Genomic DNA, 49305 nt, shown 5'->3' on the forward strand with positions numbered 1-49305 from the left:
GATCAGGCGCTGGGGCGTTCCCGAGGCGGACTGACCACCAAGATACACATGCTCGCCGACACGTTCGGCCGACCTTTGCGGTTTCGTATCACGCCCGGCCAAGCCAGCGACATCGCCTCGGCACCCGCCCTGCTCGAAGGCCAGCGCGGCAATGCCGTGCTCGCCGACAAGGCGTATGACGGCAATGACTTGCGTAGCCAGATCGCTGCGATGGACGCCGAGGCGGTGATCCCGTCCAAGCGCAACCGCAAGGTCGCCATCCCGCACGATGCCCGCATCTACAAGCATCGCAACCAAATCGAGAGATGCTTCGGTCGCCTCAAGCATTTCCGACGCTTCGCTACTCGCTACGACCGCCGCATCATCCACTTCACCGGCTTCGTCCACCTCGCCGCCGCCATGATCTGGCTACGATGAATGTCGATCCGGCCTAAGGCCATGACCGATGCGCGGATGGCTGAAGCATAGCCGCTCAGAGATTGCGGTCCAGCGGCAACCCGCTGCGCAATCGCCTGTTGATTTCGGTTAGCATAGCCGCTCAGAGATTGCGGTCCAGCGGCAACCAGGAGCGCCCCTGGATCGCAATCGCCACGAGCATAGCCGCTCAGAGATTGCGGTCCAGCGGCAACTAGCTACAGCCAGAACCGCCGCCTAGCCAAAGCATAGCCGCTCAGAGATTGCGGTCCAGCGGCAACGCGGCTGCGCGCTGCCGACCAGATCCTTGAAGCATAGCCGCTCAGAGATTGCGGTCCAGCGGCAACGAGGCACGCGAGGGATCGCCCGATGACGATAGCATAGCCGCTCAGAGATTGCGGTCCAGCGGCAACGACAGCGTGGCGGCGATGCTCCCGCCCGAGAGCATAGCCGCTCAGAGATTGCGGTCCAGCGGCAACAAGCCATCGCCGAAAACCTGCGTCCCCGTCAGCATAGCCGCTCAGAGATTGCGGTCCAGCGGCAACCGCAGCAGGTCAAGGAATTGGCCGACGGGTAGCATAGCCGCTCAGAGATTGCGGTCCAGCGGCAACCGGCTGGCGTATCTCCCTTACGATCGCGCAAGCATAGCCGCTCAGAGATTGCGGTCCAGCGGCAACCGCATGGCGATGCCATACACGAACGACTCGAGCATAGCCGCTCAGAGATTGCGGTCCAGCGGCAACACGCGGCTAGGTCACGATGATTTCGGGAGGAGCATAGCCGCTCAGAGATTGCGGTCCAGCGGCAACTGTCTGACTATCGACCGAAAGGCTATCGGCAGCATAGCCGCTCAGAGATTGCGGTCCAGCGGCAACTCGATCAGCCGGTTGGGGTTGCGCACCTGCAAGCATAGCCGCTCAGAGATTGCGGTCCAGCGGCAACGCATGTCGAACGCATCGCCCGCGCGGCTGTAGCATAGCCGCTCAGAGATTGCGGTCCAGCGGCAACAATTCGGCAAGCTTTGCGCGAAGCATCCTGAGCATAGCCGCTCAGAGATTGCGGTCCAGCGGCAACCCAGGCGGCACCTGTGGTGAACCCGCCACCAGCATAGCCGCTCAGAGATTGCGGTCCAGCAACAACCTCCCAGCATAAGAGCCCGGCGGGATGCGCCGCCGTAACCACCGCCCCCGACGCGCGAAACAAGAAAGGGGGCGGGCATCCCGCGATGCCCGCCCCCTTTTGCGGATAGCCCGGCCGTGACGGGTCAGATATGGATCGGCTTGCCCTGCACCGCCATGGCGGCTTCCTTGAGCGCCTCGGCATGGGTCGGGTGTGCGTGGCAGGTGTACGCGATGTCCTCGGACGTCGCGCCGAACTCCATCGCCTGCGCGGCCTGCGCGATCATCGTGCCTGCGAGGCTCGAGATGATCCACACGCCCAGCACGCGGTCGGTCTTGGCGTCCGCAATGACCTTCACGAAGCCGTCGGTGTCGCGGTTGGTCTTGGCGCGGCTGTTCGCCATGAAGGGGAACTTGCCGACCTTGACCTCGCCACGCTCCTTGGCGGCTTCTTCCGACAGGCCGACACCGGCGATTTCGGGCATGGTGTAGACGACGCTGGGGATGACGTCGTGGTTCACGATGCCGGTCTGGCCCGCGATGTTCTCCGCCACCGCGACGCCTTCATCCTCGGCCTTGTGCGCGAGCATCAGGCCCGGCGCGACGTCGCCGATCGCCCAGACACCGTCGACATTGGTCGCGAAGTCATGATCGATCTCGACCTGGCCACGGCCGTTGAGCTTCACGCCAGCGGCCTCCAGGTTCAGCCCGTCAGTGTTGGGCTTGCGGCCGATCGCGACCAGCACGGCGTCGGCCGACAGCGTTTCCGCCGTGCCGCCAGCCGCCGGTTCGACCGACACGGTCGCGCGGTCGCCCTCGACGGTGACGCCGGTCACCTTGGTCGAGGTCTTAAGCTCCATGCCCTGCTTCTTGAACAGCTTGGCCGATTCCTTGCGGACCTCGCCGTCGAAGCCCGGCAGGATCTGGTCGAGATATTCGACGACGGTGACCTTGGCCCCCAGACGACGCCAGACCGAGCCCAGCTCCAGCCCGATCACGCCACCGCCGATGACGACCAGATGTTCCGGCACCTTGGGCAGCGCCAGCGCGCCGGTCGAGTCGACCACGACCTTCTGGTCGATGGTGACACCGGGCAGCGGGGTGACGACCGAGCCGGTCGCGATCACGATGTCGCGCGCGGTGACGGTCTGGTCGCCGACCTTGACCGTGCTCGAATCCTGGAACGCGGCCTTGCCCTTCAGCCAGGTGACCTTGTTCTTCTTGAAGAGGTACTCGATACCGCCGGTCAGCTCGCCGACCGCCTTGGCCTTTTCGGCGTGCATCTGGTCGAGGTTGAGCTTCGCGCCCTCGATCTCGACGCCGAACTTGGCGAGCGCACCGTGCGATGCTTCCTCGAACAGCTCGGAGGCGTGGAGCAGCGCCTTGGACGGGATGCAGCCGACATTGAGGCAGGTGCCGCCCAGCGTCTCGCGCGCCTCGGCGCATGCGGTCTTCAGGCCCAGCTGCGCCGCGCGGATCGCCGCGACATAGCCGCCGGGGCCCGCGCCGATCACCAGGACGTCATAGTCATACTCAGCCATTTGTCTCTCCCGTTCCCCGGCTTTCGGGGTCCAGCCTGCGGGCGCACCCGCCTTACATAGCAAGGACGGACCCTCGCCGCGGCAAGGGTCCGTATAGATCACAAAGCGATCAGAGGTCGATCAGGATGCGGGTCGGATCCTGGATCGCGTTCTTCAGCGCGACGAGGAAGGTCACCGCCTCGCGGCCGTCGATGATCCGGTGGTCATAGGACAGCGCCAGGTACATCATCGGGCGGATGACGATCTGGCCGTCGACGACGACCGGACGCTCCTCGATCCGGTGGAGGCCCAGCACCGCCGACTGGGGCGGGTTGATGATCGGGGTCGACATCAGCGAACCGAACACGCCGCCGTTCGAGATGGTGAAGGTGCCCCCCTTCATCTCTTCCATCTTCAGCGTGCCGTCCTTGGCGCGCTTGCCGAAGTCGCCGATCGTCTTTTCGATGCCCGCGACCGTCAGGTCCTGCGCATCGCGGATGACCGGCACGACCAGGCCGTTCGGGGCCGAGACGGCGACCGAGATGTCGGCATAGTCGTGATAGACGATCTCATCGCCCTCGATCGAGGCGTTGACCGACGGAATGTCCTTCAGCGCCATCGTCGCGGCCTTCACGAAGAAGCCCATGAAGCCCAGGCGGACGCCGTGCTTCTTCTCGAACAGGTCCTTATACTTGGCACGCGCCTCGATCACCGCCGTCATGTCGACGTCGTTGAACGTCGTCAGCATCGCGGCGGTGTTCTGCGCTTCCTTCAGGCGCTTGGCGATCGTCTGACGCAGGCGCGTCATCTTCACGCGCTCTTCCTTGCGCGCCGAACCGGCGGGGGCGGCAGCAGCCGGAGCGGCGGCCGGGGCCGGAGCGCTCGACTTGTTGGCGGCGGCGGCGGCGACGTCTTCCTTGGTGATGCGGCCGTCCTTGCCGGTGCCCTTGATCGTCGCGGGGTCGAGGCCATGCTCGAGCACTGCACGGCGCACCGACGGCGAGAGGGCGGCGGGTGAGTCGCTCGACTCGTCAGCGGCCGGAGCTGCCGCAGGGGCCGGAGCGGCCGCCGCCGGGGTCGCGGTCACGGCCGGGGTCGCCGCTTCGGTCTTGGCCGGGGCCGAGCCACCCGCATCGACGGTCGCCAGCAGCGCGCCGACCTGTACCGTGTCGCCGACCTTGACGGCATGCTGGCCCATGACACCCGCCACCGGCGAGGGCACTTCGACCGAGACCTTGTCGGTTTCCAGGCTCGCGATCGGCTCGTCGACCGCCACCGCGTCACCCGGCTGCTTCAGCCATTCGCCCAGCGTCGCCTCGGAGATCGATTCGCCCAGCACCGGCACCAGAACTTCAGTCGCCATTCCCATTTCCTCCGCCCGGTCCATCGACCGGGGCTCTTACGCGGGCGGGCAAAACGCCCGCGCCAGATTTCATCCCTCCCCGGCCCCTGAAGGACCGGGGAACTCGGTTAAGTGTCAGTCCGCCGCCGCCGTGGTCGGCTTGGCGGTGGTGTTGCTGCCCTCGGCGCGCGTCCGGCGGATTTCCTCGCGGACATTGTGGCCCAGCGCATCGGCGACCAGCGCGCCCTGCTCGGCGGTGTGACGCTTCATCAGGCCGGTGGCGGGCGATGCCGCCGCCGCACGACCCGCATAACGGGCGCGCTTCACCGACGCCCCGGCCTCGGCCAGCGCTTCCTCGATCAGCGGCTCGACGAAGAACCAGTAACCGTTGTTCTTCGGCTCTTCCTGCGCCCAGACCACGTCCTGCAGGTTGGGCATGCGCGCGATCCGCTTGGCGAGCGCGTCGCTCGGGAACGGATAGAGCTGCTCGACGCGCACGATCTGGGTCGTGGTGTCGCCCGCCGCGTCGCGTGCCTCGATCAGGTCATAGGCGACCTTGCCGGTGCACAGGACCAGACGCGTCGTCGCCTCGTCGGCGGCACCGTTGGTGTCCGACAGCAGGCGGCGGAAGTGGCTCTCGCCCTGGAAGTCCTCGGCCTTCGACACCGCCAGCTTGTGACGCAGCAGCGACTTGGGCGTGAAGACGATCAGCGGCTTGCGGAAGTTACGGTGCATCTGGCGGCGCAACAGGTGGAAATAGTTGGCCGGGGTGGTGCAGTTCGCAACCTGGATATTGTCGTTGGCGCAGGACTGGAGGAAGCGCTCGGGACGCGCCGACGAGTGCTCCGGCCCCTGCCCTTCATAACCATGCGGCAGCAGCATCACGAGGCCGTTGGCGCGCAGCCACTTGGACTCGCCCGACGTGATGAACTGGTCGATCATGATCTGCGCGCCGTTGACGAAGTCGCCGAACTGCGCCTCCCACAGCACCAGCGTCTTCGGATCGGCGAGCGCATAGCCGTACTCGAAGCCCAGCACGCCATATTCGGACAGCGGGCTGTCCAGCACCTCGAAGCTGCCATGCTCGACGGTCTTCAGCGGCACGTACTTGTGCTCGTCGGTCTGGTCGACCCAGACCGCGTGACGCTGCGAGAAGGTGCCGCGACCCGAATCCTGGCCCGACAGACGCACGCCGTACCCTTCCGACAGCAGCGAGCCGAAGGCCAGCGCCTCGCCGGTCGCCCAGTCGAAATTTTCGCCACTCGCGAACATCTGCCGCTTGGCGTCGAGCACGCGGTTCAGCGTCTTGTGGACCTGAAGCCCTTCGGGGATCGTGGTCAACGTGCGGCCAATCGCGTCGAACAGCTTCTTGTCGAGGCCGGTCTCCACGTTGCGGCGACCCTGATCGGTCTCCTTCGGCGCCGACAGACCCGACCAGCGACCGGCGAACCAGTCGGCCTTGTTGGGCTTGTAGCTCTGGCCCGCCTCGAACTCGCCTTCGCAGCGCGTGGTATACTGCTTAATATTCTCGTCGACCCAGGCCTGGTCCACCACACCCTCGGCGACGAGGCGCTTCGAGTAGATCTCGCTGACACCGGGGTGCTGGCGGATCTTGTTGTACATCAGCGGCTGGGTGAAGCCCGGCTCGTCGCCCTCGTTATGACCGAAGCGGCGATAGCACCACATGTCGATCACGATGTCGCGGTGGAACTTCTGGCGGAACTCGATCGCCATCTTGGTGGCGAAGGTCACCGCCTCGGGATCGTCGCCATTGACGTGGAAGACCGGCGCCTGGACGCCCTTGGCCACATCCGACGGATAGGGCGAGGAGCGCGCGAACTGCGGGCTGGTGGTGAAGCCCACCTGGTTGTTGATGATGAAGTGGACGCAGCCGCCCGTGTTGTAGCCACGGATGCCGGAGAAGCCGAGGCACTCCCACACGATGCCCTGGCCCGCGAACGCCGCGTCGCCATGGATCAGCACCGGCACCGAGGCCGCGTGATCGGTCAGGTCGCCCGCGATCGTCTGGATCGCGCGGGTCTTGCCCAGCACGACGGGGTTCACCGCCTCGAGGTGCGAGGGGTTGGCGACCAGCGACATATGGACCTTGTGGCCGTCGAACTCGCGGTCGGTCGAGGTGCCGAGGTGATACTTCACGTCGCCCGACCCGCCGATATCATCGGGGTTGGCCGAACCGCCGGCGAATTCGTGGAAGATCACGCGCAGCGGCTTGGCCATGACGTTGGCCAGCACGTTCAGACGGCCGCGATGCGCCATGCCGAACACGATCTCGCGCACGCCCATCTGGCCACCGTACTTGATGACCGATTCGAGCGCGGGGATCATCGACTCGCCGCCGTCCAGGCCGAAGCGCTTGGTGCCGACGTACTTCTTGCCGAGGAACTTTTCCCACTGCTCGGCCTCGATGACCTTGTTCAGGATCGCCTTCTTGCCATCGACGGTGAAGTCGATCGCCTTGTCCTGGCCTTCCATCCGGTCCTGGAGGAAGCGGCGCTCCTCCACATCCGCGATGTGCATATATTCCAAGCCGATATTGCCGCAGTAATTCTTGCGCAGCGTGTCGACCAGCTCGCGAACGGTCGCCCATTCGAAGCCCATCGTGCCGCCCAGATAGACCTTGCGGTCGAGGTCGGCGTCGGTGAAGCCGTGATATTCGGTCTTCAGGTCCTCGGGAAGCTCACGCAGGCCCGACAGGCCGAGCGGGTCGAGGTTCGCCGCGAGATGGCCGCGCACCCGGTAGGTGCGGATCAGCATCTGCGCGCGGATCGCGTCGCCCGCCGCCTTGACGATGTCGGCGGTCGAGGGCGCGGCGGCTGCCGGAGCGGGCTTGCCGCCCCCCTTGCCATCACGGCCGGGCTTGGGCGCGGGTTCCATCTGGGTCGGGTCGAGGCCCGCCGTCAGATCGTCGGTCGAGGTCAGCGGCCAGCGCTTATTCTGCCAGCTGGGGGCGCCCACGCCCTGCTCCAGACCGTCGAAAAAGGTCCGCCAGCCCGCATCGACCGACGACGAGTCGGCCTGATACTTGGCATAGAGCGTTTCGATGAAAGCGGGGCTGACGCCCGCCGCGATTTCGCTGAATTCCTGGCCTTCGTAGCCCATGAGACGCTTCCTCGACCGCCCGTCTTCTTCATGATCGCCACCCCGGCACATCCGCCTGGGGTCCGCAGCCGCGAGCGGCCCGCCTGCCGCCACGGACCCCGGCGGGTGTGCCGGGGTGACGCGATACGCCTTACTTGTTCAGCACCGACAACAGGGTCGAGCCGAGCTCCGACGGGCTGGCCGCGACCTTGATCCCGGCTGCTTCCATCGCCGCGATCTTGTCCTCGGCGCCGCCCTGGCCGCCCGACACGATCGCACCGGCATGGCCCATGCGACGGCCCGGAGGCGCGGTGCGGCCCGCGATGAAGCCCGCCATCGGCTTCGAACGGCCGCGCTTGGCCTCGTCACGCAGGAACTGCGCGGCTTCTTCTTCGGCCGAGCCGCCGATCTCGCCGATCATGATGATCGACTTCGTTTCGTCATCGGCCAGGAACATCTCGAGCACGTCGATGAAGTTGGTGCCGTTGACGGGGTCGCCACCGATGCCGACTGCGGTCGTCTGACCCAGGCCAGCGTTCGAGGTCTGGAACACCGCCTCATAGGTCAGGGTTCCCGAACGCGACACGACGCCGACCGAGCCCTTCTTGAAGATCGAACCCGGCATGATGCCGATCTTGCACTCGCCCGGCGTCAGCACGCCCGGGCAGTTCGGACCGATCAGGCGCGACTTCGAACCCGACAGGGCGCGCTTCACCTTGACCATGTCGAGGACCGGAATGCCTTCCGTGATCGCGACGATCAGCGGGATTTCCGCGTCGATCGCTTCCAGGATCGAGTCGGCCGCGAAGGGCGGCGGAACGTAGATCACGCTCGCATCGGCGCCCGTCTTCGACTTGGCTTCGGCGACGGTGTTGAAGACCGGCAGGCCGATATGCTCGGTGCCGCCCTTGCCCGGCGTCACGCCGCCGACCATCTGCGTGCCATAGGCCAGCGCCTGCTGGGTGTGGAACGTGCCGGTTTCACCCGTCATGCCCTGGGTGATGACCTTGGTGTTCTTGTTGACGAGGATGCTCATCCGTCGGTTCCGTCCTTGTCCGCCCCGGCGAAGGCCGGGGCCCAGTTGCGATACGGTTATGGCAGTGCGATGCGATCATACAGGTCATCCCAATCGGGATTTAGCCCTTCGATCTCTCGCAGCTTCCAAAGCCGCTTCCAATTCTTCATTCGCAGTTCGCGTTGCCGCGCTGCTTCCCAGCTATCATGCACCTCGTACCATACGAGCCGATGACAGCGGTTATCCCGCGTGAACCCAGCCACCACGTCGTTGCGATGTTCCCACACGCGCCGCGGCAAATTAGTCGTCGAACCGAGATAGATCGTTCCGTTCCGACCGCTGGCCATGATGTAGACGAAGGCTTGCGCTTCGATCACTCTGGCCAACCCAACTGGGCCCCGGCCTTCGCCGGGGCGGTGTTATTCCTTTAATGAATTACGCCAGGCTCTCGTCGATGCCCTTGCAGGCGACGAGCAGTTCCTTGACCGCGTCGACCGAGACCTGAAGGTTGGCCTTCGCCTCGTCCGACAGCTTGACCTCGACGACCTTTTCGACGCCGCCGGCGCCGATCACGACGGGCACGCCGACATAGAGGTTGTCGATGCCATATTCACCCGACAGGTGCGCGGCGGCGGGCAGGATGCGCTTCTGGTCGTACAGATACGCCTCGGCCATCGCGATGCCGCTGGTGGCAGGCGCATAATAGGCCGAGCCGGTCTTGAGCAGCGCGACGATCTCGCCGCCGCCGCCACGGGTGCGCTTGACGATCTCTTCGACCTTTTCCTTGGTCGAGAAGCCCATCTCGATCAGGTCGCTGACCGGGATGCCGCTGACGGTCGAATATTCCAGGACCGGGACCATGGTGTCGCCGTGGCCGCCGAGGACGAAGGTGTTCACGTCCTTCACCGACACGCCGAACTCTTCGGCGAGGAAGTGGCTGAAGCGCGCCGAGTCGAGCACGCCCGCCATGCCGACGACCTTGTTCGCGGGCAGACCCGAGAATTCGCGCAGCGCCCAGACCATCGCGTCGAGCGGGTTGGTGATGCAAATGACGAACGCGTCGGGGGCGTTGTCGCGGATGCCCTCGCCGACCGCCTTCATCACCTTCAGGTTGATGCCGAGCAGGTCGTCGCGGCTCATGCCGGGCTTGCGCGCGACACCGGCGGTGACGATGATGACATCGGCGCCCGCAATGTCGGCGTAATCGTTGGAACCCTTGATATTCGCGTCGAAGCCTTCGACCGGGCCGCACTGCGACAGGTCCAGCGCCTTGCCCTGGGGCACGCCCTCGACGACGTCGAACAGGACGATATCGCCCAGCCCCTTGAGCGCGGCGAGGTGCGCCAGCGTGCCGCCGATGTTGCCGGCGCCGATCAGCGCGATCTTCTTGCGAGCCATTCCAATCCTACTCCGTAGTGGACGTGCGTGATTGGTCACGCGGCCTACGCCTATATGGGCGTCGGGGCAACCGTTATTCCACAGAGTTTAAGATTTTAAACGATAATAGTTCGCAAGTGCATTAAGGTCAAATCAAGGGCTCGCCCGACCCGTGGCCCTGGGCCAGATAGTCCTCGGAGCGCATCTCTTCGAGGCGGCTGATCGTCCGTTCGAACTCGAATCGACCATCCCCGGTTTCATAGAGTTCGGCGGGCTGCGCATCGGCTGCGGCGAGCAGCTTGACCTTGTGTTCGTAGAGCGCGTCGATCAGCTGGACGAAGCGCGCCGCCTCGTTGCGATTCTCCGGCCCCAGCTTGGGGATGCCGACCAGGATGACGGTGTGGAAGCGCCGCGCGACCGCCAGATAGTCCGCCGCCCCCCGCGCCTCGCCGCACAGCCGCTTGAACGAGAAGACCGCGACGCCCTTCAGCGCCTTGGGGACATGCAGCACGCGGCCACCGACCTTCAGATCCTCCGAGGGTACATGCGCGGCATCCTCGACCGGATAGTCGGTCAGGCGAAAGAAGGTCGCCGACAGCGTCAGCGTCGCCTTGGGCCCATTGGGCACCAGCCAGGTGTCGAGCCGCCCCAGCCGGTCGCGCCGGTAATCGGTCGGCCCGTTCAGGGCCAGCACGTCCAGCCGCGCCTCGATCAGCGCGATGAAGGGCAGGAAATGCTCGCGGTTGAGCCCGTTCTTGTAGAGGTCCTTCGGCGGCCGGTTGGAGGTGGTGACGATCGTCACCCCCGCCTCGATCAAGGCGGTGAACAGCCGCGACAGGATCATCGCGTCGGGGCTGTTGGTCACCATCATCTCGTCAAACGCCAGCAGCCGGACTTCCTCGGCCAGCGCGGCGGCGACGGGGGCGATCGGCTCGCCCGCCTGCTTGGCCCGCTCGGTGGCGATGCGGGCATGGACCTCCAGCATGAACTCGGCGAAATGGACGCGGCGCTTGGCCTCGACCGCGACATGGTCGAAGAACAGGTCCATCAGCATCGACTTGCCGCGCCCGACATCACCCCAGAGATAGACGCCCTTGGGCGCAGGCGTGCCCTTGCCGGTCAGGCGTGCGAAGAAGCCGGTCCTGCGCGGCGTTTCCAATTCGGTCGCCAGCTGCTGGAGCCGGGCGGCGGCGGCGGCCTGTTCGGGATCGGGGCGAAGCTCTCCGGCTTCGATCAGGCGGCGATAGGCATTGAGGATGTCGGGCATGTTGGGGGGCGGTGTCTGCCCTGGCCTCTTTCCCGTCAACCCCATTCCTCCCCTGGAAGGGGAGGTGGCAGCCCGCAGGGCTGACGGAGGGGTGTCACCGCCCGATCAGGGATACCGCCCCTCCACCATCGCCTGCGCGATGGTCCCCCTCCCCAAGCGAGCTTGGGGAGGAATAGAAAAAGGGGGCCGTTTCCGACCCCCTTTCCGTTTCCGTCGAACCAACCGGATCAGATGATCCGCTCGGCCTCCATCTTCTTGATTTCCGCGATCGCCTTGGCCGGGTTCAGGCCCTTGGGGCAAACATTCGCGCAGTTCATGATGGTGTGGCAGCGATAGAGGCGGAAGGGATCCTCCAGCTCGTCCAGACGCTCGCCGGTCATCTCGTCGCGGCTGTCGGCCAGCCAGCGATAGGCCTGGAGCAGGATCGCCGGGCCCAGGAACTTGTCGCTGTTCCACCAATAGCTGGGGCACGAGGTCGAGCAGCAGGCGCACAGGATGCACTCGTAGAGGCCGTCGAGCTTCGCGCGGTCGTCGGGCGACTGGAGCCGTTCCTTGCCCGAGGGCGCGGGCGACACGGTCTGGAGCCACGGCTTGATCGAGGCGTACTGCGCGTAGAAGTGCGTGAAGTCGGGGACCAGGTCCTTGACCACGTCCATGTGCGGCAGCGGGGTGATCTGGACGGTGCCCTTCACATCCTCGATCGCGGTGGTGCAGGCCAGGCCGTTGCGGCCGTCGATGTTCATGGCACACGATCCGCAAATGCCCTCGCGGCACGAACGGCGGAAGGTCAGCGAGCTGTCCTGCTCGGCCTTCATCTTGATCAGCGCGTCGAGCACCATCGGGCCGCACTCGTCCAGATCGATCTCGAACGTGTCGTAACGCGGATTCTGGCCCGAGTCGGGATCGTAGCGATAGACCTTGAACTTTTTCAGACGGCCGCCGGTGGTCGCCTTATGCGTTTCGCCCTTCTTGATGACGCTGTTCTTCGGCAGGGCAAATTCGGCCATGGTCACAAACCCGCTGGATGGGCCGACAGGCATGTCGGCAAAGGATCGCTCCCGCCGATACATGACAGGGGCGCATGTCGCAAATGTCTTGACCGATTTAAGCGCTGCCTCAGATCACATCAAGGACGAGGCCCAGCTCGCGCGCCTCCTCGGCATCGATATACCAGTTACTGCGCGCCTTTTCCTGCAGCGTCTCGAAGGTCACCTTCGATCCGTTGACGATGGCGCGGAAGCCCTCCTCCTGAATCAGCACCGACTGCTCGATCTCGTGCAGTTTGGCCTTCAGCACCACGGGCAGGTTGGTCAGCGGGCCGGACAGGTCGATGCTGCCGCTCATCTGCCGCTCGTGCAGCATCAGGCGGGTGCCGCGCGTCAGGAAGCGATATTCGACCGGAAAGGCCGACATGAAGGTCGCCCCCGCCGAATAGACCGCGACCTTGCCCAGGAACAGCGTGTCGCGCCCCGTGTAGTCGCGCAGCAGCCGGATCGAGTCGCCCATCGCCCGCGCCATCTCCGGATCGCCGCCCAGCGTGGTGATCGACACGACCAGCGGACCGTCCGCCGGCGCGGCGGCGAGCTGGTCCTTGAACCCGGCATACATCACCTCGTCCACCGTGCCGTACAGCTGGATGTGCGGGCGGGCGAGCAGCGGATAGTTCACCGCATTGTTGGGATGGTCGTGCATGATGCAGCGAACCGGGGGCGGAGGCGAAGGTTCCGATGGGTGAGCGTGGGCTTCGACTTCGCTCAGCCTGAACGGCTGTGGGGCAAGCACCAAACTCCGTTCAGCCTGAGCGAAGTCGAAGGCCAAGCGAAAACCTATCCCAGCTTTCCCTTGGCATAGTCCTGTGTACCCCGGGTCAGTACGTCATCACCGTCCACGATCTCCGCCACCGGTATATCCGGCAACGCCTTGATCTGCGCGTATAGCGGCGAGAAGTCCGTCTCCAGCGTGGCGCGAAGCAATTCCTCGAACGACGGGATCACGAAATAATTTTGCTGGAAATCGTCGATCCGATATTCGGTGCGCATCACGCGGGCGAGGTCGAAGCCGATCCGGTTGGGGCTCGGATCCTCCAGCGCGAAGCGGCTTTCCGAATAGCTCGACACGATCCCCGCGCCATAGATACGCAGGTCGCCATCTTCGCGCACCAGCCCGAACTCGACCGTGTACCAATAGAGCCGCCCGAGATATTTCAGCGCATCCATCCCCAGCGCGCGCTGCCCGCCGCGCCCATAGGCCGCGAGGTAATCGGCGAAGACCGGGTCGGCGAGCATCGGCACATGGCCGAACACGTCGTGAAAGACGTCGGGCTCCTGAAGATAATCGAGCTGGTCGGGCCGCCGGATGAAGTTGCCCGCGACGAAGCGGCGATTGGCCATATGGTCGAAGAACACATCGTCGGGCACCAGCCCCGGCACCGCCACCACCTGCCACCCGGTCAACGCCATCAGGCGTTCGGACAGTTCCTCGAAATCGGGAATGCCCGGCCGCGACAGCTTGAGCACGTCGAGGCCGCGCAGATACGCCTCCGACGCGCGGCCCGGCAGCAATCTGGACTGGCGCGCGAACAGCGTGTCCCAGGTCGCATGCTCCTCGGCCGTATAATGCGCCCAGCCCTGGGGGATGGTCCAGTCGGCACCGGCCCCTTCGGGCGGAGCGGCGAGAACATGGGTATCCTGTGCCATTCGTGGAGCCTATCATGATGATGGTGACAAATGAAACCATATCGTGGCGACGGCTCGGCCGGGTTGCAAGGGGGATGGCGGCCGCCATCGGGTTGATCCTGCTGGGCTATTTCGCGTTGGGACTGGCGCTGGGGGCGGTTCCGCGTCGCACCATCGCCCTGCCCGCGCCCGGCCCCGATGCGGTCACCATCTTCGTCGAGTCGAGCGCGGTCCATACCGCCATCATCCTCCCCAAACAGGCGGCGGGGGTGGACTGGCGCGACTGGGCGCGGGCCGAGGACTTACGCGATCCGCGCTATGCGGGCTTTCCCTATCTCGCCATCGGCTGGGGCGAGGCCGGCTTTTTCCGCGAGACGCCGCACTGGCGCGACGTCAGGCCGGGGACTATCCTCCGTGCCGCGCTGGGCAGCGACCGGACGCTGATCCATGTCGACCACCTGCCGCTTCCGCGCGCGAATGGCGACGATGTGCAGATGATCCGACTGTCGCCCGAGGCGTATCGCCGCCTAGTCGCGTTCATCCGGGGAAGCTGGCGGAGCAATGGCGCTCATTATCCCGGCTATGACGTGTACGATGCCTTTTACGAAGCGAGGGGGCGGTACAGCGCCGCCCACACCTGCAACAGCTGGACCGGCGACGCGCTGGCGGCGGCGGGGGTGCGGATGGGGTGGTGGACGCCCTTCCCCTGGACGGTGATGGCATGGCTGTGATCCCGCCGCCGTCCAAGGCGCTCTGGGCGGCCGAGCTTCCGCGTGCGCTGTGGATGGGTGCGACCTGGTGGCGGCATCGCGCCGAACTGGCCGCCGCGCCGCGGGGCGACGGGCGGGCGGTGATGGTGCTGCCCGGCCTGTTCAACAGCGACCGGTCGAACATCGTCCTGCGCCGCTATCTGGCCGCCAGGGGCTACCACGTTCATGGCTGGGGAGTCGGGCGCAATCTGGGGGTGCGCAGCGTCGGGCCGGACGCCGGACATCTGATCGCACGGGTCGAGTCGGTCGCCGATCGCGGGCCGGTGACGCTGATCGGCATCAGCCTGGGCGGGATCATCGCGCGGATGGTGGCGCAGGCGCGCCCCGATCTGGTCGCGGGCGTCGTCACCATTTCCTCGCCCTATGCGGGACCGGCCCGCGCGACCAATGTCTGGCGCGCCTTCGAGACGCTGACCGGCGAGCGGGTGGACGACCCGGCCGTCATCGCCCGCTCGGCGGTGATCGCCGGGCCGCTGCCCTGCCCCTCCGCCGCGATCTGGAGCCGGAGCGACGGGCTGGTCGCCGGGATCATCTGCCGCGATGACACGACCCCGGCGGTCGAGGTCCGCTCCAGCCATTTATGGGTGCAGCATCGGCCCCAGGTGCTGGCGGCGGTGGCGACCATCCTGGCGGGATGGCCGCCGCCCGTCAGCGGTCAGTTACCGGCGCGATAGCCTTCATAGCCCTGCTGGCCCTGCTGGCACTGCTCGGGGTGCTTGCGGCACTGTTTCTCGTAATCGCGACGCTCGCGGCCCTCGCGCGCTTCCTGCTTGCGCATCTTGCGGCCGTAATTGCGGTCCGCCTCGTCCTGGCTGGTCGTCGTCCAGTCGACCACCTGCCCCGCCGCCTGGAACGGGGCCTTCACCACGCTGGCGACCGTCTTGACGCAGCCCCCCAGGCTGAGCGGCAGGGTCAGGACGGCGATTTTCAGGACGAGGTTACGCATGGTCACGGGATCTTTCAGCGGGCGCGCACGACGGCGTTGCGCGTTTCTACCCCGATTTGCGGGAAATCGGTGAAGAATCCGTCGATGCCCTGGCCCAGCGCGGCGCGAATCTCGCCCGCGACATCGCCATGCGCCTTGGGATCGATGCCCCGGCGGAAAGCGGGGCGAACGAACTGGTTCTCCGCACGATAGGTCCAGGGATGCACCCGCAGCCCCGCCGCATGCGCGTCGGCCACCAGCGTCGTCGCCGCATCGCCCTTCCACAGCATCGCCTTGTCCGGGCCGATCCCCCAGGCATAGGTCGCGACCTGGCGGAGCCCTTCGGGCGTCATCATCGCGGCATAGCTGGGCGCGGCGCCATCCGCCGGACCGCCCTCGCCCGCGACCAGCTGGATCAGGCGGATGCCGGTCATCATCTTGAGATGCTGGAGGTTCTTCACCTCGAACGACTGGATGAAGACGGGCGCATCGGCGGTCTTCATCCCCGCCTTGTCGAGCGCGGCGACCAGCGGGCCATCGGTGCCCATGCCGATCGAGGCGAAATAGGTCGGATGCTTGGTTTCGGGATAGATGGCGATGGTCCGCCCCAACTCCTTCGACCGCTGCTTGGCGAGCGCGATGATCTCTTCCAGTGTCGGGATCTGATACCGGCCGTCATAGGCGGTCGAGCGCAGTTGGGGCAGGCGTTCGCGGGCACGCAGCGTCTTCAATTCGGCGAGCGTGAAATCCTCGGTGAACCAGCCGGTCTCGCGCTGTCCGTCGATCGTCTTCGTCGTCTTGCGATCGGCGAATTCGGGATGCGAGGCGACATCGGTCGTCCCCGAAATCTCATTCTCATGCCGCGCGACCAGATGGCCGTCCTTGGTCGGCACCAGATCGGGCTCGATCACGTCCGCCCCCTCGCGGATCGCCAGATCATAGGCAGCCAGCGTATGCTCAGGCCGCTCCCCGCTTGCGCCGCGATGCGCGATGACGATGGGAGACGAGAGCGGTTTCGACCAATGGGCGGACATGGCCTCACCCTGCCCCATGACCAAAGCTACGGCAATGAGAGTGGTTCGCAACGGGAAACGCAGGGAAATCATGGCGTTTGTTCATCCAACTGTAATCCCAAGGGGATGGCGCGATGCATTTCACAATCAATGGTCAATCGCATGACATCGAGGTCGATGTTCGCACCTCGCTGCTCGATCTGTGTCGCGAACATCTGGGGCTGACGGGTTCCAAGAAAGGCTGCGACCATGGTCAATGCGGCGCCTGCACGATGCTGGTCGACGGGCGGCGGATCAATAGCTGCCTGACGCTGGCGGTGATGCATCAGGATGACGAGATCACCACGATCGAGGGACTGGGCCAGCCGGGCAATCTCCACCCCTTGCAGGACGCGTTCGTGCGGCATGACGGGTTCCAGTGCGGCTATTGCACGCCGGGCCAGATCTGTTCGGCGGTCGGCATGCTCGACGAGATGAAGCAGGGCTGGCCGAGCCATGTCACCGAGGACCTGGGTGCGGCCGAGCTGACGGTCGAGGAAATCTCCGAGCGGATGAGCGGCAATCTGTGCCGCTGCGCCGCCTATCCCAATATCGTCGACGCGATCCGCGACGTGGCGGGGCTGGGCGACCGCAACCCCAATGAGGATGTCGGTCGGGAGGTCGCGGCATGAAGCTGTTCGACTATGCCCGCGCCGACTCGATCGGCACCGCCACCCGCGACGGCGCGGTGCCGGGCGCGCGCTTCATCGCGGGCGGCACCAATTTGCTCGACCTCATGAAATTGCAGGTCGAGACGCCCGACACGCTGGTCGACATCAGCCGCCTGGACCTGGGCGAGATCGAGGCGCGCGAGGATGGCGGCCTGATTATCGGCGCGCTGGTGCCCAATAGCGACCTCGCCGCCGACGCCCGCGTGATCGAACGCTATCCGGTCCTGTCGCGCGCGCTGCTGGCGGGGGCCTCGGGTCAGTTGCGCAACAAGGCGTCAACCGGGGGCAATCTGCTCCAGCGGACCCGCTGCTATTATTTCTATGACCCCGCCACCCCGTGCAACAAGCGCGATCCGGGCAGCGGCTGTTCAGCGATCGGCGGCGAGAACCGTATCCTCGCGATCCTCGGCACCTCGGACCAGTGCATCGCGACGCATCCCAGCGACATGGCCGTCGCGATGCGCGCGCTGGAAGCCGTCATCATCACCCAGAAACCAGACGGCGACCGCCGCCGGATCGCGATCGGCGAATTCTATCGCCTGCCGGGCAGCACGCCCGAGATCGAGACCGTGCTGGAGCCGGGCGAGCTCATCACCCATGTCGAACTACCCCCCGCCCCTGCGGGCCGCCAGACCTATCGCAAGGTGCGCGACCGCGCCTCCTATGCCTTTGCGCTGGTGTCGGTCGCCGGGATCGTCGCGGTCGAGAATGGCAGGATCGCCTCGGCCCGGCTCGCCTTTGGCGGTCTTGGCCCGATGCCATGGCGTAACGAGGCGGTGGAGGCCGCGCTGGTCGGACAGGAGCCCACCGACGCCGCCTTCCACGCCGCCGCCGATGTCCTGCTGGCCGACGCCAAGGGCTATGGCTCGAACGATTTCAAGATTCCGCTGACGCGCCGCACTTTGGTCGCGACGCTCCGTGAACTGACTCAGGAGGGCTGATCCCATGTTCGGATTCGGCAAGGACGACACGCATTCGCTGACCATGAATCAGCCACATCCCGACAGCCTGCTCGATACGGGCGTGCAGGGGGTGATCTCCAAACCGCTGGATCGGGTGGACGGGCCGAAAAAGGTGACGGGCACCGCCACCTATGCCGCCGAATATGCCATCGAGAATATCGCGCATGGCGTGCTGGTCAGCGCCACGAAGGGCCATGCGAAGATCAAGGCGATCGACGCCGATGCGGTGAAGGCCATCCCCGGCGTCATCGACGTCATCACCGATTACAAGACCTTCATCCGCAACTCGCAGCAGGGCGGCGAGACCGAAGCCCCGACGCAAGGCGTGCGCACCATCGACTATTTCGGCGAGATCATCGCGATCGTCGTCGCCGAGAGCTTCGAGGTCGCGCGCGACGCCGCCAAGCGGCTGAAGGTCGAGTATGAAGAGCTGGACGACGGCGCGTTCGACTATGAGGCGAACAAGGACAAGGCCGAGCCCGCGCCGGACGGACTGATCAAGGGCCATTACGACCAGGGCGATTTCGACAAGGCGTTCGAGAATGCGGCTGTCAGGCTCGACGTCACCTACACCACCCCCAGCCAGAACTCGGCCGCGATGGAGCCGCATGCCTCGATCGCGGTGTGGGAGGACGGTGCGCTGACCTTGTACGGCGCGTACCAGATGCCTTCCTCGGACGCGCAGCAGCTTGCCAAGGCGCTGGGCGTGTCGCAGTCCAAGGTGCGAATCATCTCGCGCTATATCGGCGGCGGCTTCGGATCGAAGCTGGGCATCGCGCCCGAAAGCGTCGCCGCCGCCATCGCCGCCAAGCGGCTGGGCCGCCCGGTCAAGGCGGTGATGCTGCGCCAGCAGGTGTTCGACGCCACCGTCCGCCGCTCCAACACCGAACAGCGGATGCGGCTGGGCGCCGAGGCGGGCGGCCGGATCGTCGCACTGGGGCATGAGGCGATCACCTCCAACCTGCCGGACGAGGATTTCTTCGAGCCCGTCGGCATCGGCACCCACTTCCTCTATGCGGGCGAGAATCGGCGGATCAACCATGACGTGGTCCGGCTGAACTGGACGCTGTCGGGATCGATGCGCGCGCCGGGCGAGGCGGTGGGCATGGTCGGCATGGAATGCGCCATGGACGAACTGGCCGAGGCGATCGGCATCGACCCGATCGACCTGCGCAAGATCAACGATCCCGAACAGGACCCCGAGCTCAAGGTCCCCTATTCCTCGCGCAACCTGACCCGTTCGCTGGAAGAGGGCGCAAAGCGTTTCGGCTGGGACCAGCGTAAGGCGGCGGGTCAGCGGCGCGAAGGCGACTGGCTGATCGGCATGGGCGTCGCCGCCGCGTGCCGGTCTAACCAGCTTCAGCAGTCGGCGGCCAAGGTCGAACTCCACCCGGACGGCAGCGCCACCGTGTCCTCCGCGATGACCGATATCGGCACGGGCAGCTATACGATCATGGCGCAGATCGCCGCCGAAATCCTCGGCCTGCCGGTCGAGAAGGTCAGCATGTCGCTGGGCGACACCAATGATCCGCCCGCCGCCGGATCGGGCGGTTCCTGGGGCGCGGCCTCGGCGGGCTCGGCCGTGTATCTCGCCGCCGAGCGGGTGCGCGAGAAGCTGGCCAAGGCGATGGGCGTCAAGCCCGCCGACCTGACGCTCAAGGACGGCATGGCGATCGGCGACAATCGCTCGGTGCCGCTGGCCGAGCTAGTCGGCAAGGACAGTCTGTCCGCGATCGGCGAGATCAAGCCGGGGCAGCAGGAAAAGCAGTTCCAGCAGGCGAGTTACGGCGCGCATTTCGCCGAGGTCGGCGTCAATGTCGTCACCGGCGAGGTCCGCGTGCGGCGGATGCTGGGCGTGTTTGCGGCGGGACGCGTGCTCAATGCCAAGACGGCGCGCTCGCAATGCCTCGGCGGAATGACCTTCGGCATCGGCACCGCCTTGACCGAGGAGCTGATCCACGACCCGCGCACCGGCAAGCTGGTGAACCATGACCTGGCCGAATATCATGTGCCGGTGAATGCCGACGTGCCCCAGCTGGAGGTCCATTTCCTCGACGAGCGGGACATCCATGCCAACCCGATCCATGCCAAGGGGATTGGCGAGCTGGGCATCTCGGGCGCGGCGCCCGCCGTCGTCAACGCCATCTACAACGCCACCGGCGTCCGGGTGCGCGAGATGCCGGTGAGGCTCGACAAGCTGCTCGATCATCTCCCGGCGCTTTGATGAGCGACAATGATCGGGTTCTGGCCGCCGCGCGCGAATGGCGCGGTGCGCCGTTGGCGATCGCGACGGTGGTGTCGACCTGGGGGTCGGCACCACGTCCGCGTGGAAGCCATATGCTGGTCCATGAAGATGGCCGGTTCGAGGGATCGGTGTCGGGCGGTTGCGTCGAGAACGACATTCTCCATACCGCCGCGGAGGTGATCGCGGGCGCGCCGTTCCAGGTAAAGCGCTACGGCGTGGCGGATGCCTCGGCCTGGGAAGTCGGACTGCCCTGCGGCGGCGAGATCGCGGTGATGGTCCAGCCGGTGTCGGCGGACGGGTTCGATCCCGAACTGTTCGACCGGATCGCCGAGGCGCGCGAGACGGGGCGCTCGCTGACCGTCACCACCGACCTTTCCACCGGCAAGGCGGACCTGCGTCCCATCGAGACGGGCGAGGTCTTCGCCAACCGTTACGACCCGCCGCGCCGCCTGCTGATCGTCGGTGCGGTGCAGATCGCGCAGAGCCTGGCGCAGCTTGCGCAGACGCTGGGCATCGAGACGGTGGTGATCGACCCGCGCGCCCGCTTCCTGACGCCGGAGCGGTTTCCCGGCGTGACGCTGGACGATCGCTGGCCCGACGAAGCGGTCGCCGCCTATACCCCCGGCCCCGCGACCGCCGTCGTCACGCTGAGCCACGACACCAAGATCGACGACCCCGCGCTGGTCGCCGCGCTTGCCCATCCCACCGCCTATGTCGGCGCGCTGGGCAGTCGGCGCAGCCATGCGGCGCGGCGGGAGCGTCTGGCGGCGATGGGCGTTTCCCCGTCAGCGATCGACCGGATCGACGGCCCGGTCGGGCTGGACATCGGGGCGATCGGCCCGTCGGAGATCGCGCTGTCGATCGCGGCGGCGATGATAGGAGCCTTTCATGATCGACGCTGAGGATGTGGTTCTGGTCCTGCTGGCGGCGGGACAGTCGAGCCGCTTCGGAATGGAGAACAAGCTGGAGGCCGAGTTCCTCGGTAAGCCGGTGGGCTTCCACGTCACCACCGCGCTGGAAAGCATTCCCTTTGCCGACCGGATCGTCGTGACCGACGGGTGCCAGCTCGACTTCGCGTCGCGCGGCTACCGCGTGATCCATAATGACGATATCGCCAAGGGCATGTCCTTCTCGCTGCATCTGGGCGTGCAGGAGGCGATCAAGTCCGGCCCCAAGGCGATCCTGATCGCACTGGCCGATATGCCGCGCGTGACGGCGGCGCATATCTATCGCCTGTTCGATGCCTTTGACGGACCCGACGCGGTCGTCGTGTCGAGCAATGGCGAGCATCCCACCCCGCCCGGCGTCTTCGGCGCGGGCCGGTTCGACGCGCTGCTCAAGCTGGAGGGCGACGAGGGCGGCCGCAAGCTGGTCGCGGGCGGGCGCCACGTCGTCACCGCCCCGGCCGAGCTGATCGATATCGACACGCCCGAGGATCTGGAACGGCTACGCCAGCTCGTCCACGCGCCCGAGCGGATCACTCGTGCCGTAGAGCATCGATCGGATTGAGCGCCGCCGCCCGCCGCGCGGGGAAATAGCCGAAGACCACCCCGATCACCGCCGAAATCGCAAAGGCGATGACGTTGATCTGGGGGTCGAAGGTCCAGGGCACCTGCATCAACGGCACCAGCGCGGCGATGATCGCCTGCGCCAGGATCAGGCCGATGATTCCGCCCAGGCAGGACAGCACCACCGCCTCGACCAGGAACTGCATCAGCACCTCGCGCGCGACCGCGCCGATGGCCAGGCGAATGCCGATCTCGCGCGTCCGTTCGGTCACCGACACCAGCATGATGTTCATGATGCCGATGCCGCCGACCACCAGGCTGATCGCTGCCACCGCCGCGACGATCCGGGTCAGCATCGTCGTCGTGCTGGTCAGCGTGTCGCTGATCTGCTTGGTGTCGAAGATGTTGAAATCATCTTCCTTGCCGCCCGTGATGTTGCGCCGTTCGCGCAGCAGGTCGGTTAGCGAGGCCTGCACCGCGCTGGCCTGATAGGCCTGGTCGATGCCGACCAGCATCAGCCGGATGTCGCGGCTGCCCGTGAATCGGCGCTGCACCGCCTTGATCGGCATGAGCACCACATCGTCCTGATCGCCGAACCCGCCCTGTCCGCGCGTCGTCAGCACGCCGACCACGTCGCAACTGATCGCGCCGATGCGGAAGCGCTTGCCGACCGCCTCGGTGCTGGGGAACAGGTTCTTGCGCACGGTATTGCCGATGATGCACACCGCCTTGCCCGCCGCCTGCTCGGCCGGGGTCCACAGACGCCCCGAGGCCAGCGGCCAGGGCTGCACCGTGAAATAGGCCAGCGTCGTGCCGGTCACCGTGGTCGACCAGTTCGCGCCTTCATAGATCGCGGTCGCGGTCGTCTGGGCCTGGGGCGCGACCGCCGTCACACCCGCGATCTGGTCGGCGATCGCCTCGACATCCTCGGGCTTGAAGTCGGGCGGACGCGGGCCGCCGCCGCCGCGCCCGAAGCCCTGGCCGGGGCGGACCTGAAGGATGTTGGTGCCCAGCGACGAGATGGACTGCTGCACCGCCGCCGTGGTCGCCTTGCCCAGCGTCACCATCGTCACGACCGCGCCGACGCCGATGATGATGCCCAGCGTCGTCAGGAACGAGCGCAGCATATGCCGCCGGATCGACCGGATCGCGAGGAGAAGCGTGGTGCCGAACATCAGTGCATATCCGTCGCGGGCGCATCCGGCTCCGGCATGGTGCCCGGCCGATGCTGTGCCTCGATCCGATCGACCAACCCGTCCTTGAAATGGATGACGGTGCGCGCGAACGCCGCCATGTCGGGTTCGTGCGTGACCATCAGCACGGTGATGCCGCTGTCCCGGTTGAGCCCGGTCAGCAACTCCATGATCTCCACCGAGCGTTCGGAATCGAGATTGCCGGTCGGCTCGTCGGCCAGCAGCACGTCGGGGCTGGTGACGATGGCGCGCGCGATCGCCACGCGCTGCTGCTGCCCGCCCGACAGTTCGGCGGGGGTATGGTCCCACCATTGGTCGAGCCCGACCTTCTCCAGCGCCGCCATGCCCATCTCGCGCCGCGTCTTCTTGTCCTCGCCGCGATACAGCAGCGGCAGCTCGACATTCTCCAGCGCGGTGGTGCGCGACAACAGGTTGAACCCCTGGAACACGAAGCCCAGATAGCGCCGCCGCAGCATCGCGCGCTGGTCGCGGTCCAGCGTCTCGACATGATGGCCGCGAAACAGGAAATTGCCGCCGCTCGGCACGTCGAGACAGCCCAGAATGTTCATCGTGGTCGACTTGCCCGACCCCGAAGGCCCCATCACCGCGACGAAATCGCCGCCGGCAATGTCCAGATCCACGCCCTTCAGCGCCTGGAACTGGGTCGCGCCGCTGCCATAGGTCTTGGTGACGCCGCGAAGCCGGATCAGGGGCGCATCAGCGGCCACCACCGCCCCCTTGCTGCCCCTGGCGACGCTGTCCCCCCGCCGCCGCCGGCGCGGCCTCGCCCGCCGCCAGCTGGCCGGTGATGACCTGCATCCCCGGCTTCAGCCCGCCCGACAGGACTTCGGTCATCGATCCGTTGGTGTCGCCGGTGACGATCTGCACCGGCTGCGGCTTGCCGTCCGTACCCCGGACATAGACGGTCTGCGTCGCGCCGCGCTGAACGGTGGCGGTGCGCGCCGCCCGGTCGCGGCGCGGACGGAAGGTCAGCGAGCCCGCAATGCCGCCTCCGCCACCCTGGCTCGCCCCATCGGACGGCTGGAAGCGCAGCGCGGCATTGGGGATCAGCACGACGTTCCGCTTGTCCGAGGTCACGATATCGGCGGTCGCGGTCATGCCGGGGCGCAGTTGCAGGTCGGGATTGGCGACGGTCAGGTCGGCGGCATAGCTGACCACCTGTCCCGTCGTCGACGTGCTGGCGGTCGAGGACGAGGAGGACGAGGTCGCCGCGCTGACCGTCAGGTTCGACCCCAGATCGACCCGCGTGATCGTCGCGGGGAAGGTACGCCCCGGAAAGGCGTCGACGGTGAAATTGGCCTTTTGCCCCACCTTCACCTCGCCGACATCGGCCTCGTCGATCGCGACCTCCAGCTTCATCTTGGTCAGGTCTTCGGCGATGACGAACAGGGTCGGCGTGTTGAACGACGCCGCGACCGTCTGGCCGGGATCGACCTGCCGCGCCAGCACCACGCCCGACACGGGCGAGCGGATGATCGCGCGCTGCCGCTGGGTCTGCGACTGGGCCAGCTGCGCGCGCGCGGCGGCGACATTGGCCTCCGCGACCCTCAGCGCCGCGACCGCGCGCTGCGCATCGGCGCGCCCGGTCTGGAGTTCGGTGCCGGAGGGCACGCGGCCGTTGGACAGCTTGTAGACTTCCTCCAGCCGCCGCAGCTGCGCCTGCGATTCGGCCACGGTCGCGCGCGCCTGCGCCACCTGCGCCTGATTGGCGGACAGCGTCGCCTGCGCCGCCCGGATCTGGTCGTCAATCTGTTCGGGATCGATCAGCGCCAGCGCCTCGCCCGCCTTCACCCGGTCGTTCACATCCACCACGACCTTCGTCACCAGACCCGACAGCTGCGAACCGACCGTCACCTGGTTGGTCGGGGCGAGCTTGCCGGTGGCCGAGACGGTCACGGTCAGGTTGCCGCGCGAGACGGGAGCGGTGGCATAGCCCGCCTGGTCCGACCCGCCGAAACAGCTTTTCAGCAGCACCGCGAGCAGCACGACGCCCAGGATCACGACGCCCCACTGCACCCTTTTGCGCCAGCGCGGTTGCGGCTTCACGCCCAGGAAATCGTCGAGAGTCTGATCGGCCATCAGCGGTTGTCCGGGGTTTGCGTCGCGCGCGGCGGCGCTTCGGGGGTGGTGCTGTCGTCCCATCCGCCGCCCAGCGCGGCGAACAGCGCGACCTGCGCGGTGGCGGCGTCCGAGCGCGCCTGGACCAGCCCGTTCTGGGCGCTCAGCAACGACGCCTCCTGCTGCGACAGGGTGGTGAAATCGGTCAGGCCCGTGCGATACTGGCTGCGCGCCAGGATCGCCGAGTTGCGCGCCGCGTCGAGCTGGATCGCGAACAGCCGCTCCCGCTCGCGCGCGGTGTTGAGCGCGACGATGGCGTTCTCGACATCCTCCAGCGCCAGCAGCACGGTGCCCTGATAGGCGGCATAGCTCTGATCGGCGAGCGCCCGCGCGTTGCGGACCTGGCTGCGCAGGCGGCCGCCGTTGAAGATCGCCTGGGTCAGCCCGGCGAACAGGCTGCCGGTGATCGCATCGCCCAGCGAGCCGATGCTGGTCGCCGCGGCGTTGATATTCCCGGAGATGGCGAGCGCGGGGTAGAGCGCCGCCTGCGCCACGCCGATCCGCGCCGTGGCGGCGGCCAGGTTGCGTTCGGCCGCGCGGACATCGGGGCGGCGGCGCAATATGTCGGCCGGAATGCCGACGCCGATCACCGCCGGTCCGCTGGGGATCGGCCGCACCGCCTCCAGCCGCGCCTTGAGTGCACCGGGCGCCTGCGCGGTCAGCACGCCCAGGCGCGAGACGGCGGTGTTGTATTGCTGCTCCAGCGTCGGGATGGTCGCGGCGGTCTGCGCCCGCTGCCCCCGTGCCTGCTCGGCGTCGAGCGAGGACACCAGCCCGGCGCGCACCCGGAAGCCCGCAATCTCCAGATTGTCGTCCTGCAGCGCCAGGCTGGCGCGCGCATTGGCAAGCTGTGCCTGATAGGCCCGCGCGAGCACATAGTTGCGCGCCAGTTCGCTCTCGACGGTCAGCAGCGTCGCGGCATAGGTGAACCCCGCGCCCTCATAGGTCGCGCGCGTCGCCTCCACGGTGCGGCGCAACTCGCCGAACAGGCCGACCTGATAGCTGGCCGACAGGCCGACAGTGAAGCTGTTGCTGCCGCCCCCGCCGGTATCGACCACCGTGCCGTCGGGCAGGGTGAAGCTGCGCCCGCCGCCGCGCAGATTCTCGTTGCGCTGATAGCCGGTCGAGCCGGACAGGGTGGGAAGAAGCGAGGACCGGCTCTGCACCAGGCTTTCGCGCGCCTGCCGCAGCCGGGCGACGGCCTGGACCACATCGGTATTGGCGACCACCGCGCGTTCGACCAGCTCGGCCAGCAGCGGATCGTCGAACGACCGCCACCAGCGCCCCATATCCTGCGCCTGCGCCGTGGCGGCGGGAACCGACCAGCTGGCGGGCACCCCCAGCGCCTGGGGAGCGGCGGGATGATGATCGGGACCGACCGTGCAGGCGGACAGGGCCGCCGAGGCCAGAAGAAGGACGCGGGCGCGAGGCTTCATGCCCGCGAACCTGCCCCGCCGATACGGCCCCGTCCAGTGCGATTATGTCGCAAAATGTTACAGCGCCGACAAATTCCCGTCACCTACCCCTGAAGGAGAGGGGTGGGTCCACCCCAGGTCCATGCGCTCTTGCCCACAGGGCCGGGGGGCTGCGGTTGTCCTGCAATATTCTCCCTTGTCGCGGGGAGGATTACCGTCCCACCCAGTCCGCGACCTGCTGCGCCACCTGGTTCGCGGCCTGGTTCAGCGCGGGGCCGACGCTGGTGCTGTCGATCTTGCCGACCGGAACGCGCGCCTCGAATCGGCGCTTTTCGACCGTGGTCTGGCCTTCGCGGACAAGCGCGGCGTCATACACCACCACGGCATCGCGCCGGGTCGCGTCCAGGCCGAACTGGCGCAATTCCCCGCCCAGCCGATCGCCGGGATCGGCCACCGACTCGCGCGCGGACAGCACCACGCGGCCCATCCGCGCAGTCAGCGTATCGGCCATCAGCCGCGCGAACAGCCGCGCGGGCGGCTCGGCCCATTGCGCGTCCTTCACATAGGCGATGCTGGTCGCATTCTCCTGCACCGGCACCCGCGGGGTCGCCAGTTCCTGCGGCGCGGCCGGCACCTGGACGGTGATCGACTTGCCTCGCCCCGAATCCTGCGTCTGTCCCACGGTCGGCTGCGACTGCGCCTGCAGGGTCAGCAGCGAGGGCGGCGGCTTGGCACCGAAGCTGATGCAGCCCGCCAGGGGAAGCGATGCCATCAGAACGATCAGCGGAGTCTTCATGACGGTCCTCATCGGCTTCCTCACTTGCCCTTATAGTCCGGCAGCTGGGGCTGCCCGATCAGCGACCCTGCGCCCTGCTGGTCGACCTTTTCGGCGACCGCCGACAGCGACTGGGTCATCACGCGCAAGTCGCGCACCAGACGATCGACCTCGGGCACGGTCTGCTTCGAGAAGGTCTGCAACCCCGGCCGCGCATCGCCGATCGCCGAATTCAGCGTATCGGCGCTCTTCTGGGCCGACGCGATCGCCTTGTTCAGATTGACCATGGTCGGCTTGACGTCCTCGGCGAGCAGGCCGTTGGTCGTCGCCGCTAGCTGGCCAATCGACTGCGCCGCATCGCCCGCCTGCTGGATCGCCACGCGCGTCTGCGCCAGCGTCGCCGCGATCTCCGGCCCGCGATCGGCCAATGCATCGGTCAGGCGGTTGGTGTTGTCGAGGATGCCCGCGATCGACGCCTGGTTGCGATCCGACAAGAGGCCGGTCAGCCGCTCGGTCAGCGTCGACAGCCGTTCGAGCAGCTGCGGCGCGGAGTTCAGGATCGCGCCGATACCGCCCTGCTTGGTCGGGATGACCGGCACGTCATAGGGGCAGACGGTCCGGTTTTCGGGCGTCGGGCAGGTGATCGGCGGTGCGCCCTTGCGCGCGCCATCGAGCGAGATGGTGCTGGTGCCGGTGAAGCTGGCCGAGATCGACGCGGTCGTCCCCTGAAGGATCGGCGTCTGGTCGTTGACCGCGACCCGCACCCGCACGAATTGCGGATCGGGCCGCCACAGCGCGATTTCCTTCACCTGGCCCGAGGGCACGCCCGAATAGGTGACCGCCGAGCCCTTGGCCAGGCCGTCCACCGACTGGCGGAAGAAGATGTCATATTCCTTCTCCGACGTGCCGCCCAGCCGGGCGATCCAGACGGTGAAGATCGCCAGCACTGCGAGCAGGATCAGCACGACAGAGCCGACAAGGACGTGGTTCGAACGGGTTTCCATCAGCGTGTCCCTGCTTCGCCTCTCGCATGGGCATCGGCCCCACTGCCCTGGCTATGCTGGCCGGTGGCGTGGGCTTCGACTTCGGTGGGGTGGCGTGCGGCGTCCGCATCCGCCGAACGGGGCGTCATGTCGGCGATCTCGTCCTTGGCGGCGATGGCGGCGCGGCCGCGCGGCCCCTTGAAATATTCCTCGATCCACGGATGGTCGAGCGCGATCAGTTCGTCGATCGTGCCGACCGCGATGACCTTCTTGTCCGCCAGCACCGCCACGCGGTCGCAAATGGCATAGAGGGTGTCGAGGTCATGGGTGATGAGGAAAACGGTCAGCCCCAGCGTCTTCTGGAGCGACTTGATCAACTGGTCGAACGCCGCTGCGCCGATCGGGTCGAGGCCTGCGGTCGGCTCGTCGAGGAAAAGCAGCTCGGGGTCGAGCGCCAGCGCGCGCGCCAGCCCGGCCCGCTTCTTCATGCCGCCCGACAGCTCGGCGGGATATTTGGGCCCCGCATCGGCGGGCAGGCCGGTCATCACCACCTTGTAGGAGGCGATCTCGTCCATCAGCGCCTGGGGCAGCTCGCGATAGAATTCGCGCAACGGCACCGCGACATTCTCCGCCACGGTCAGCGTCGAGAACAGCGCGCCCCCCTGGAACAGCACGCCCCAGCGCTTGCGGACCTCGGTCGCCTCGGTCGCCTCGCGCCCGATGGTCGGTTCGCCGAACACGGTGATCTCGCCGGTATCGGGGGTCTGGAGCCCGATGATCGAGCGCATCAGCACCGACTTGCCGGTGCCCGACCCGCCGACCACGCCCAGAATCTCGCCCTTGCGGACGTCCAGGTCCAGGCCGTCATGGATGACCTGCTCGCCGAAGCTGTTGCGCAGGCCCCGAACCTGGATCAGATGCTCGTCCCGTTCGGCCATCAGTCCCATCCGATCCAGGTGAAGAAGACCGCGAAGAACGCGTCGAGCACGATCACCAGGAAGATCGCCTGCACCACCGCCGCGGTGGTGCGCAGGCCGACCTGCTCGGCATCCGACTTGACCTGCATCCCCTGGAAACAGCCCGCGATCGCGATGATCGCCCCGAAGACGGGGGCCTTGATCAGCCCGACATACAGGTCGGTGATCGGCACCACTTCGCGGATACGCGCGATGAAGGTGACGGGCGGGATGCCCAGCGACACCGCCGCCAGGAAACAGCCGCCGATCATCGCGATCAGCGAGGCATAGAAGCCGAGCAGCGGCATCAGGGTGATCGCCGCCAGGGCCCGCGGCACGACCAGCGATTCCATCGGCGACACGCCGATGACCCGCATCGCATCGATCTCCTCGGTCAGCTTCATCGTGCCGATCTGCGCGGCGAAGGCCGAGCCCGACCTCCCTGCGACCATGATCGCGGTCATCAGCACGCCCAGTTCGCGCAAGGTGAGGCGGCCGACCAGGTTGATCGTGAAGACCTCCGCGCCGAACTGGCGAAGCTGCACCGCCCCCTGCTGCGCGATGACGATGCCGATCAGGAAGCTCATCAGGCCGATGATCGCCAGCGCCGAGACGCCGACCGTTTCGAACTCGTGCACCACCGCGTTGAAGCGGAAGCGGCGCGGATGGCGGATCACCGCCAGACCCGCGATCACCGTCGCGCCCATGAAGCCGAGCAGGCCGTACAGCGTCTGGAACGCCGCCACCACGGCATCGCCGACCTCGCCCGCGACGCGCGCAAAGGGGCTGATCGGTTTGGGCCGCATCGCCACCGGCTGATCCGCCTCGACCACCTTGTCGATCAGGTGGCGCTGGTCGTCGCTCAGCCCCTCGATCCGGGCGTCGTTGCGCGCGGCGAAGCGGTGGACCAGCCACGCGCCCACCGTGTCGATCCGGTCCACCCGCGACAGGTCGAGGCGGCGGACCGAGGCGTCCTCGCGATCCAGCCGTTCGGGCAGGTCGCCCAGCATCGCCAGCGACAGGCTGCCGGTGAAGCGCAGGGCCCCTCCGTCGGCCGGGTCGTGCTGATAATCGGCCTTGGCGTTCATCACCTGCCTCTTTGCGGGAAAGCGGGGGCATCGACAAGGCGCTTCCGCCTCGCGACGAATCGATCCCGCGCCTTAATTATACGGATAGGTGACGTTTTCAAAGCAGCCTGTCCACGACATGAAGGACCAGGCCGACGCTGCCGCCGACCAGCGTGCCGTTGATCCGGATATATTGCAGGTCGCGGCCGACCGCATTTTCCAGTCGGGTGGTGATCGTGTCGGCATCCCATCCACGCACCGTCTCCGACACCAGCCGGACGATCCCGTCGCCGTAATCGGCGGCCACACCCACCGCCGCGCGCCGGACGAAGCGGTTGATCGTCGCCGCCAGCCGGGGATCGGCCTGCAAGGTCTGCCCCAATTGCCGCAGCGCATCGCCCAACCGCCCCGCCGTCACCGCCTCCGGATCGCGCGCCAGCCGCAGCAACGCCTCCCGCGCCTGTTCCCACAGCCCGTCCAGCCAGCGCTGCATCGCCGGATTGGCGATCAGTTCGGCCTTCATCGCCTCGACCCGCGCGCGCGTGTCGGGATCATATTGCAGGTCCCAGGCGAGGCGGTCGAGCCCCTCCTCGATCTTCTGGCGGAGCGGATGCTCGCGATCCTCGGCGACGTCGTTCAGCAGCTTGTACAGGCCGTCGATCAGCTTGTCGGCCAGCGTCTCGTCCAGCCCGGTCCAGCGCAGGATCGCCCCGGCCCGCTCATGCACCATCGCGCGCAGGATCGGTTCGTTCGACTCCAGCGCGCCCGCCGCCCAGCGCAGCCCTGAGTCCATCAGCGGCAGATGCCGCCCCTCGGCGATCGTCGCTTTCAGCAACTGGCCCAGGATCGGCGCCACCTCGGTCGCGCGCAGCCGAGATCCGATCCCCGCCTTGACCATGCCCCCCAGCCGCTGCGGATCGAAGGCGGTCAGCATCTCGGCGAACAGACGCGACGCCCCGCGCCGGATCCGCCCGCTTTCCTGCGGCGGCTGCGCCAGCCAGCGCCCCGCCGCGCCCGCCACGTCGACGCGGCTCATCCGGCGCGCGACGACGCGGGGGATCAGGAAATTGGTGCGCAGGAAATTGGCGAGCGTGTCGCCGATCCGATCCTTGTTGCGCGGCACGATCGCGGTATGCGGGATGGGCAGGCCGAGCGGATGGCGGAACAGCGCCGTCACCGCGAACCAGTCGGCCAGCCCGCCGACCATTGCCGCCTCGGCAAAGGCGCGAACGAAACCCCAGGCGGGATGCAGCGGCTGAAAGGTGCGCGCGATCAGGAACAGCGCCGCCATCGACAGCAACAATCCGGTCGCCACCACCCGCATCTTTCGCAGGGCGGGCGGAACGGGCTGGCTACCCCCCGGTCGCGCGTTCAGGTCCATCGATCATGACAATTCGTGAACGGCGGCTTTGTTCAAGCAGAATCTTTCCCAAGCGTAACGAAACCACCCATTGCTCCCCTGCAAGGGGAGCAATTCACCGCGTCACTCCGCCGGATCGTAGCCCAGCTTGCCCGTCGCAGGGGGCAGCGCGGGGCCGCCCGCGGGCCCCTCGATCACCGGCCCGCCCCGCTCGTCGCCGGGGGTGTAGGTCAGCAGGCGTCGGCCGAGGCGCGGCCCGATCCAGCGCTCCGCCCCCACCGCCAGGCTGAACGCCGCGGGCACGATCAACAGGGTCAGGATGGTCGACAGCGCCAGCCCGCCGATCACCGTCACGCCCATCGGGCTGCGCCACGATCCGTCGCCGCCCAGCGACAGCGCGGTCGGGACCATGCCCGCGACCATCGCCACCGTGGTCATCACGATCGGCTGCGCGCGCTTGTGGCCCGCATCCAGCACCGCCTCGCGGATCGGCACACCCTTGGCGATCTCCTCCAGCGCGAAGTCGATCAGCAGGATCGAGTTCTTGGCGACGATGCCGAGCAGCATCAGCAGCCCGATATAGACCGGCAGCGAGAGCGGATTGCCGGTGAAATACAGCGCCAGCAACCCGCCCAGCGGCGCGAGCAGCAGCGAGGCCATGTTGACGAAGGGCGGCAGGAAGCGGCGATAGAGCAGCACCAGCACCGCAAAGACCATGAACACCGCCGAGATGATGGCCGTGAAGAAATTGGTCATCATCTCGTTCTGCATCTTGGCCTGGCCCAGCACCATCTCGCTGACACCCATGGGCAGGGTCTTCATGACAGGCAGGTCGTGGACCTTCTTCATCGCGTCGCCGCTGACGACGCCCTTGGCCAGGTCGGCGCCGACCGTCACCTGCCGCCGCTGGTTCACGCGGTCGATCTGGGTCGGGCCCGCGCCCAGCCCGATGTCCGCCACGACACTCAGGGGAACCGAGCCGCCGGTCTGGGTCTGGACCGGCAGGTTCTGGATGGTCGACAGGCGGGCGCGGGCATTCTGGTCCAGCGCGACGCGGATCGGCACCTGGCGATCGGACAGCGAGAAGCGGGCCGAATTCTGGTCGATATCGCCCAGCGTCGCGATGCGGATCGCGCTCGACAGCGCCTGTGTCGTCACGCCCAGATTGGCCGCGAGGTCGAGGCGCGGGCGGATGACGATTTCGGGCCGGTCGAGATTGCCGACGATACGCGGCGCGACCAGGCCGGGCACGGTCCCCATCTGCTCGACGATCTTGTTGGCGGTATCGCGCAGCACCGCCGGATCGTCGCCGCCCAGCGTGATGGTCAGGTCGCGGCCGCTCGATCCCCAGCCGAACTGCGACTGGAAGGACACGCGCGCATCGGGGATCGCCGCCAGCTCGGGCGCCAGCGACCGCTCGAAGTCGGTGCTCTTCATCGAGCGATCCTCCTTCAGCGTCGCGACCACGCGGCCATTGCCGACGCTGGTGCGCGAATAGACCGATTCGACATCGGGCTGCTTCTTCAGGAACGCGGCGACGCGGCGGACGACCTGGTCGGTCTGGGCCAGCGTCGTGCCCGGCACCATCTCGACCTTGGCGACCGCCTGGTCATTGTCCTGTGGCGGCTGGAAGGTCTTGGGGATGACCGCGAACATCACGACGGTCAGCGCGAAGGCGGCAAAGCCGATGCCGATCACCCACAGGCGATGGTCGCGGAACCGCCCGAAGAAACGCCGCACGACCCCGCGCCGCACGCCGTCGGTCGGCCGGTCATAGCGCAGCGACCAGCGCAGCGTCGCCATATAGGCGTCCATCAGCCGCCCCTCGCCATGGCTGGCATGGCCCGCCGACTTCAGGAAATAGGCCGCGATCATCGGGGTGATCATGCGCGCCACCGCCAGGCTCATGAGGACCGAGACGACGACGGTCAGGCCGAAATTCTTGAAATACTGGCCCGGCACGCCCGGCATGATCGACACCGGCAGGAACACCGCGACGATCGCCATGGTGGTGCCCAGCACGGCCAGGCCGATCTCGTCCGCCGCGTCGATCGACGCCTGATAGGCGGATTTGCCCATGCGCATATGGCGCACGATATTCTCGATCTCCACAATGGCGTCGTCGACCAGCACGCCCGCCACCAGGCTGAGCGCCAGCAGCGTCATCTGGTTCAGCGTGAAGTCCAGCAGGTCCATGACCCAGAAGGTCGGGATCGCCGACAGCGGGATCGCCAGCGCAGAGATCACTGTCGCGCGCCAGTCGCGCAGGAACAGGAACACGACGATCACCGCCAGCACCGCGCCCTCGATCATCGCATGGATGGCGCTTTCATATTGCTGCTCGGTATATTTCACGCTGTTCGAGCGGAGGACGAACTTCACCTCCGGATTGCGCTTTTCCAGCGCCTTCAGCTTCTCGACCGCGCCATTATAGACGCTGACGTCCGAGGCGCCCTTGGCACGCTGGAAGTCGAAGCTGATGACCTGCCGTCCGTCGACCGCCGCCTGCGAGCGCCGCTCGGCATAAAGGTCGCGCACCGTCGCGATGTCGGCCAGCCGCACGGTCCGCCCGCCGCGCACGTTGATCTGGCTCTGGCCCAGGTCATAGGCGTTGCGCGCATTGCCCAGCACGCGGACCGCCTGCTCGGTCCCGGCGATCTCGGCGCGACCACCGGCGGCGTTCAGGTTGGTCATGCGCAGCTGTGCGTTGACCTCGCTGGCGGTCAGCCCCTGCGCCTGGAGCTTCAGCGGGTCGAGGATCACGCGGATCTCGCGCGTCACGCCGCCGTTGCGGATGACCTTGGACAGGCCCGGAACCGACAACAGCTCCTTGGTGACATTGTTGTCGATATACCAGCTGAGCTGTTCGGGCGTCATGTTGGACGCGACCGCCGAATAGCTGGCCAGGTCGTTATCGGTCGAATCGACGCGGATCACCTGCGGCTCGAGGATGCCGTCGGGCAGCATCGAGCGGATCTGGGTGATCGCGTCGCGCGCATCGCTGACCGCGCGGTCGATCGGCGTGCCGATATCGAGCTGGACCAGCGTCTGCGACTGGCCCTCGGTCACGGTCGAGGTGATCTGGTCGACGCCCTGGAGGTTCCGCAACGCCGCCTCGACCCGCTGGGTGACCTGCGTCTCCAGCTCGGTCGGTGCCGCACCCGGCTGGCTGACGACGACCACGACGATCGGGAAGTCGATGTCGGGATCGTTGTTCACGTCCATCCGCATGAAGCTGACGATCCCCGCCAGCGTCAGCGCGACGAACAGGACGATTGGCGGAACGGGGTTCCGGATCGCCCAGGCGGAGATGTTGCGGAAACTCATGTCACTTGGCCTCCGGGCCGCCGAGGATCGGATGGACGAGCTGGCCCGCCGCCAGGAAGCCGCCCGCCGAGCGAACCACCCGCTCATTGCCGGTCAGGCCCGAGGCAATGGTCACGCCATCGTCGGACACCTGCCCGATCTTGATGTCGCGCCGGGCGACCTTGTTGTCCGACCCCACGATATACACGAAGCTACCCTTGTCGTCGCTCTGGATCGCCGAGTCCGGCAGGACGGGGGCATGGCCCGCGCCGCCGCGGATCGTCGCCGCCGCAAAGCCGCCGGGACGCAGCGCGGGGTCATAGGCCAGCGCGATGCGCGCCACGCCCTGCCGCGTCTGCGGATCGATGACCGGCGAAACCTGCCACACCTCGCCCTTGAAGGTCTTGTCGCCGCCGACCGGGGTGACGGTGGCGGGCGCCCCGACGGCCAGGCCGACCAGATCGGCCTCCGCCAGCTGCGCGCGCAGCTCCATCTGGCCGCCCATCGCCATGCGGAAGAGGACGCCCGAGCCCGAGCTGACGATCTGGCCCGGCTCGGCGGCGCGGGTCAGGATCAGCCCTTCGGCGGGCGCACGGATGTCGAGGCGGCCGTTGCGCGCCTGCGCTTCCCGGAACGTCGCCTGCGCGGCGCGGACGCGCGCGGCGGCGGCGTCGCGGGTGGCGGCGCGGCGCTGAAGATCGGCCTTGGAGATGAAGCCGCGATCGACCAGCTGCTGCGCGCGATCCAGCTCGGCCTGCGCGATCTGCTGATCCGACTGGGCGACCGCGACCTGCGCGTTGAGCGCTGAGGCGGTCTGGGTCTGGACCGAGCGATCGACGGTCGCCAGCACCTGGCCCGCGCGGACCCACTGGCCCGGTTCGACCAGGACGCGGGTGATCATGCCCCCCTCGCCCGCGACGCCGACCGGCATCTCGCGACGCGCGGCCAGCGTGCCGGTGGCCGAGACCACCCGGCTGACCGCCTGCTGCCCCGGCACGACGACGGTGATGTTGGGCACCTGCGTCCCCGCACCGGCGGCGGAGGCCGCCTCATGCTTCTTGCCGCCGAGCATGTACCAGCCGCCCAGCGCCAGCACGATCACCACCAGGGCGATGGCGATCCAGCGCCCACGCCGCGCGGGTGCCGGTCCCTCCAGCCCCAGATGCCGGCCGCCACCGATCGCCCCCGTCTCGTAATTCATGTTCGTCACCGATCCCCGATCCGCATCCTTCGTACGCATTTCACCGTTGGGATGCGCCATGACTCGCTGTGTTATAGAAATATATCACCATGCTCAAGCGTCTTTGCGCGATACTGGATCAAGATGGCTCAAGAATGATTCCGGCGCGTTCATCGCACGTTTTGCCGAGCTTCGCCAAAGCTTTGCCAGCTTCAACCTGCATCAACGGGAGATGATGATGAACAAAATTCTGCTTGCCGCCGCACTGGCGCCCGCCGCGCTGATTCCGGGGGCCGCCTGGGCCCAGAGCGCGCCCGCGCCGACCACGGTCGAGCCGCTCGTCCCGGCGGCGGGCGCGGTCCTCGACGTCTCGGCCGAGGGGCGGACGAGCCGCGTCCCCGACCTGGCGACGATCCGCGCGGGCGTGGTCAGCCAGGGCGCGACTGCCGCCGCCGCGCTGTCCGACAATGCGCAGCGCATGGCGCGCGTGCTGGCGGCGGTGAAGCGCGCCGGGGTCGCCGATCGCGACATCCAGACCGCGACCGTCCAGTTGCAGCCGCAATATCGCTATGGCGAGAATGTCCCGCCGACCATCACCGGCTATCAGGCGACCAACACGCTCAGCATCCGTTTCCGCGACATCGCCAAATCGGGCAGCGTCCTCGACGCGCTGGTCGCGCAGGGCGCCAACCAGATTGACGGGCCCAACCTGTCGATCGACAATCCCGACGCCGCGCTGAACGAGGCGCGCACCGATGCCATCCAGAAAGCCCGTGCGCGTGCCGAGCTTTATGCCAAGGCGGCGGGGCTGCGGGTCGCGCGGATCGTGTCGATCACCGAGAATGGCCAGGATGCGGGCGGCCCCGAGCGCCCGATGATGATGCAGGCGATGGCGCGCGACGCGGTGGCCAAGACCAGCATCGCCCCCGGCGAGCGCGACGTGACGGTCAATGTCTCGGTCCGCTTCCTGCTGAACTGAACGGACGACGCCCCCATGGCCGATCGGCTTGGGGGCGTCGCTCATTCCGCCGGGACGATCCCGGCGGCAAAAACATATTGTGATACGAGAAGGGCCGCCCGGTCGCCCGGACGGCCCATTCGTTCAATCGCCCTTTGTGGGGAGCGATTAACGCACCCGGCCGCGACGGACCAGGTTCACGATCGCCAGCAGGACGACAGCGCCCAGCAGCGAAACCAGGAACGACGTCAGCGTCAGTCCGGCATTGTTGATCGAACCGCCCGCAAAGATCAGGCCGCCGATGAACGCACCGACCACACCGACGACGATGTTCAGGAAGATGCCCTGCTGGGCATCGGTACGCATGATGATGCTAGCCAGCCAGCCGATGACACCACCGACGATAAGCCACAGGATAATACCCATTGTCTTTCCCTCCGTTGGGCCCGCAAGCGGGACACGGGGTTTAGACGTGCGAATGGCGTTACTTGTTCCGTACCCGTATCATCAACTCGACGCAAAAATCGATTTGTCAATATTTCTGCTGGCGTTCGTAAAGGGTGCGATAATGCTGGATGCGGGTCACGCGCAGGCCCGGCATGCCTGACCGGTCGATCGCGCGCTGCCACCCCGCAAATTCCTCGACCGACAGGCCATAGCGGTCGCACACTTCATCGACCGACAGCAATCCGCCATTGACGGCCGCCACCACCTCCGCCTTGCGGCGGACCACCCAGCGGGTCGTGCTGGCCGGCGGCAAGGTTTCGAGCGTCAGCGGTTCGCCGAGCGGCCCGATTACCTTGGCAGGGCGGATCTTCTGGTTCTCGATCATCATGCAACCTCGTCGGGGCTCCCTACCCCATATCGTCTACCAGGGAATGGGTAACACAGGCCGTTGAACACGGCTTAAAACCAACCGGTTAATTCTTCATTTACCCTGACTCCATTCGGCAAGAGCCCGTGCCATCGCCCCGTTGAACGCCCCGTCCAGCGGGGCGAACAGCGCCGGATCGACTGGCTCGCGGGTAAAGCCCGCCTGCACCGCGGCCGTATGACTGGCCGCCTGCCGCGCGGTCGCGCCGACCATCAGCACCGCCAGATCGGGCGGCAACACCGTCAGTTCGGTATCCCGATCGAATCTGTTGAAGCTGAGATCCAAAAGCGCCATCCATATTGTGGGTCGGCCCTCCTGTTACTGGACGGGTATGAAAGCCGGGTAAAGGCCCATCGCATTGGCCCCGTTTTTCAGGCCCCTGTCACCCCTTTCCCCATCGGTTGCCCCGATTTTTTGCATGCCCGGCCGGAAAGGCGTATGGGAGCGCGATGGAGCAGATGGTGGATTTCCAGCTTGGGGGCGATCCCCGGGCGCGTCGGATCGTGGTGGCGATGTCGGGCGGGGTCGACAGTTCGGTCGTCGCCGCGCTGGCCCATGCCACGGGGGCCGAGACGATCGGCGTCACCCTCCAACTCTACGATCATGGCGAGGCGGTGGGCCGCGCCGGGGCCTGTTGCGCAGGCCGCGACATCCGCGACGCGCGCGCGGTGTGCGACCGGCTGGGCATCGCGCATTATGTCTTTGACCATGAGAACAGCTTCCGCACCCAGGTGGTCGATCGCTTCGCCGACGAATATCTGGCCGGGCGCACACCGATCCCTTGCGTCCAGTGCAATATGGGGCCGAAATTCACCGACCTGCTCGCCCTCGCGCGCGATCTGGGCGCCGACTGCCTGGCGACCGGCCATTATGTCCGCCGGGTCGAAGGCGCGAGCGGCGCGGAGCTGCATCGCGGGGCCGATCCGGCGCGCGACCAGAGCTATTTCCTGTTCGCCACCACCCAGGCCCAGCTGGACTTCCTGCGCTTCCCGCTCGGCGCGCTGCCCAAGTCGCGGGTGCGCGAGATCGCGGCCGAACTGGGCCTCGGCGTCGCGGCCAAGCCCGACAGCCAGGATATCTGCTTCGTCCCCGACGGCGATTATGCGGGCCTGGTCCGCAAGCTGCGCCCCGAGGCCGATACGCGCGGCGACATCGTCGACCTGTCGGGCACCAAGCTGGGCGAGCATCGCGGCCTGATCCACTATACGGTCGGCCAGCGGCGCGGGCTGGAGATCGGCGGCAGCCCCGAGCCGCTCTATGTCGTCCGGCTGGAGCCCGACACCCGGCGCGTCGTCGTCGGCCCGCGCGCGGCGCTGGCGGTGGAGGCGGCGCGGCTCAGCGCGATGAACATCCTCGGCCCGCTCGACGGCCCGCTCTTCGCCAAGGTCCGCTCGATGGCCAAGCCGGTGCCCGCGCGCATGGTCGGCGACCGGCTGGTCTTCGACGCGCCCGAATATGGCGTGTCGCCGGGGCAGGCGGCGGTGCTGTACGACGGCGACCGGGTGCTCGGCGGCGGCTGGATCGCCGAGACCGAGGCGGCACGCATCGCCGCCTGACGCGTTTATCGGATCATGACCGGGCCAAGCATCGAAGACCTCCGCCGCCAGATGGACGCCGCCGCCGAACGCCTCGACTTCGAGGAGGCGCGGGCGCTTCGCGACCGGATCAACCTGCTGCGCGGCGGGGCGGAGGATATCAGCGTCGACACCAGCGGCCTGACCCGCCAGCAACCCGGCGCGATGGGCCTGGGCACCAGCCAGTCCCGCCCCGAACGCCCCGAAGGCTGGGTGCGGCCCAAAAAGCCCGACCCGATGACCAAAGGACGCGGGCGGCGACAGGGTTGAGGGCGGGCGGGGCGGACCATCTCCAGCCTGCGCGACGTCCGCCTTCCCTCAATCCGTCAAACCGGCCGCAAGCCACCGGATCGCCCAGTTCCGCTTGTCGCGCCGCGCCCGTGAACATATATCGAACACATGGCGCAACTCGACACCCGTGAGAAGCTGGCGATCCTGGCGGATGCCGCGAAATACGATGCCTCCTGCGCCTCGTCGGGCACGTCCAAGCGCAACAGTCGCGACGGCAAGGGGATCGGCTCGACCGAGGGCATGGGCATCTGCCACGCCTATGCGCCCGATGGCCGGTGCATCTCGCTGCTCAAGATCCTGCTGACCAACAGCTGCATCTTCGACTGCCATTATTGCATCAACCGCAAATCCTCCAATGTCCGCCGCGCGCGGTTCACCGCGCAGGAGGTGGTGAACCTCACCCTCGCCTTCTATCGGCGCAATTATATCGAGGGGCTGTTCCTCTCGTCGGGCATCATCAAATCGTCCGACTATACGATGGAGCAGATCGTCGAGGTCGCGCGCAGCCTGCGCGAGGATCATGGCTTTCGCGGTTATATCCATCTGAAGACCATTCCCGATGCCGATCCCGAACTGGTGCGGCTGGCGGGGGTCCATGCCGACCGCGTGTCGATCAATGTCGAGCTGCCGACCGTGGGCGGGCTCCGCCGCCTCGCGCCCGAAAAGGATGCCGCTCGGATCGAAGGCGCGATGGCCGATGTGAAGACCGCGATCGAGGACCGGGCGGACGCCTCCAAACGCTACAAGTCCGCCCCCGGCTTCGCGCCCGCCGGCCAGTCGACGCAGATGATCGTCGGCGCCGATGCCGCCACCGACCGCGACATCGTCGGGCGCGCGGCGACGCTCTACGACCGGTTCCGCCTGCGCCGCGTCTATTATTCGGCGTTCAGCCCGATCCCCGACGCCTCCGCCGTCCTGCCGCTCCAGCGCCCGCCGCTGATGCGCGAGCACCGGCTGTACCAGTCCGACTGGCTGATGCGCTTCTACGACTATCGCCCCCATGAGGTGGCCGCCGCCGCCGACGAGGCGACGGGCATGCTGCCGCTGGACATCGATCCCAAGCTCGCCTGGGCGCTCAAATTCCGCCAGCATTTCCCGGTCGATGTGAACCGCGCCCCGCGCGAGATGCTGCTGCGCGTGCCGGGGCTGGGGGTGAAGGCGGTGGACCGGATCATCGCCACCCGCCAGTGGCGCAGGCTGCGGCTGGAGGATGTCGGGCGGTTGACCGTCTCGATCGCCAAGCTGCGCCCCTTCCTGATCGCCGAGGACTGGCGCCCGGTCGCGCTGGCCGAGCGGGCGGACCTGAAGCCGCTGGTCAAGCCGCGCGGCAAGCAGCTCGAACTCTTCGGCTGAGTGAGAGTGATTCGCGGGTGAAACGCGCGTCGCGCTTCGCCGTTGGTCGCGCGAAGGAGACAGGGCCATGGCCACCGCCGACATTTATGCCGATCTGAAGCGCGACCACGACAAGCAGCGGGAAATGCTCAAGGAACTCGCCGAGATGAAGGGCGACGGAGCCAAGCGCAAGAAGCTGTTTGAGGCGTTCCGCATCGAGATCCAGAGCCACGCCGCCGCCGAGGAGGAGTCGCTCTATGCCACCATGCTGGGCGAACCCGAACTGCGCGACGATGCACGCCATTCGGTGTCCGAGCATAAGGAGATCGACGATCTGCTCGGCGAGATGATGGACCTCGACTTCGCCTCGGACGAGTGGGAGTCCAAATTCTTCCACATGCGCCATCGCTATGAACATCATATCGACGAGGAAGAGGAAGAGATGTTCCCGGCCGCCGAAAAGGAACTGGACGACGCGACCGAGAAGAAGCTCGCCGAAATCTACGAGGAGCGCAAACCTATCGAGGCGAAGGAGGCCAAGGCCAATCCGCCGGGCGGAGACGAGCGCGATTGATCGGGAGCGACCCTCATCCTCCCCGCCACGGGGAGGATTGACGCGCGATGCGCATCATAACCCTTTCTGCTCCCGATGATTTCGACGCTTGGCGGGACGCGGCGCGTGGGCTGATCGCCGACGCCGTGCCGCCCGATCAGGTCGTCTGGCAGGTCGGCGAGCAGACCGCCGACCTGTTCGGCGCCGTCGCGGAGGAGAGGCCGACCAGTCCCGCGCCGCGCTTCACGGTCGCGCGCGGCTTCATCGACCTCGCGCGCAGCGTCATCCTGTCGAACGATCCGGAGCGTTTCGCGCTGCTCCACACCGCGCTGGACCGACTGCGGCGGCAACCCCGGCTGATCGAGGATCAGGCCGATCCGCTGGTCCGCAGGCTCGACCGGCTCGCCAAGGCGGTGCGGCGCGACATCCACAAGATGCGGGCCTTTCTGCGCTTTCGCGAGACCGAGGATGACGACGGCCCGCGCTATGTCGCCTGGTTCGAGCCCGAACATCATATCGTGCGCGCCAATGCCGCCTTCTTCGTCAACCGCTTCACGACGATGCGCTGGTCGATCCTGACGCCCGAGGTGTCGCTCCACTGGGACGGCAAGACGCTTTCGGAAGGGCCAGGCGCCAGCAAGGCCGACGCGCCCGAGGGCGATCCGACCGAGGCGGTATGGAAGACCTATTATGCCAGCATCTTCAACCCCGCGCGCGTGAAGATCGGCGCCATGTTGAAGGAGATGCCGCGCAAATACTGGAAAAACATGCCGGAAACCGCGTTGGTCCCGCAACTGATCGCAGGCGCGCAGGCACGGGAGACGGGCATGATCGACACCGCCAGGGTGGATGTACGGACCGGACGCGGCGGCAATGCGCAGGCGGCCTGGGCGGCGCTGCGCGACGAGGCGATGGGCTGCACCCGCTGTCCGCTCTACGCACCCGCCACCCAGACGGTGTTCGGCGAAGGCCCGGTGGACGCGTCCCTGATGTTCGTCGGCGAGCAGCCGGGCGACCAGGAGGACCTGGCGGGCCGCCCCTTTGTCGGTCCTGCCGGACAGGTCTTCGACCGCGCGGTGGCGGAGGCGGGGATCGACCGCGCGCGAACCTATGTCACCAACGCGGTCAAGCACTTCAAGTTCGAGCCACGCGGCAAGCGGCGTATCCACAGCTCGCCCAATGCGGGGGAGATCCAGGCATGCCGCTGGTGGGTCGAGCAGGAACGCCTGCTGATCCAGCCGCAGGTGACGGTCGCGCTGGGCGCGACGGCGGCGCGTTCGCTGTTCGGCAAGGCGATGACGATCGGGCGCGAACGGGGCAAGGCGCTGACCCTGCCCGATGGCGGAACGGCGTTCATCACCGTCCACCCCAGCTATCTGCTCCGCCTGCCCGATCCGGCGGCAAAGGAGGTGGAATATGCGCGCTTCGTGGAGGATTTGAGGTTGGCGATAGAGGCAATGGGATAGGCAAGTCCCAAATCTTTCTAGATTGCGCTTCGTGTTATTGCGTAACAGCCTACATCTCATCACAATGACTGCTGCATATTGAGATGGGAGGAATTGCAAATGTATCTGCAAATGCTTATGATTTCGGGATCTTTGGAGAATGCTACTCCACCAAAGCCTGCCGCAAGACAGGACGGCTCTATTGGCGCTTTCTTTTACCCACCTGAAGCGGTCGCAAGACGCGAGGAGGGAAAGACCATCGTGACCATTCACGTCACCGCAAAGGGCAAAGTTGACGCGTGCAGTGTCGCAACGAGTAGCGGATCCGCCAGCCTCGACAAAGCAAGTTGCGACTTCGTTCGCCAAGTCAGATTTGATCCTGCTCGCGACGAGACAGGCAAAGCGGTTGACGGCAGCACCCAATTCCCGATGAATTGGCACCTTCCCAAGAAATAGCGCACATAAAGCTCGGCGTTTACATATTGCGCGGGTCCGGCCCGATCCGCCCCTCGGCATCGTCCAGCGCGTCGATCGCGGCCATGTCCTCGTCGTCCAGCGTCAGTTCGGTCGCGGCGAAATTGTCCGCCATGTGCGCCGCATCCGCCGCCTTGGGGATCACCGACAGGCCATGCGCCAGATGCCAGGCGAGCACCACCTGCGCGGCAGAGCGGCCATGCTTGTCCGCAATGGCGACGATCTCGGGCGTCTTCAGCAATTCGCCGCCTTGCCCCAGCGGGCTCCAGCTCTGGGTCACGATACCCCTGGCCTGATGATAGGCGCGCGCCTCGCGCTGCTGGAAGCGGGGGTGGAGTTCGATCTGGTTGACCGCGGGCACCACGCCCGTCGCCGCGATGATGCGGTCGAGATGCTCGGGGAGGAAGTTCGACACGCCGATCAACCTGGCCTTGCCCGCTTCGCGAAGCGCGATCAGGCTTTGCCATGCCTCGACATAGGCGTCCTCGGCGGGGACCGGCCAGTGGATCAGATAGAGGTCGACCGCCTCGACGCCGAGCAGCGCCAGGCTCTCGTCCAGCGCCGCTTCGGCATCGCGGTGGCGGTCGTTCCACAGCTTGGTGGTCAGGAACACGTCCGCATCGCGAAGGCCGTCGCCCACGCCGCGCTCATTGCCATAAAGGGCGGCGGTGTCGACTAGGCGATAGCCGGTATCGAGCCCGCGCCGCACCACCAGCGCGACCTGCGAATCCGGGATCTGATAGGTGCCCAGCCCGATTTGCGGCATGGTGCGATCATCGTTCAGGGTCAACATCGTCATGCGTCCCAAACCGGCCGCACGCCCATGCGGTTCCGATTGACCCTGCCCCGCCAATCGCGCAAGTCGCTGGCCCCATGGTCGAACAACTTCTTTCCGCACTGGCGAGCTTCGCCATCTGGGTCATCTCGTCGGGCGGCTATCTGGGCATCATGCTGCTGATGGCGATCGAGAGCGCGTGCATTCCGCTGCCCTCCGAGATCATCATGCCCTTTGCCGGCTATCTGGTGTCGACCGGCCAGTTCAACCTCTATCTCGCCGCGACGGCGGGGGCGCTGGGGTGCAATCTGGGTTCGATCGTCGCCTATGAGATCGGCAAGCGCGGCGGGCGGCCGGTCGCGGAGCGCTGGGGCAAGTATCTGCTGATCGGGCCGGGCGAGCTGGACGCGGCGGACCGGTTCTTCGCGCGTTACGGCTCGATCGCGGTGATGATCGGGCGGCTATTGCCGGTGATCCGCACCTTCATCGCCTTTCCGGCGGGGGTGGCGCGGATGCCGCTCGTGCCGTTCCACCTCTATACCTTCCTCGGCAGCTGGCCCTTCTGCCTGGTCCTCGCGATCGTCGGGCGCGAGCTGGGCGAGAAATGGGATTCCGACCCGCGCGTGAAGGCGTTCTTCCACCGGGCCGATCTGGCGATCGGAATCGTGCTGGTTCTGCTGGTCGGCTTCTATGTCTGGCACCGGGTGCGCGGGCTGAAGCGCGCGCAGGACTGAACCAGCCACAGGGCGAGCGGGATCGTGACCGCCGCCCATAGATAAAGGCCGTTCCAGCTCGTCCATCCCCACCATTCGGAGGGGATGGTGCGCAGGTCGCCGAAGCGGAACCGCAGCTGGATCACCGCCTGCCACCAGGCCCAGCGATAGCCGGGCGGCGCGAAGATCTCCGCCGCCGCGATGGTCAGGTTGATCGCGACCGAACCGATCAGCAGCACCGCCAGCCCGACGCGCTGCCATCCGGCCCGCGCCATCGCCCAGACGGGTGCCAGCCCCAGCGCCGCCACGCCCGCCAGCGGCATCGCATGGCGCGGCCCGGTGGCATTGCCGCCGTCCCAATAGACATAGGCCGCGTTGACCAGCAGCGCGACGACCGCCACCCCGGCCGCCGCCAGGGCGATCCCGCGCGTCGCCCGCTCCTCCCCCAGCCGCCACAGGCCGACCGGCGCGACCAGCAGCACCGGCGCCACCCAGAACAGCCCGCGCGTCGGCCCGACCAGAATCTCGCGCAGCACCGCCAGGCGCGGCACGGTCAGCCCGAACAGCCCCTGGTTCATCCCCTCGAACCCGACCACGCCCGAATAGCCGATGCGGAACAGCGTCCCGAAGGCGAAGAGATTATAGGCGGCAAGTGGCAACAGCCCCGCCACCCCCGCGACGATCAGCGGCAGCAGCGCCCTGGGCGTCGCGCGATACTTCCACACCGCCCACAGCCCGATGACCGATCCCGCCAGCACCGCCTGATACTCGACCACCACCGCCCAGCCGAGCGCCAGCCCCGCCATCGCCATCCACCGCCCGCCACCACGCGCGACACCGGCCAGAGCGATGACGAACAACGCCGCGACCGCCGCATGGCCCAGCAAGGTGGTGGAATAGCCCCAGATCGGCGTCCCCAGCGCATAGCCCAGCGCCGCGAACAGCGCCGCCCCCGCGCCGCCGGTCAGCGTCAGCGCCAGATCGAACAGCAGCACCGCCGCGATGGCGGTGAGCAGCGCCGATCCGGTCGCCGCCGCCACCCGCGTACGCAGCTTCAGATAGGCGACGAAGCCGGGGTCGACCGAGCTCGGTATATGCCGCCCCGCGTGGTCGCCGGTGACCAAGTCGGTGATCGCCACGGCGGGCAAGGCCATCAGGGTCATGCCCGGTGCCTTGTCGAGATAGGCATGGGTGCCGAACTGCGCCTTGTCGATGGTCAGCGGCGCGAAGGGATCGATGGTCGCGGTGCCGTTCTCGACCATGCGGATCGCGGCGAACAGCCGGGTCGCGTTGTTGGGGTTGAATTCCCACGACCCGAACCAGGCACCGCTCAGCCAGACCAGCAGGAACAGGCCGATCCGAATCCTCCCCAAGCCCCGCGTCCGCGCCATATCGTCTCCGCCGCCTGTCGTAACCGGGCGGTATCGGGGCTGCGCGTGTCGAGCAAGCGCCCTTACGATCCGGGCCCGATCGGCAGCGAGGTGGTCGACTTGATCTCCGACAGCGCGACGGTGGAGTTGATTTCCTGCACCCCCGGCAGGTTGGACAGCCGCTCGAAGAACAGCCGTTCATAGGATTCGATGTCGGCCGCCACGATGCGTAGCATGAAGTCGACCGCCCCCATCAGCACATGGCATTCCATCACCTCGGGCACTTCGCGGATCGCGGCGGCGAACTCGTCCAGATTGGCGCGGCCATGCGCGTTGAGCTTCACCTGCGCGAAGATCTGCGCCTTCAGCCCGACCTTCGCCCGGTCGACCAGCGCGACGCGCCGCTTGATGATCCCCTCCCGCTCCAGCCGATCGATCCGGCGCCAGCAGGGCGAGGCCGACAGGCCGACCGCCTCGGCGATGGCGGCGGTGGACAGGCTGGCATCCTCCTGAAGCAAGGCGAGGATGCGGCGTTCCCAGATATCGAGGTCGTGCGGCATAACCATTCCGATAAATCGCCTTATCGGGTCATTTCAACCGATCTTTCGCGTCGAGACCCCCAAGATGGACCAGATACACTCGGCCGGGGCCGCTAGATTGCTTTCAACAGATCAAGGGAAGACCATCATGTCGCGCACCGCACCAGACGCCCACAGCCTGCCCCCCGAAGAGGTGGTGTCGTTCCACGACGCCGACACGGGGGCGAGCGGGGTCATCGTCCTCCACTCGACCGCGCTGGGCCCGGCGGCGGGCGGGTGCCGCGCCTGGCATTATGCCAGCGACCGCGCGGCGACCGTCGATGCGCTGCGCCTGGCCGAAGGAATGGCGCTGAAGAATGCGCTGGCCGACCTGCCCTTTGGCGGAGGCAAGGCCGTCATCCGGTTGCCGCAGGGCGATTTCGACCGGGCGGCGCTGTTCCGCGCCTTCGGACGGACGGTGCGCGAGTTGAAGGGACGCTATGTCACCGCCGAGGATGTCGGCACCTCGGTCGAGGATATGGGCATGGTCGCCCGGGAAACGCACCACGTCGCCGGGCTTCCCGCAAGCGGCGGGCGGCCGGGCGGCGATCCCTCGCCCTGGACCGCGCTGGGCGTTGCACAGGCGATGCAGGTCGCGGTCCGACACCGGCTGGGCGCGGAACTGTCCGACGTGACCGTCGCGGTGCAGGGGCTGGGGCATGTCGGCTATGCGCTGTGCGAATTGCTGCATGAAATGGGTGCGCGGCTGATCGTCGCCGAACCGCGCAGCGAGGTGGCGGCGCGCGCCGCCGATCGCTTCGGCGCGATGGTGATGAGCAGCCGCGCGCTGCTGTCCGCGCGGATCGATGTGCTGGCACCTTGCGCGCTGGGGGCAGTGCTCGATGCCGAAACCGTGGCGGGTCTGCGCGCCAGCGTGGTGTGCGGCGCGGCGAACAACCAGCTGGCCAGCGAGGACATGGCCGACCGGCTGGCCGAGCGCGACATCCTCTATGCCCCCGACTTCCTGGTCAATGCCGGGGGGATCATCAATGTCGCGGGCGAATATCTCGGCTGGCGCGCGCCCGACGTACGCAAGCGGGTACAGGGCATCGCGCTGCGGATGGAGGAGACGCTGGCCCGCGCGGCACGCGACGGCGCCACCCCGCATCATGCCGCCCGCGCCATCGCACAGGACCGCATCGCCCACGCCCCGCGCCAGGCGGTCGCGGCGTGACGATCGGGGGCGTCGACGGCGACGCCCCCCGAACATCATTCCAGTTCGAGGATGACCGCATCCACCGCCAGGCTGTCACCGGTCCTGGCAGTGATGGCCTTGACGGTGCCGGTCTTGGCGGCACGCAGGATGTTTTCCATCTTCATCGCCTCGACGACAGCGAGCGGCTGGCCCGCCTCGACCCTGTCGCCCTCGGCCACGTCGAGGCGGACGAGCAGGCCCGGCATCGGCGCGATCAGGAATTTGGACAGGTCAGGCGGCACCTTCTCGATCAGGTGCCGGGCGTAGGGCGCCGCGCGGGCGGGCAGGACGCGGATCATGTGGCTGGCCCCGCGCGTCGTCAGGCGAAAGCCGGTGCGGGTCCTGGCGATGCGGACGTGGAGGGTTTCGCCCCCCTCGTCCTCGACCGCGATCATCCGGTCGCCCGGCGTATAGGCGATGGCGAGGTTCAGCTCCGCACCGTCAACGCTGATCCCATCGGTCGCGACGTGGACCGCATGGTCCTTGCCCCCGATCCGCACCGTCCAGTCGGCGGGCGGTTGCAGCCGATGGCCGAGCTGGCCGTCGATCCGGCGCGCACGGTCCGCCTCGGCGGTGGCGGCGAAGGCGGCGATGGCGGCGAGGGTGCGGGTCAGGTCCGTGCTTGCGGGTGCGCCGTGGAAGCCTTCGGGATATTCCTCGGCGATGAAGCCGGTCGTGAGCGCGCCCGCGCGGAAACGCGGATGCTGCATCAGCGCGGAGACGAAGTCGATATTCGTCCCCGGCCCGACGATCTCGAACGCGTCGAGCGCGGCGATCTGCGCGTCGATCGCGGCCTCGCGGGTGGGGGCCCAGGTGACGAGCTTGGCGATCATCGGGTC

General features: G+C 67.1%; 47 protein-coding genes and 1 CRISPR repeat array. Of the genes, 17 read left to right on the top strand and 30 right to left on the bottom strand.

The features are described 5' to 3' along the window. A partial coding sequence (locus ABIC44_RS16435) for an IS5 family transposase (RefSeq protein WP_354296599.1) occupies nucleotides 1–417 on the top strand: 417 nt, incomplete at its 5' end. Nucleotides 418–461: 44 nt separating this feature from the next. Next, a CRISPR array of direct repeats spans nucleotides 462–1554; the repeat unit is 36 nt; unit sequence AGCATAGCCGCTCAGAGATTGCGGTCCAGCGGCAAC. Nucleotides 1555–1678: 124 nt separating this feature from the next. Here the strand turns inward: ABIC44_RS16435 and lpdA are convergent. From lpdA to phhA, 10 genes are all read right to left on the bottom strand, one after another. Then, nucleotides 1679–3073: a dihydrolipoyl dehydrogenase gene (lpdA, locus tag ABIC44_RS16440; RefSeq protein WP_354296600.1), complete on the bottom strand. Its 1395-nt coding sequence runs from the start codon at nucleotides 3071–3073 to the stop codon at nucleotides 1679–1681. A gap of 109 nt (nucleotides 3074–3182) precedes the next feature. Beyond that, nucleotides 3183–4415 carry a 2-oxoglutarate dehydrogenase complex dihydrolipoyllysine-residue succinyltransferase gene (gene odhB / locus ABIC44_RS16445; RefSeq protein ID WP_354296601.1) on the bottom strand — a complete coding sequence of 411 codons (1233 nt, stop codon included), beginning with the start codon at nucleotides 4413–4415 and terminating at the stop codon, nucleotides 3183–3185. A 114-nt stretch (nucleotides 4416–4529) separates the two neighbouring features. Continuing rightward, a complete protein-coding gene (locus tag ABIC44_RS16450) occupies nucleotides 4530–7514 on the bottom strand; it encodes a 2-oxoglutarate dehydrogenase E1 component (protein WP_354296602.1) in 2985 nt (994 codons plus the stop codon). Nucleotides 7515–7644: 130 nt separating this feature from the next. Next, nucleotides 7645–8529, bottom strand: a complete 885-nt coding sequence (gene sucD, locus ABIC44_RS16455; RefSeq protein WP_354296603.1) for a succinate--CoA ligase subunit alpha — start codon at nucleotides 8527–8529, stop codon at nucleotides 7645–7647. 56 nt (nucleotides 8530–8585) lie between these two features. Next, nucleotides 8586–8885: a GIY-YIG nuclease family protein gene (locus tag ABIC44_RS16460; protein WP_387429495.1), complete on the bottom strand. Its 300-nt coding sequence runs from the start codon at nucleotides 8883–8885 to the stop codon at nucleotides 8586–8588. 58 nt (nucleotides 8886–8943) lie between these two features. Continuing rightward, on the bottom strand, nucleotides 8944–9906 hold the full coding sequence (mdh, locus tag ABIC44_RS16465; RefSeq protein ID WP_261268936.1) for a malate dehydrogenase: 963 nt from the start codon (nucleotides 9904–9906) through the stop codon (nucleotides 8944–8946). 127 nt (nucleotides 9907–10033) lie between these two features. After that, complete coding sequence (gene zapE / locus ABIC44_RS16470; RefSeq protein ID WP_354296604.1) at nucleotides 10034–11152, bottom strand: cell division protein ZapE; 1119 nt, start codon at nucleotides 11150–11152, stop codon at nucleotides 10034–10036. A 227-nt stretch (nucleotides 11153–11379) separates the two neighbouring features. Further along, on the bottom strand, nucleotides 11380–12159 hold the full coding sequence (locus ABIC44_RS16475; RefSeq protein ID WP_261268934.1) for a succinate dehydrogenase iron-sulfur subunit: 780 nt from the start codon (nucleotides 12157–12159) through the stop codon (nucleotides 11380–11382). A 109-nt stretch (nucleotides 12160–12268) separates the two neighbouring features. After that, on the bottom strand, nucleotides 12269–12844 hold the full coding sequence (locus ABIC44_RS16480) for a ClpP family protease (protein WP_307100720.1): 576 nt from the start codon (nucleotides 12842–12844) through the stop codon (nucleotides 12269–12271). Between the two features lie 134 nt (nucleotides 12845–12978). Continuing rightward, nucleotides 12979–13848: a phenylalanine 4-monooxygenase gene (gene phhA, locus ABIC44_RS16485; protein WP_354296605.1), complete on the bottom strand. Its 870-nt coding sequence runs from the start codon at nucleotides 13846–13848 to the stop codon at nucleotides 12979–12981. A 74-nt stretch (nucleotides 13849–13922) separates the two neighbouring features. On the opposite strand from phhA, the gene ABIC44_RS16490 reads away from it, so the two are divergent. Together ABIC44_RS16490 and ABIC44_RS16495 are read left to right on the top strand one after the other, a co-directional pair. Continuing rightward, nucleotides 13923–14558 (top strand): TIGR02117 family protein, encoded by a 636-nt coding sequence (locus tag ABIC44_RS16490; protein WP_354296606.1) that lies wholly within the window; start codon nucleotides 13923–13925, stop codon nucleotides 14556–14558. Further along, complete coding sequence (locus ABIC44_RS16495) at nucleotides 14549–15271, top strand: esterase/lipase family protein (RefSeq protein ID WP_354296607.1); 723 nt, start codon at nucleotides 14549–14551, stop codon at nucleotides 15269–15271. The genes ABIC44_RS16490 and ABIC44_RS16495 overlap by 10 nt, the downstream gene beginning before the upstream one ends. Here the strand turns inward: ABIC44_RS16495 and ABIC44_RS16500 are convergent. Next, on the bottom strand, nucleotides 15253–15543 hold the full coding sequence (locus ABIC44_RS16500; protein WP_354296608.1) for a hypothetical protein: 291 nt from the start codon (nucleotides 15541–15543) through the stop codon (nucleotides 15253–15255). The two genes, ABIC44_RS16495 and ABIC44_RS16500, sit on opposite strands and share 19 nt — an antisense overlap. A gap of 14 nt (nucleotides 15544–15557) precedes the next feature. Further along, the gene (locus ABIC44_RS16505) at nucleotides 15558–16556 is read right to left on the bottom strand and encodes a glycerophosphodiester phosphodiesterase (protein WP_354296609.1); all 999 of its coding nucleotides are present in this window, start codon (nucleotides 16554–16556) and stop codon (nucleotides 15558–15560) included. Between the two features lie 113 nt (nucleotides 16557–16669). Between ABIC44_RS16505 and ABIC44_RS16510 the strand changes: the two genes are divergently transcribed. The 5 genes from ABIC44_RS16510 to ABIC44_RS16530 are packed head-to-tail and all read left to right on the top strand — an operon-like array spanning nucleotide 16670 to nucleotide 21961. Beyond that, complete coding sequence (locus ABIC44_RS16510) at nucleotides 16670–17206, top strand: 2Fe-2S iron-sulfur cluster-binding protein (RefSeq protein WP_354296610.1); 537 nt, start codon at nucleotides 16670–16672, stop codon at nucleotides 17204–17206. Beyond that, entirely contained in the window at nucleotides 17203–18186 is a 984-nt protein-coding gene (locus tag ABIC44_RS16515) for an FAD binding domain-containing protein (RefSeq protein ID WP_354296611.1), read from the top strand. Before ABIC44_RS16510 ends, ABIC44_RS16515 begins: the two co-directional genes overlap by 4 nt. A 4-nt stretch (nucleotides 18187–18190) precedes the next feature. Next, a complete protein-coding gene (locus ABIC44_RS16520; RefSeq protein ID WP_354296612.1) occupies nucleotides 18191–20431 on the top strand; it encodes a xanthine dehydrogenase family protein molybdopterin-binding subunit in 2241 nt (746 codons plus the stop codon). Then, nucleotides 20431–21354 (top strand): XdhC family protein, encoded by a 924-nt coding sequence (locus tag ABIC44_RS16525; protein WP_354296613.1) that lies wholly within the window; start codon nucleotides 20431–20433, stop codon nucleotides 21352–21354. Before ABIC44_RS16520 ends, ABIC44_RS16525 begins: the two co-directional genes overlap by 1 nt. Then, nucleotides 21341–21961 carry a nucleotidyltransferase family protein gene (locus ABIC44_RS16530; RefSeq protein ID WP_307100740.1) on the top strand — a complete coding sequence of 207 codons (621 nt, stop codon included), beginning with the start codon at nucleotides 21341–21343 and terminating at the stop codon, nucleotides 21959–21961. The genes ABIC44_RS16525 and ABIC44_RS16530 overlap by 14 nt, the downstream gene beginning before the upstream one ends. Here ABIC44_RS16530 and ABIC44_RS16535 read toward each other — a convergent pair. The 11 genes from ABIC44_RS16535 to ABIC44_RS16585 form a co-directional block, all read right to left on the bottom strand. Further along, the gene (locus ABIC44_RS16535; protein ID WP_354296614.1) at nucleotides 21930–23135 is read right to left on the bottom strand and encodes an ABC transporter permease; all 1206 of its coding nucleotides are present in this window, start codon (nucleotides 23133–23135) and stop codon (nucleotides 21930–21932) included. The two genes, ABIC44_RS16530 and ABIC44_RS16535, sit on opposite strands and share 32 nt — an antisense overlap. Further along, complete coding sequence (locus tag ABIC44_RS16540; RefSeq protein WP_309697342.1) at nucleotides 23135–23881, bottom strand: ABC transporter ATP-binding protein; 747 nt, start codon at nucleotides 23879–23881, stop codon at nucleotides 23135–23137. Before ABIC44_RS16540 ends, ABIC44_RS16535 begins: the two co-directional genes overlap by 1 nt. Continuing rightward, a complete protein-coding gene (locus ABIC44_RS16545; RefSeq protein WP_354296615.1) occupies nucleotides 23871–25253 on the bottom strand; it encodes an efflux RND transporter periplasmic adaptor subunit in 1383 nt (460 codons plus the stop codon). Before ABIC44_RS16545 ends, ABIC44_RS16540 begins: the two co-directional genes overlap by 11 nt. Beyond that, on the bottom strand, nucleotides 25253–26728 hold the full coding sequence (locus tag ABIC44_RS16550; protein WP_354296616.1) for an efflux transporter outer membrane subunit: 1476 nt from the start codon (nucleotides 26726–26728) through the stop codon (nucleotides 25253–25255). Before ABIC44_RS16550 ends, ABIC44_RS16545 begins: the two co-directional genes overlap by 1 nt. A gap of 190 nt (nucleotides 26729–26918) precedes the next feature. Next, complete coding sequence (locus tag ABIC44_RS16555) at nucleotides 26919–27503, bottom strand: ABC-type transport auxiliary lipoprotein family protein (RefSeq protein ID WP_354296617.1); 585 nt, start codon at nucleotides 27501–27503, stop codon at nucleotides 26919–26921. A gap of 20 nt (nucleotides 27504–27523) precedes the next feature. Continuing rightward, the gene (locus ABIC44_RS16560; RefSeq protein ID WP_307100754.1) at nucleotides 27524–28486 is read right to left on the bottom strand and encodes an MlaD family protein; all 963 of its coding nucleotides are present in this window, start codon (nucleotides 28484–28486) and stop codon (nucleotides 27524–27526) included. Continuing rightward, a complete protein-coding gene (locus ABIC44_RS16565) occupies nucleotides 28486–29403 on the bottom strand; it encodes an ABC transporter ATP-binding protein (protein ID WP_307100756.1) in 918 nt (305 codons plus the stop codon). The genes ABIC44_RS16560 and ABIC44_RS16565 overlap by 1 nt, the downstream gene beginning before the upstream one ends. After that, nucleotides 29403–30509 carry an ABC transporter permease gene (locus tag ABIC44_RS16570; RefSeq protein WP_307100758.1) on the bottom strand — a complete coding sequence of 369 codons (1107 nt, stop codon included), beginning with the start codon at nucleotides 30507–30509 and terminating at the stop codon, nucleotides 29403–29405. The genes ABIC44_RS16565 and ABIC44_RS16570 overlap by 1 nt, the downstream gene beginning before the upstream one ends. A 97-nt stretch (nucleotides 30510–30606) precedes the next feature. Further along, on the bottom strand, nucleotides 30607–31812 hold the full coding sequence (locus ABIC44_RS16575) for a DUF445 domain-containing protein (RefSeq protein ID WP_354296628.1): 1206 nt from the start codon (nucleotides 31810–31812) through the stop codon (nucleotides 30607–30609). Between the two features lie 159 nt (nucleotides 31813–31971). Then, nucleotides 31972–35175 carry an efflux RND transporter permease subunit gene (locus ABIC44_RS16580; protein ID WP_354296618.1) on the bottom strand — a complete coding sequence of 1068 codons (3204 nt, stop codon included), beginning with the start codon at nucleotides 35173–35175 and terminating at the stop codon, nucleotides 31972–31974. A gap of 1 nt (nucleotide 35176) precedes the next feature. Next, on the bottom strand, nucleotides 35177–36355 hold the full coding sequence (locus tag ABIC44_RS16585; RefSeq protein ID WP_309704120.1) for an efflux RND transporter periplasmic adaptor subunit: 1179 nt from the start codon (nucleotides 36353–36355) through the stop codon (nucleotides 35177–35179). Between the two features lie 214 nt (nucleotides 36356–36569). Here ABIC44_RS16585 and ABIC44_RS16590 point away from each other — a divergent pair, with 214 nt between their 5' ends. After that, on the top strand, nucleotides 36570–37313 hold the full coding sequence (locus ABIC44_RS16590; RefSeq protein ID WP_354296619.1) for an SIMPL domain-containing protein: 744 nt from the start codon (nucleotides 36570–36572) through the stop codon (nucleotides 37311–37313). 147 nt (nucleotides 37314–37460) lie between these two features. Here ABIC44_RS16590 and ABIC44_RS16595 read toward each other — a convergent pair whose 3' ends face one another. The 3 genes from ABIC44_RS16595 to ABIC44_RS16605 form a co-directional block, all read right to left on the bottom strand. Continuing rightward, nucleotides 37461–37718 carry a GlsB/YeaQ/YmgE family stress response membrane protein gene (locus ABIC44_RS16595; protein ID WP_042483991.1) on the bottom strand — a complete coding sequence of 86 codons (258 nt, stop codon included), beginning with the start codon at nucleotides 37716–37718 and terminating at the stop codon, nucleotides 37461–37463. A gap of 106 nt (nucleotides 37719–37824) precedes the next feature. Further along, nucleotides 37825–38124: a CtrA inhibitor SciP gene (gene sciP, locus ABIC44_RS16600; RefSeq protein ID WP_307104629.1), complete on the bottom strand. Its 300-nt coding sequence runs from the start codon at nucleotides 38122–38124 to the stop codon at nucleotides 37825–37827. Between the two features lie 96 nt (nucleotides 38125–38220). Beyond that, nucleotides 38221–38451 (bottom strand): hypothetical protein, encoded by a 231-nt coding sequence (locus ABIC44_RS16605; RefSeq protein WP_307100764.1) that lies wholly within the window; start codon nucleotides 38449–38451, stop codon nucleotides 38221–38223. 173 nt (nucleotides 38452–38624) lie between these two features. Here ABIC44_RS16605 and mnmA point away from each other — a divergent pair, with 173 nt between their 5' ends. The 6 genes from mnmA to ABIC44_RS16635 all read left to right on the top strand — a co-directional run bounded on the left by mnmA (nucleotide 38625) and on the right by ABIC44_RS16635 (nucleotide 43817). After that, nucleotides 38625–39722 carry a tRNA 2-thiouridine(34) synthase MnmA gene (mnmA, locus tag ABIC44_RS16610; RefSeq protein WP_354296629.1) on the top strand — a complete coding sequence of 366 codons (1098 nt, stop codon included), beginning with the start codon at nucleotides 38625–38627 and terminating at the stop codon, nucleotides 39720–39722. 15 nt (nucleotides 39723–39737) lie between these two features. Next, the gene (locus tag ABIC44_RS16615; RefSeq protein ID WP_354296620.1) at nucleotides 39738–40010 is read left to right on the top strand and encodes a UvrB/UvrC motif-containing protein; all 273 of its coding nucleotides are present in this window, start codon (nucleotides 39738–39740) and stop codon (nucleotides 40008–40010) included. Between the two features lie 129 nt (nucleotides 40011–40139). Continuing rightward, nucleotides 40140–41384 (top strand): putative DNA modification/repair radical SAM protein, encoded by a 1245-nt coding sequence (locus tag ABIC44_RS16620; protein WP_307100769.1) that lies wholly within the window; start codon nucleotides 40140–40142, stop codon nucleotides 41382–41384. Between the two features lie 67 nt (nucleotides 41385–41451). Beyond that, nucleotides 41452–41937: a hemerythrin domain-containing protein gene (locus ABIC44_RS16625; RefSeq protein WP_354296621.1), complete on the top strand. Its 486-nt coding sequence runs from the start codon at nucleotides 41452–41454 to the stop codon at nucleotides 41935–41937. A gap of 47 nt (nucleotides 41938–41984) precedes the next feature. Beyond that, complete coding sequence (locus ABIC44_RS16630) at nucleotides 41985–43382, top strand: UdgX family uracil-DNA binding protein (RefSeq protein WP_354296622.1); 1398 nt, start codon at nucleotides 41985–41987, stop codon at nucleotides 43380–43382. Between the two features lie 117 nt (nucleotides 43383–43499). After that, the gene (locus tag ABIC44_RS16635; protein WP_354296630.1) at nucleotides 43500–43817 is read left to right on the top strand and encodes an energy transducer TonB; all 318 of its coding nucleotides are present in this window, start codon (nucleotides 43500–43502) and stop codon (nucleotides 43815–43817) included. 19 nt (nucleotides 43818–43836) lie between these two features. Here ABIC44_RS16635 and ABIC44_RS16640 read toward each other — a convergent pair whose 3' ends face one another. Continuing rightward, nucleotides 43837–44634, bottom strand: coding sequence for an aldo/keto reductase (locus ABIC44_RS16640; RefSeq protein ID WP_354296623.1), 798 nt, complete (start codon nucleotides 44632–44634; stop codon nucleotides 43837–43839). Between the two features lie 74 nt (nucleotides 44635–44708). On the opposite strand from ABIC44_RS16640, the gene ABIC44_RS16645 reads away from it, so the two are divergent. Continuing rightward, nucleotides 44709–45344: a DedA family protein gene (locus ABIC44_RS16645; protein WP_307100779.1), complete on the top strand. Its 636-nt coding sequence runs from the start codon at nucleotides 44709–44711 to the stop codon at nucleotides 45342–45344. Here the strand turns inward: ABIC44_RS16645 and ABIC44_RS16650 are convergent. Both ABIC44_RS16650 and ABIC44_RS16655 read right to left on the bottom strand, forming a co-directional pair. Then, complete coding sequence (locus ABIC44_RS16650) at nucleotides 45299–46714, bottom strand: hypothetical protein (RefSeq protein WP_354296624.1); 1416 nt, start codon at nucleotides 46712–46714, stop codon at nucleotides 45299–45301. The two genes, ABIC44_RS16645 and ABIC44_RS16650, sit on opposite strands and share 46 nt — an antisense overlap. Before the next feature lie 62 nt (nucleotides 46715–46776). Further along, complete coding sequence (locus ABIC44_RS16655) at nucleotides 46777–47253, bottom strand: Lrp/AsnC family transcriptional regulator (RefSeq protein WP_354296625.1); 477 nt, start codon at nucleotides 47251–47253, stop codon at nucleotides 46777–46779. 127 nt (nucleotides 47254–47380) lie between these two features. On the opposite strand from ABIC44_RS16655, the gene ABIC44_RS16660 reads away from it, so the two are divergent. Then, entirely contained in the window at nucleotides 47381–48445 is a 1065-nt protein-coding gene (locus ABIC44_RS16660) for a Glu/Leu/Phe/Val family dehydrogenase (protein WP_354296626.1), read from the top strand. Between the two features lie 35 nt (nucleotides 48446–48480). On the opposite strand, the gene ABIC44_RS16665 is transcribed toward ABIC44_RS16660, so the two are convergent. Next, nucleotides 48481–49305: biotin/lipoyl-containing protein (locus ABIC44_RS16665; RefSeq protein WP_354296627.1), on the bottom strand; the 825-nt coding region annotated here is incomplete at its 5' end.

Origin of the sequence: Sphingomonas sp. 1185 (assembly GCF_040544655.1) — a bacterium.
Classification (GTDB): Bacteria; Pseudomonadota; Alphaproteobacteria; order Sphingomonadales; family Sphingomonadaceae; genus Sphingomonas.

Coding starts and splice junctions, on each gene's coding strand:
- lpdA (WP_354296600.1), bottom strand. CDS start 3,073: ATGGCTGAGTATGACTATGACGTCCTGGTGATCGGCGCGGGCCCCGGC.
- odhB (WP_354296601.1), bottom strand. CDS start 4,415: ATGGCGACTGAAGTTCTGGTGCCGGTGCTGGGCGAATCGATCTCCGAG.
- ABIC44_RS16450 (WP_354296602.1), bottom strand. CDS start 7,514: ATGGGCTACGAAGGCCAGGAATTCAGCGAAATCGCGGCGGGCGTCAGC.
- sucD (WP_354296603.1), bottom strand. CDS start 8,529: ATGAGCATCCTCGTCAACAAGAACACCAAGGTCATCACCCAGGGCATG.
- mdh (WP_261268936.1), bottom strand. CDS start 9,906: ATGGCTCGCAAGAAGATCGCGCTGATCGGCGCCGGCAACATCGGCGGC.
- zapE (WP_354296604.1), bottom strand. CDS start 11,152: ATGCCCGACATCCTCAATGCCTATCGCCGCCTGATCGAAGCCGGAGAG.
- ABIC44_RS16475 (WP_261268934.1), bottom strand. CDS start 12,159: ATGGCCGAATTTGCCCTGCCGAAGAACAGCGTCATCAAGAAGGGCGAA.
- ABIC44_RS16480 (WP_307100720.1), bottom strand. CDS start 12,844: ATGCACGACCATCCCAACAATGCGGTGAACTATCCGCTGCTCGCCCGC.
- phhA (WP_354296605.1), bottom strand. CDS start 13,848: ATGGCACAGGATACCCATGTTCTCGCCGCTCCGCCCGAAGGGGCCGGT.
- ABIC44_RS16490 (WP_354296606.1), top strand. CDS start 13,923: ATGGCGGCCGCCATCGGGTTGATCCTGCTGGGCTATTTCGCGTTGGGA.
- ABIC44_RS16495 (WP_354296607.1), top strand. CDS start 14,549: ATGGCTGTGATCCCGCCGCCGTCCAAGGCGCTCTGGGCGGCCGAGCTT.
- ABIC44_RS16500 (WP_354296608.1), bottom strand. CDS start 15,543: ATGCGTAACCTCGTCCTGAAAATCGCCGTCCTGACCCTGCCGCTCAGC.
- ABIC44_RS16505 (WP_354296609.1), bottom strand. CDS start 16,556: ATGTCCGCCCATTGGTCGAAACCGCTCTCGTCTCCCATCGTCATCGCG.
- ABIC44_RS16510 (WP_354296610.1), top strand. CDS start 16,670: ATGCATTTCACAATCAATGGTCAATCGCATGACATCGAGGTCGATGTT.
- ABIC44_RS16515 (WP_354296611.1), top strand. CDS start 17,203: ATGAAGCTGTTCGACTATGCCCGCGCCGACTCGATCGGCACCGCCACC.
- ABIC44_RS16520 (WP_354296612.1), top strand. CDS start 18,191: ATGTTCGGATTCGGCAAGGACGACACGCATTCGCTGACCATGAATCAG.
- ABIC44_RS16525 (WP_354296613.1), top strand. CDS start 20,431: ATGAGCGACAATGATCGGGTTCTGGCCGCCGCGCGCGAATGGCGCGGT.
- ABIC44_RS16530 (WP_307100740.1), top strand. CDS start 21,341: ATGATCGACGCTGAGGATGTGGTTCTGGTCCTGCTGGCGGCGGGACAG.
- ABIC44_RS16535 (WP_354296614.1), bottom strand. CDS start 23,135: ATGTTCGGCACCACGCTTCTCCTCGCGATCCGGTCGATCCGGCGGCAT.
- ABIC44_RS16545 (WP_354296615.1), bottom strand. CDS start 25,253: ATGGCCGATCAGACTCTCGACGATTTCCTGGGCGTGAAGCCGCAACCG.
- ABIC44_RS16550 (WP_354296616.1), bottom strand. CDS start 26,728: ATGAAGCCTCGCGCCCGCGTCCTTCTTCTGGCCTCGGCGGCCCTGTCC.
- ABIC44_RS16555 (WP_354296617.1), bottom strand. CDS start 27,503: ATGAAGACTCCGCTGATCGTTCTGATGGCATCGCTTCCCCTGGCGGGC.
- ABIC44_RS16560 (WP_307100754.1), bottom strand. CDS start 28,486: ATGGAAACCCGTTCGAACCACGTCCTTGTCGGCTCTGTCGTGCTGATC.
- ABIC44_RS16565 (WP_307100756.1), bottom strand. CDS start 29,403: ATGGCCGAACGGGACGAGCATCTGATCCAGGTTCGGGGCCTGCGCAAC.
- ABIC44_RS16570 (WP_307100758.1), bottom strand. CDS start 30,509: ATGAACGCCAAGGCCGATTATCAGCACGACCCGGCCGACGGAGGGGCC.
- ABIC44_RS16575 (WP_354296628.1), bottom strand. CDS start 31,812: ATGCGGGTGGTGGCGACCGGATTGTTGCTGTCGATGGCGGCGCTGTTC.
- ABIC44_RS16580 (WP_354296618.1), bottom strand. CDS start 35,175: ATGAGTTTCCGCAACATCTCCGCCTGGGCGATCCGGAACCCCGTTCCG.
- ABIC44_RS16585 (WP_309704120.1), bottom strand. CDS start 36,355: ATGAATTACGAGACGGGGGCGATCGGTGGCGGCCGGCATCTGGGGCTG.
- ABIC44_RS16590 (WP_354296619.1), top strand. CDS start 36,570: ATGATGAACAAAATTCTGCTTGCCGCCGCACTGGCGCCCGCCGCGCTG.
- ABIC44_RS16595 (WP_042483991.1), bottom strand. CDS start 37,718: ATGGGTATTATCCTGTGGCTTATCGTCGGTGGTGTCATCGGCTGGCTG.
- sciP (WP_307104629.1), bottom strand. CDS start 38,124: ATGATCGAGAACCAGAAGATCCGCCCTGCCAAGGTAATCGGGCCGCTC.
- mnmA (WP_354296629.1), top strand. CDS start 38,625: ATGGTGGATTTCCAGCTTGGGGGCGATCCCCGGGCGCGTCGGATCGTG.
- ABIC44_RS16615 (WP_354296620.1), top strand. CDS start 39,738: ATGACCGGGCCAAGCATCGAAGACCTCCGCCGCCAGATGGACGCCGCC.
- ABIC44_RS16620 (WP_307100769.1), top strand. CDS start 40,140: ATGGCGCAACTCGACACCCGTGAGAAGCTGGCGATCCTGGCGGATGCC.
- ABIC44_RS16625 (WP_354296621.1), top strand. CDS start 41,452: ATGGCCACCGCCGACATTTATGCCGATCTGAAGCGCGACCACGACAAG.
- ABIC44_RS16630 (WP_354296622.1), top strand. CDS start 41,985: ATGCGCATCATAACCCTTTCTGCTCCCGATGATTTCGACGCTTGGCGG.
- ABIC44_RS16635 (WP_354296630.1), top strand. CDS start 43,500: ATGATTTCGGGATCTTTGGAGAATGCTACTCCACCAAAGCCTGCCGCA.
- ABIC44_RS16640 (WP_354296623.1), bottom strand. CDS start 44,634: ATGACGATGTTGACCCTGAACGATGATCGCACCATGCCGCAAATCGGG.
- ABIC44_RS16645 (WP_307100779.1), top strand. CDS start 44,709: ATGGTCGAACAACTTCTTTCCGCACTGGCGAGCTTCGCCATCTGGGTC.
- ABIC44_RS16650 (WP_354296624.1), bottom strand. CDS start 46,714: ATGGCGCGGACGCGGGGCTTGGGGAGGATTCGGATCGGCCTGTTCCTG.
- ABIC44_RS16655 (WP_354296625.1), bottom strand. CDS start 47,253: ATGCCGCACGACCTCGATATCTGGGAACGCCGCATCCTCGCCTTGCTT.
- ABIC44_RS16660 (WP_354296626.1), top strand. CDS start 47,381: ATGTCGCGCACCGCACCAGACGCCCACAGCCTGCCCCCCGAAGAGGTG.